The 54,828-nt window shown below is 62.2% G+C and carries 54 protein-coding genes, 1 tRNA gene and 4 pseudogenes (2 of these 59 only partly in view); 26 read left to right on the plus strand and 33 right to left on the minus strand.

What is annotated here, in order from left to right; all coding sequences use genetic code 11:
- From AC0L3X_RS23160 to AC0L3X_RS23190, 7 genes are all read right to left on the minus strand, one after another.
- Positions 1-966: the 5' portion of an ATP-binding protein gene (locus tag AC0L3X_RS23160; protein ID WP_354100332.1), read on the minus strand. It extends 435 nt beyond the left edge of the window; 966 of the gene's 1,401 nt are visible here — the first part of the coding sequence; the start codon lies at positions 964-966; its stop codon lies off the left edge, out of view.
- A 1-nt stretch (position 967) separates the two neighbouring features.
- Positions 968-1,411, minus strand: coding sequence for a hypothetical protein (locus AC0L3X_RS23165; RefSeq protein WP_354100331.1), 444 nt, complete (start codon positions 1,409-1,411; stop codon positions 968-970).
- Between the two features lie 667 nt (positions 1,412-2,078).
- A tRNA-Ser gene (locus tag AC0L3X_RS23170) sits at positions 2,079-2,145 on the minus strand.
- Positions 2,136-3,206, minus strand: a complete 1,071-nt coding sequence (locus AC0L3X_RS23175; protein WP_354100330.1) for a relaxase/mobilization nuclease domain-containing protein — start codon at positions 3,204-3,206, stop codon at positions 2,136-2,138. Before AC0L3X_RS23175 ends, AC0L3X_RS23170 begins: the two co-directional genes overlap by 10 nt.
- Positions 3,203-3,721, minus strand: a complete 519-nt coding sequence (locus AC0L3X_RS23180) for a plasmid mobilization protein (RefSeq protein ID WP_028152791.1) — start codon at positions 3,719-3,721, stop codon at positions 3,203-3,205. Before AC0L3X_RS23180 ends, AC0L3X_RS23175 begins: the two co-directional genes overlap by 4 nt.
- 421 nt (positions 3,722-4,142) lie before the next feature.
- The gene (locus tag AC0L3X_RS23185) at positions 4,143-5,123 is read right to left on the minus strand and encodes a ParB/RepB/Spo0J family partition protein (protein WP_354100329.1); all 981 of its coding nucleotides are present in this window, start codon (positions 5,121-5,123) and stop codon (positions 4,143-4,145) included.
- Entirely contained in the window at positions 5,113-5,874 is a 762-nt protein-coding gene (locus tag AC0L3X_RS23190; protein WP_028152789.1) for a ParA family protein, read from the minus strand. Before AC0L3X_RS23190 ends, AC0L3X_RS23185 begins: the two co-directional genes overlap by 11 nt.
- 567 nt (positions 5,875-6,441) lie before the next feature.
- On the opposite strand from AC0L3X_RS23190, the pseudogene AC0L3X_RS23195 reads away from it, so the two are divergent.
- Positions 6,442-6,727, plus strand: a pseudogene (locus AC0L3X_RS23195) (WGR domain-containing protein).
- 98 nt (positions 6,728-6,825) lie between these two features.
- Positions 6,826-7,096, plus strand: a pseudogene (locus AC0L3X_RS23200) (HU family DNA-binding protein); the annotation flags it as partial.
- 51 nt (positions 7,097-7,147) lie between these two features.
- Here AC0L3X_RS23200 and AC0L3X_RS23205 read toward each other — a convergent pair.
- From AC0L3X_RS23205 to AC0L3X_RS23215, 3 genes are all read right to left on the minus strand, one after another.
- A complete protein-coding gene (locus tag AC0L3X_RS23205) occupies positions 7,148-7,291 on the minus strand; it encodes a hypothetical protein (protein ID WP_171901352.1) in 144 nt (47 codons plus the stop codon).
- Positions 7,292-7,353: 62 nt separating this feature from the next.
- On the minus strand, positions 7,354-7,665 hold the full coding sequence (locus tag AC0L3X_RS23210) for a DUF736 domain-containing protein (protein ID WP_028152788.1): 312 nt from the start codon (positions 7,663-7,665) through the stop codon (positions 7,354-7,356).
- Positions 7,666-8,408: 743 nt separating this feature from the next.
- Positions 8,409-8,558 (minus strand): hypothetical protein, encoded by a 150-nt coding sequence (locus AC0L3X_RS23215; protein WP_171901351.1) that lies wholly within the window; start codon positions 8,556-8,558, stop codon positions 8,409-8,411.
- Between the two features lie 148 nt (positions 8,559-8,706).
- Between AC0L3X_RS23215 and AC0L3X_RS23220 the strand changes: the two genes are divergently transcribed.
- Entirely contained in the window at positions 8,707-8,907 is a 201-nt protein-coding gene (locus AC0L3X_RS23220) for a hypothetical protein (protein ID WP_038953878.1), read from the plus strand.
- Between the two features lie 140 nt (positions 8,908-9,047).
- Here the strand turns inward: AC0L3X_RS23220 and AC0L3X_RS23225 are convergent, their stop codons facing one another.
- The 4 genes from AC0L3X_RS23225 to repA form a co-directional block, all read right to left on the minus strand.
- Positions 9,048-9,467 carry a hypothetical protein gene (locus AC0L3X_RS23225; protein ID WP_162479016.1) on the minus strand — a complete coding sequence of 140 codons (420 nt, stop codon included), beginning with the start codon at positions 9,465-9,467 and terminating at the stop codon, positions 9,048-9,050.
- Between the two features lie 107 nt (positions 9,468-9,574).
- On the minus strand, positions 9,575-10,807 hold the full coding sequence (gene repC, locus AC0L3X_RS23230) for a plasmid replication protein RepC (protein WP_354100327.1): 1,233 nt from the start codon (positions 10,805-10,807) through the stop codon (positions 9,575-9,577).
- A gap of 197 nt (positions 10,808-11,004) precedes the next feature.
- Positions 11,005-12,024 carry a plasmid partitioning protein RepB gene (gene repB, locus AC0L3X_RS23235; protein ID WP_354098422.1) on the minus strand — a complete coding sequence of 340 codons (1,020 nt, stop codon included), beginning with the start codon at positions 12,022-12,024 and terminating at the stop codon, positions 11,005-11,007.
- Positions 12,021-13,235 carry a plasmid partitioning protein RepA gene (repA, locus tag AC0L3X_RS23240; protein ID WP_028152782.1) on the minus strand — a complete coding sequence of 405 codons (1,215 nt, stop codon included), beginning with the start codon at positions 13,233-13,235 and terminating at the stop codon, positions 12,021-12,023. Before repA ends, repB begins: the two co-directional genes overlap by 4 nt.
- A 1,785-nt stretch (positions 13,236-15,020) precedes the next feature.
- On the opposite strand from repA, the gene AC0L3X_RS23245 reads away from it, so the two are divergent.
- From AC0L3X_RS23245 to AC0L3X_RS23255, 3 genes are all read left to right on the plus strand, one after another.
- Positions 15,021-15,266, plus strand: coding sequence for a type II toxin-antitoxin system VapB family antitoxin (locus AC0L3X_RS23245; RefSeq protein WP_028152781.1), 246 nt, complete (start codon positions 15,021-15,023; stop codon positions 15,264-15,266).
- Positions 15,266-15,661, plus strand: coding sequence for a type II toxin-antitoxin system VapC family toxin (locus AC0L3X_RS23250; RefSeq protein ID WP_085398419.1), 396 nt, complete (start codon positions 15,266-15,268; stop codon positions 15,659-15,661). Before AC0L3X_RS23245 ends, AC0L3X_RS23250 begins: the two co-directional genes overlap by 1 nt.
- A gap of 233 nt (positions 15,662-15,894) precedes the next feature.
- Positions 15,895-17,034, plus strand: coding sequence for an RHE_PE00001 family protein (locus AC0L3X_RS23255; protein WP_162479014.1), 1,140 nt, complete (start codon positions 15,895-15,897; stop codon positions 17,032-17,034).
- A 6-nt stretch (positions 17,035-17,040) separates the two neighbouring features.
- Here AC0L3X_RS23255 and AC0L3X_RS23260 read toward each other — a convergent pair whose 3' ends face one another.
- Entirely contained in the window at positions 17,041-17,319 is a 279-nt protein-coding gene (locus tag AC0L3X_RS23260; RefSeq protein WP_354100325.1) for a DNA -binding domain-containing protein, read from the minus strand.
- Between the two features lie 243 nt (positions 17,320-17,562).
- Between AC0L3X_RS23260 and AC0L3X_RS23265 the strand changes: the two genes are divergently transcribed.
- Together AC0L3X_RS23265 and AC0L3X_RS23270 are read left to right on the plus strand one after the other, a co-directional pair.
- Positions 17,563-18,300, plus strand: a complete 738-nt coding sequence (locus AC0L3X_RS23265) for a type IV toxin-antitoxin system AbiEi family antitoxin domain-containing protein (RefSeq protein ID WP_085398417.1) — start codon at positions 17,563-17,565, stop codon at positions 18,298-18,300.
- Positions 18,297-19,211 carry a nucleotidyl transferase AbiEii/AbiGii toxin family protein gene (locus AC0L3X_RS23270; protein WP_354100324.1) on the plus strand — a complete coding sequence of 305 codons (915 nt, stop codon included), beginning with the start codon at positions 18,297-18,299 and terminating at the stop codon, positions 19,209-19,211. Before AC0L3X_RS23265 ends, AC0L3X_RS23270 begins: the two co-directional genes overlap by 4 nt.
- A 203-nt stretch (positions 19,212-19,414) precedes the next feature.
- Here AC0L3X_RS23270 and AC0L3X_RS23275 read toward each other — a convergent pair whose 3' ends face one another.
- Together AC0L3X_RS23275 and AC0L3X_RS23280 are read right to left on the minus strand one after the other, a co-directional pair.
- Positions 19,415-19,732, minus strand: coding sequence for a DUF736 domain-containing protein (locus AC0L3X_RS23275; protein WP_473316821.1), 318 nt, complete (start codon positions 19,730-19,732; stop codon positions 19,415-19,417).
- A 653-nt stretch (positions 19,733-20,385) separates the two neighbouring features.
- The gene (locus AC0L3X_RS23280) at positions 20,386-21,312 is read right to left on the minus strand and encodes an ArdC family protein (protein ID WP_085398416.1); all 927 of its coding nucleotides are present in this window, start codon (positions 21,310-21,312) and stop codon (positions 20,386-20,388) included.
- 82 nt (positions 21,313-21,394) lie between these two features.
- On the opposite strand from AC0L3X_RS23280, the gene AC0L3X_RS23285 reads away from it, so the two are divergent.
- Positions 21,395-21,616 (plus strand): hypothetical protein, encoded by a 222-nt coding sequence (locus AC0L3X_RS23285; RefSeq protein WP_144030572.1) that lies wholly within the window; start codon positions 21,395-21,397, stop codon positions 21,614-21,616.
- Between the two features lie 35 nt (positions 21,617-21,651).
- Here AC0L3X_RS23285 and AC0L3X_RS23290 read toward each other — a convergent pair whose 3' ends face one another.
- From AC0L3X_RS23290 to AC0L3X_RS23330, 9 genes and pseudogenes are all read right to left on the minus strand, one after another.
- Positions 21,652-22,239 carry a hypothetical protein gene (locus AC0L3X_RS23290; RefSeq protein WP_028152775.1) on the minus strand — a complete coding sequence of 196 codons (588 nt, stop codon included), beginning with the start codon at positions 22,237-22,239 and terminating at the stop codon, positions 21,652-21,654.
- A gap of 393 nt (positions 22,240-22,632) precedes the next feature.
- Positions 22,633-23,046 (minus strand): hypothetical protein, encoded by a 414-nt coding sequence (locus AC0L3X_RS23295; RefSeq protein ID WP_166354128.1) that lies wholly within the window; start codon positions 23,044-23,046, stop codon positions 22,633-22,635.
- The gene (locus AC0L3X_RS23300; protein ID WP_473316827.1) at positions 23,043-23,936 is read right to left on the minus strand and encodes a DUF7007 domain-containing protein; all 894 of its coding nucleotides are present in this window, start codon (positions 23,934-23,936) and stop codon (positions 23,043-23,045) included. The genes AC0L3X_RS23295 and AC0L3X_RS23300 overlap by 4 nt, the downstream gene beginning before the upstream one ends.
- Entirely contained in the window at positions 23,933-24,409 is a 477-nt protein-coding gene (locus AC0L3X_RS23305) for a hypothetical protein (RefSeq protein ID WP_162479007.1), read from the minus strand. Before AC0L3X_RS23305 ends, AC0L3X_RS23300 begins: the two co-directional genes overlap by 4 nt.
- Before the next feature lie 88 nt (positions 24,410-24,497).
- A complete protein-coding gene (locus AC0L3X_RS23310) occupies positions 24,498-26,183 on the minus strand; it encodes a ParB/RepB/Spo0J family partition protein (RefSeq protein ID WP_473316830.1) in 1,686 nt (561 codons plus the stop codon).
- A gap of 242 nt (positions 26,184-26,425) precedes the next feature.
- A pseudogene (locus AC0L3X_RS23315) lies at positions 26,426-31,298 on the minus strand (N-6 DNA methylase).
- A 164-nt stretch (positions 31,299-31,462) separates the two neighbouring features.
- Positions 31,463-32,068: a DUF1419 domain-containing protein gene (locus AC0L3X_RS23320; RefSeq protein ID WP_162479006.1), complete on the minus strand. Its 606-nt coding sequence runs from the start codon at positions 32,066-32,068 to the stop codon at positions 31,463-31,465.
- A 328-nt stretch (positions 32,069-32,396) separates the two neighbouring features.
- Positions 32,397-33,281 carry a DUF3991 and toprim domain-containing protein gene (locus AC0L3X_RS23325; RefSeq protein ID WP_354132428.1) on the minus strand — a complete coding sequence of 295 codons (885 nt, stop codon included), beginning with the start codon at positions 33,279-33,281 and terminating at the stop codon, positions 32,397-32,399.
- A 207-nt stretch (positions 33,282-33,488) separates the two neighbouring features.
- Entirely contained in the window at positions 33,489-33,665 is a 177-nt protein-coding gene (locus AC0L3X_RS23330; protein WP_354100320.1) for a hypothetical protein, read from the minus strand.
- Between the two features lie 695 nt (positions 33,666-34,360).
- Here AC0L3X_RS23330 and AC0L3X_RS23335 point away from each other — a divergent pair.
- Positions 34,361-34,618, plus strand: a complete 258-nt coding sequence (locus tag AC0L3X_RS23335) for a WGR domain-containing protein (protein WP_085398296.1) — start codon at positions 34,361-34,363, stop codon at positions 34,616-34,618.
- Positions 34,619-34,698: 80 nt separating this feature from the next.
- Here AC0L3X_RS23335 and AC0L3X_RS23340 read toward each other — a convergent pair whose 3' ends face one another.
- A complete protein-coding gene (locus AC0L3X_RS23340) occupies positions 34,699-35,430 on the minus strand; it encodes an autoinducer binding domain-containing protein (protein ID WP_354132431.1) in 732 nt (243 codons plus the stop codon).
- Between the two features lie 426 nt (positions 35,431-35,856).
- Here AC0L3X_RS23340 and AC0L3X_RS23345 point away from each other — a divergent pair, with 426 nt between their 5' ends.
- The 14 genes from AC0L3X_RS23345 to AC0L3X_RS23410 all read left to right on the plus strand — a co-directional run bounded on the left by AC0L3X_RS23345 (position 35,857) and on the right by AC0L3X_RS23410 (position 49,255).
- Positions 35,857-36,492: an acyl-homoserine-lactone synthase gene (locus tag AC0L3X_RS23345; protein ID WP_354100678.1), complete on the plus strand. Its 636-nt coding sequence runs from the start codon at positions 35,857-35,859 to the stop codon at positions 36,490-36,492.
- 40 nt (positions 36,493-36,532) lie between these two features.
- Positions 36,533-37,102 (plus strand): lysozyme family protein, encoded by a 570-nt coding sequence (locus AC0L3X_RS23350; protein WP_231145651.1) that lies wholly within the window; start codon positions 36,533-36,535, stop codon positions 37,100-37,102.
- A gap of 75 nt (positions 37,103-37,177) precedes the next feature.
- Positions 37,178-37,474, plus strand: coding sequence for a TrbC/VirB2 family protein (locus tag AC0L3X_RS23355; protein ID WP_085398292.1), 297 nt, complete (start codon positions 37,178-37,180; stop codon positions 37,472-37,474).
- Complete coding sequence (locus AC0L3X_RS23360; RefSeq protein ID WP_085398291.1) at positions 37,474-37,812, plus strand: VirB3 family type IV secretion system protein; 339 nt, start codon at positions 37,474-37,476, stop codon at positions 37,810-37,812. The genes AC0L3X_RS23355 and AC0L3X_RS23360 overlap by 1 nt, the downstream gene beginning before the upstream one ends.
- Positions 37,805-40,171 (plus strand): VirB4 family type IV secretion/conjugal transfer ATPase, encoded by a 2,367-nt coding sequence (locus AC0L3X_RS23365; RefSeq protein WP_253575080.1) that lies wholly within the window; start codon positions 37,805-37,807, stop codon positions 40,169-40,171. Before AC0L3X_RS23360 ends, AC0L3X_RS23365 begins: the two co-directional genes overlap by 8 nt.
- On the plus strand, positions 40,129-40,890 hold the full coding sequence (locus AC0L3X_RS23370; protein ID WP_224518162.1) for a TrbJ/VirB5 family protein: 762 nt from the start codon (positions 40,129-40,131) through the stop codon (positions 40,888-40,890). Before AC0L3X_RS23365 ends, AC0L3X_RS23370 begins: the two co-directional genes overlap by 43 nt.
- Complete coding sequence (locus tag AC0L3X_RS23375; RefSeq protein WP_166354144.1) at positions 40,887-41,129, plus strand: EexN family lipoprotein; 243 nt, start codon at positions 40,887-40,889, stop codon at positions 41,127-41,129. The genes AC0L3X_RS23370 and AC0L3X_RS23375 overlap by 4 nt, the downstream gene beginning before the upstream one ends.
- A gap of 11 nt (positions 41,130-41,140) precedes the next feature.
- Positions 41,141-42,127, plus strand: a complete 987-nt coding sequence (locus tag AC0L3X_RS23380; protein ID WP_354098414.1) for a TrbL/VirB6 family protein — start codon at positions 41,141-41,143, stop codon at positions 42,125-42,127.
- Between the two features lie 350 nt (positions 42,128-42,477).
- Positions 42,478-43,149 carry a VirB8 family type IV secretion system protein gene (locus AC0L3X_RS23385; RefSeq protein WP_354100679.1) on the plus strand — a complete coding sequence of 224 codons (672 nt, stop codon included), beginning with the start codon at positions 42,478-42,480 and terminating at the stop codon, positions 43,147-43,149.
- On the plus strand, positions 43,146-44,027 hold the full coding sequence (virB9, locus tag AC0L3X_RS23390; protein WP_354100680.1) for a P-type conjugative transfer protein VirB9: 882 nt from the start codon (positions 43,146-43,148) through the stop codon (positions 44,025-44,027). Before AC0L3X_RS23385 ends, virB9 begins: the two co-directional genes overlap by 4 nt.
- Complete coding sequence (virB10, locus tag AC0L3X_RS23395) at positions 44,008-45,153, plus strand: type IV secretion system protein VirB10 (protein ID WP_354100681.1); 1,146 nt, start codon at positions 44,008-44,010, stop codon at positions 45,151-45,153. The genes virB9 and virB10 overlap by 20 nt, the downstream gene beginning before the upstream one ends.
- Positions 45,150-46,181 (plus strand): P-type DNA transfer ATPase VirB11, encoded by a 1,032-nt coding sequence (virB11, locus tag AC0L3X_RS23400; RefSeq protein WP_231145648.1) that lies wholly within the window; start codon positions 45,150-45,152, stop codon positions 46,179-46,181. Before virB10 ends, virB11 begins: the two co-directional genes overlap by 4 nt.
- Positions 46,147-48,093, plus strand: a complete 1,947-nt coding sequence (locus AC0L3X_RS23405; protein ID WP_231145647.1) for a type IV secretory system conjugative DNA transfer family protein — start codon at positions 46,147-46,149, stop codon at positions 48,091-48,093. Before virB11 ends, AC0L3X_RS23405 begins: the two co-directional genes overlap by 35 nt.
- Complete coding sequence (locus tag AC0L3X_RS23410; RefSeq protein ID WP_231145646.1) at positions 48,077-49,255, plus strand: LPD7 domain-containing protein; 1,179 nt, start codon at positions 48,077-48,079, stop codon at positions 49,253-49,255. Before AC0L3X_RS23405 ends, AC0L3X_RS23410 begins: the two co-directional genes overlap by 17 nt.
- 1,036 nt (positions 49,256-50,291) lie before the next feature.
- Here the strand turns inward: AC0L3X_RS23410 and AC0L3X_RS23415 are convergent.
- Together AC0L3X_RS23415 and AC0L3X_RS23420 are read right to left on the minus strand one after the other, a co-directional pair.
- Positions 50,292-50,657, minus strand: coding sequence for an outer membrane protein (locus AC0L3X_RS23415; RefSeq protein ID WP_354100683.1), 366 nt, complete (start codon positions 50,655-50,657; stop codon positions 50,292-50,294).
- Positions 50,658-50,766: 109 nt separating this feature from the next.
- Complete coding sequence (locus AC0L3X_RS23420; protein WP_354100684.1) at positions 50,767-50,931, minus strand: hypothetical protein; 165 nt, start codon at positions 50,929-50,931, stop codon at positions 50,767-50,769.
- A gap of 340 nt (positions 50,932-51,271) precedes the next feature.
- Between AC0L3X_RS23420 and AC0L3X_RS23425 the strand changes: the two genes are divergently transcribed.
- Positions 51,272-51,961, plus strand: coding sequence for a Bax inhibitor-1/YccA family protein (locus tag AC0L3X_RS23425; RefSeq protein WP_456679765.1), 690 nt, complete (start codon positions 51,272-51,274; stop codon positions 51,959-51,961).
- A gap of 273 nt (positions 51,962-52,234) precedes the next feature.
- Here AC0L3X_RS23425 and AC0L3X_RS23430 read toward each other — a convergent pair whose 3' ends face one another.
- The gene (locus tag AC0L3X_RS23430; protein WP_456683406.1) at positions 52,235-52,411 is read right to left on the minus strand and encodes a hypothetical protein; all 177 of its coding nucleotides are present in this window, start codon (positions 52,409-52,411) and stop codon (positions 52,235-52,237) included.
- Between the two features lie 368 nt (positions 52,412-52,779).
- Complete coding sequence (locus tag AC0L3X_RS23435) at positions 52,780-53,229, minus strand: hypothetical protein (RefSeq protein WP_473316832.1); 450 nt, start codon at positions 53,227-53,229, stop codon at positions 52,780-52,782.
- Between the two features lie 372 nt (positions 53,230-53,601).
- Here AC0L3X_RS23435 and AC0L3X_RS23440 point away from each other — a divergent pair, with 372 nt between their 5' ends.
- A complete protein-coding gene (locus tag AC0L3X_RS23440; protein WP_354100689.1) occupies positions 53,602-53,751 on the plus strand; it encodes a hypothetical protein in 150 nt (49 codons plus the stop codon).
- Here AC0L3X_RS23440 and AC0L3X_RS23445 read toward each other — a convergent pair.
- Together AC0L3X_RS23445 and AC0L3X_RS23450 are read right to left on the minus strand one after the other, a co-directional pair.
- Positions 53,685-54,425, minus strand: a pseudogene (locus AC0L3X_RS23445) (transposase); the annotation flags it as partial. The gene AC0L3X_RS23440 and the pseudogene AC0L3X_RS23445 overlap by 67 nt on opposite strands.
- A gap of 391 nt (positions 54,426-54,816) precedes the next feature.
- Positions 54,817-54,828: the 3' portion of a hypothetical protein gene (locus tag AC0L3X_RS23450; RefSeq protein ID WP_354100688.1), read on the minus strand. It continues 366 nt past the right edge of the window; only the last 12 of its 378 coding nucleotides appear in the window; the start codon falls outside the window, past its right edge — the gene reads right to left on this strand; it ends in the stop codon at positions 54,817-54,819.

The raw sequence follows: 54,828 nt of genomic DNA on the forward strand, positions 1-54,828 counted from the left end.
CGCCTTGAGCTCCTGCGTCTCCTCAGCGCTCAGTTCGGGCTGCAGATCGAGCCGCTTCTGCGCGAAGGAGGCGTCGCGGCGCTGCCTCAGAATACGCCTCAGGAGCACGGATACCACGACGTTCTTGAGGTCGTCCTGCGCCCGTCCCAGCATGAGCACGCTAACGCGAAACGGCTGAAGCAGCGCGGACAGATCAGTAGGCGTTCCCTGGAAGAGTGGGAGATCGCGAAAGGTCTCCAGGCGCTGGCGGACGGCACGGACGGTATTGTCGCTGTAATTCACCGAGAAGGAGGGATCGCCGCCTAGGCAATTCAAGAGAGCGTCGAAGTCAAACGTCAGCGAAGCCGACACCGAGCCGCCGGAGCGGTCGTTGTATCCATAGATCGACACGCGCCCAATGAGGTCGGTCAGCAACATTCCCCTCGGTTCGGTCAGCATATCTATGTCGAAGAGCGCGCCCCAATCGCTAGTCTCGAGGTCAGAGGCGCCGATCACGAGCGAACGCACCGATGCCGGGTCGATCTCCGGTCTCTCGAAGCCCGAGGGAATCCAGACGTCGACATTGAGAGGCTGCGACTTCATTCCGCCCTTGCGCATGTTGGCGAACTGCCGGCGAAGCTCCGCGGACCCTTCGTCGACGAGCGGAATCTGGGTGCTCCAGAAAATGTCCATGATGTCGAGGACCAGCGCGGCCCGAGGCGTATGCATGGTCGCGATCGCCGTATCGCCCATTCCCGCAGCCAGCCCTTCCGCGATGACGCCCAGCGAATAGGACTTGCCGGTTCCTCGCTTTCCGAAGATCGCGACGACCTGCTCGCCTGTGATGTCCAGCCAGAGCTTTCTGCGCGGTCCGGTCTCCGCCAACGTCCCCAGCAGCACCTTGTCCTTGCCACGACACGACGGATCCCCGGCGACGATATCGCCGGGGGTTTTGGAAATCGGGGGTTCGAGGCCGAACGATGTCATCTTACATTCTCGCCTTACGGAGGGAATCCGGGCCGATCAGCTTAAGATCATCCTTCATCGCTCTAAAACCCACGTCGTCGAGCTTGTCGCAGATCTCGCGCGGTTTGGCCTGCTCCTGGTTGATGTTCCAATATTCGAGAAATTCCCGCCATCCGTCGTCGGTGAAGGGATATCTGTCCCAGACGTAATCCGCCGAAGCGATCTCGCCGGCGGCGACGGCCGCTTCGACTGCGGACTTATCAACGAACGCCTCGCGCAGCTTTGCCAGGAAGGTTGTGACGTCGGTGGGATCTAGGTTCTTCAATTCGATGAGATTGTTCGAACCGAGCCGGCTCGTTATCTGCGCGTCGTTGATCACCGTCGGTATGTTCCTCTGTTCGCCTGGATGAGGTCGGCGAAGGCGCTCAGCACGCCCTCGGTAATTATCGTGATCGACATCTGCCAAGCGTTTCCCCCACTTGCAGCTTTTCAGCTTTGTCGCGCAAGTTGCATGTTTTCCTCCGCCCTTCGCAATTCCGTAAACTCGGGATGCAGCAAGGATTCGTCCGTTCACCGCGGCGCGCGGGCACGACGAAAAGCGACGTGGGCGAAGCGTGACGTTTCTCTAGACAATTTACGGACCCTTATGGCTCGTACGGCCGGCGACCGCGTGCGGTCTGCCAACCCATCGAGCGCGAATAGACATCAGGACATGACTGAAGCTCGCGGCCGGGCGTCGGCCGGACGCGTCCCGACTCCCCCTTGCTGGAACTTGGGGAGCGAACAGCACGGTCCGCCAATTTCAAGTCGAACAATTCGCTCGGATGTGGCAAAAAGGGGCGGAGAGTGCTCCACCACAGTGCTCCACCACAGAAAGCCGACGGTTCGATAAGCGCCTGATTTTGAAGGACTTCTGCGCTGCTAAAAATCAGTGGCGGAGAGGGAGGGATTCGAACCCCCGTTAACCCGCCACACTTTCGCAAATCGCAGCCCGCACGCCGGCTCTCCGCGCCCGATGTTGATCGTTCACGGCGAGAATTGATCCGCGACCGTTGAGGATGTATCAATGAGACATCCCTCGCCTCGAAACATCGGTCGGCCAAGTCTGGAAAATCAAAGGGTTACGCTGGAATTGGTAGCGGGAGAGGGACTCGAGCCCCCGACCCCAGGATTATGATTCCTGCGCTCGCCTATCTCGTCCTTTCATCGCCTCGCGTATCGTCGCGCCGGTCTGCAACGACGCCCTGCTCTGCGCCCACGCTCCGGATTTTCGCAAGCTCCGACAGCTCGCTTTTCAACGTATGCCGGCGGGTTTCGACTGCGGGCATATCCTTGACGAATTGCCGAACCTGGCGAGCCAACTCGCGATCTGCTGCCGCTCCAGAACGCTGCAGCTCCGCGGCATAGTCTAGATATCGCCGCCGAATGGCGTCCTGACGTGATTCAATCTTTTCCTCCCAGGGATGTTTGGCGGTTCTGCCGCCCCTCACCTCCGAAAGCACCTCCTTACGGGCGAGCCGATCGACATCGGGCGTGATCTTTCGCTTGCGTAAACCAAGCACCGCTCCGCGATCGGCCTTTCGAACCCGTCCGCGGGTTCGCCTCGGCGTTGCCTCCGCCGCGATCCCGCGCAGCCGGAGCTCGCCGGCAAACCGTTCTCGCCAGGCCTGAAGATCCGCTTTGCGGGGGCTGAGGCGTTTGCCGTCATGGCCCAAAGACCGAACGGTCAAGTGCACGTGGGGATGCTTGTCATCGAGGTGCTGGACGAAGACGTAGTCGTGGTTGTCCCCGAACGTCTCGATGGCAAATGCCCGAGCTGAATCCTTAACCGCAATGGCATCGGTACCAGCCGGCATCGATAGAATGATGTTGATCGAAAGCAATCCATCACGGCGGCGCTCGTCGAGGCCGGCATCATCCTCCCAGCGTTGCTGCAGATCTTTCAATCCGGAACGACCCGCCAGCGTCGCGCCCTGCTCAGTTTCCGCATCGAGCTCGCCGTTTCGCGTGATGTAGGCCAGGTGCGATTTGAGATGCGCCACGTCCTTGGTACGACCGGTGATCTTGACCATCACCTCGGGCGCTCGGCGCACGATGCGTTCGAGCTTTGCACGCATCGCCGGCGTAAGACGGCCTGGAGCGGCCGGATCGGGGATATCCCACTCGGCCCGCCGTGGGCGCCGATTGGGCGTTTCCCAAACATACGAGATCGGCGGAAGTTCGGAGTCCAGGTCGGCTGGCCGCAGCGAGCGACGGCTCATCGCGGTCCATCCCAATAATCCGCGTTGCCGTGCAGCGCACTACGCAATTGCGCGAGCTCTCTTTCGATGACCAATTTGGCTTCTTGAATTACCGACAAATCGGGCTCAACCGCCCTGCCCTGTAGCACACTGGTGTTTGCGGCCCGCGCGATCTGGTTGATGTTTCCGCCGATCCGATTGAGCTCGCGAACGATCGCGCGAAGCGCGTCATGCTCGTGCGGGGAATGCTGCACCGGCGACCCCAATCGCGAGCGCACCAGCGCGACGATCCAGCCGGTTCGGGTCATGCCGCGCTGATGTGAGACCTCCGCCAGCTGCCGCATCTCGCTCTCGCGAAATCGCACCGTCACCTTTTCCGGCCGTCCGACCGGCAACGCCAAGATGCGCGGCGCTGGTGCAGCTAGTGCATCAGCAATGAGACGCCGCAGCAGCGCAGACTTACCGCCCTGGGTAGCTGCAAAAGCTGAGAATTCTGCAGCGACTTCGTCGGAGACACGAAGCGAGATCAGAGCCATGCACTCCAATCCCAATCGCGATGTAATACATCGCTGGCGCGAAGCCTATCCTGCACTAGAAAGTGCGAATCCTTCCCCCTCCATGTTGGTTCAAACCAACGGGATCGGCAGTCAAATCTCGGGGGGTGCTGGACGTGAGATCCAACACGGTCGCCGATCGATGCGGAGAATTCCTCCGGGAATGACGAAGCCGTCGCCCCTAATCCTTGTTCTCCACGAAACCCGCGCGTCCAGATCGGCAACATTGGCATCGAGCATGTGGACCGCGGCTTTCCAGCAGCCTCCGGCCTCTCTACGGCGCTGTGGAAGGCGCGTTCGGCCTCCGGCTGCTGCGCTAACGCGCCATCCTTCGGATGGGAAATCCGCTCCGCCGGCGCACCAACTGTAGCAGCGTTTCTGCGGAGGCTGTTCAAGACAAGCTTCATGCGAACAGTATCTCTTCGATTGTAACCGTCGATGCCGGAACCTCTTCCGCCTCTTCTGTACCATCGATCAGCAGCACGGCATGGCGTGAGCCTCGAGACGCGAGTCGATCGATCAGAAGACAGCCCATGCGATCTTGGTGACGCACTCTGATCGTCAGCGATGGGCTCATTCGCGCATTCCGATCGGCCAAGGAGTTGAGAGGTTTCTCCGCGATCGCGGTTACACCGTCTCTCTCGCTGGGTCGCAATGCCACTGGCGATGCGATCGGGCTTCGTCCGGCTTGAGCTCCAGGCGGCCCTTCGCCATCAGCAGGGGAGCCGCGGACTTCGCTGCGAATTTTGCGAGCCAGCTGACGGGCGTGGGCGTCGGTGAAACTCTCCTGTGCTGCGCATAAAGTCTTGACGGCGTGGGGCTGCTCACGCCAAGCCTGATAGAGTTCGTACACAGCACGGATTGATGAGCCGGCAAGCTTCGACTGGAGGAACTCCGGCATGCTCTGGACCGACGCGTAGCGAGATACCCAGTCCCTCGGCTTGCCGAGCTTGCGCGAGATGTCGGATTGGTTGTCACCCTGCTCCAAGCGGTCCGCGACGAACGCTGCAATTTCGGGAGCATCGAGATCGTCGCGCTGAATATTCTCGATCATCTGAACATAACGATCCGCAGAACCAACGGCATGAATGAAAGCCGGGATGTCCCGGAGCCCGGCGCGCTTAGCAGCACGATACCGCCTCGCACCCACGACGATCACATACCGGCCTTCCTCGGTCGCTTGGCGCAGCACGATCGGTTGCAGCACGCCATGCTGACGGACTGATTCCGCGAGCTCCTCGAGTTTCTGTTCGTCGAAACTGCGACGAGGCTGGTCCGGATCTTCGTCAATACGATCGATGGCGATGCAAGTCGGTTGTCCGATTGTGGCGGCACCATCTTCCGCGGCATCGATGAGCTGCTTAAAGCTGAGATCAAGCGCCATGTGCCGGCTCGTCCATTTGCGCGACGATCTTGGCGAGAACCTCGCGGATTTCCCGACCAGCCTCCTGGGCAGAGCGGCGCTTCAGCTTCCAGACCGGCAGGCGTTCGGCAACGGCCTCGGCGTAGCCGTCCCTTGCAACGATCTGACCCGGGAACACATATTTGCCCGCCTCGCGCAACAGTTGCTCAAGATGGCTCCTTTGACGGGGCGATTTCGTATTGAAGTTCGAAGGCAGCAACCCGAGGAACTTGGTATCCTGGCGGCCGTAGCGCCTCTGCACGCCGATCACGGTCTGCATCAGACCTTTGACGCCCTTGATCGAATAGTCCTCCAGATAGATGGGAGCCAGCACATGCGACGCCGCCACCAAACAGCCGACACTGCGCAGTCCAAGTGATGGCGGCGTATCGATGACGCAGGCATCGAACTGATCCGACGCGATAGCGAGGTTCTCTTGCAGAGTCGTTATGGCGGCCGCACTGCTGCGATCGAGATCGGTCAGCGAGCTATCGGCCGGCGCGAGCGTTAGGGACTTGTCTTCCCGAGGTACGACACGTATCCCCGGCTTGAACAGATCCGCGGCTAACGTTGAACCGGCGTAGTGCCTCAACGTATCCGACGCATTGCTTTGCGCATCAACGTCGATCACGAGGACGCGGAGATCCGCTTCCGCCATGAACCAAGCCAGATGCACGGCAAGCGTCGTCTTGCCGACCCCGCCCTTTTGATTGTTGATGACAATGGTCTTCATCTTAAGGTCCGAAATGGATCTAACAGTGCGGGAGCCATGTCCTTGTCCATCATGTCCTGGGGGATGTTGGTTTGAACCAACAGACGATTGCGAATCCGGTCACCGGAACGATCCCGGAATTCGTACAGCGAATCCCCTGCCACAAGAGTCAGGTCAGCCCATAGCCATGGAGGGAAATTCTGGCGAAGTGAGCCGGCAATCGTGCTCGTTGCTGAGCGGTCCGCGACCGGTCGCGAGAGGATCGTCACGCGAAGGCGCGGAGACCGCTTGTGGGCTCCGGGAGCGTCGCCGCGGCGGCGCGAGTAGAGCCGTCCCCGAAGGGGCTCGCCCAAGCAGGCAAGGCTGTAAGAGCCGCAGGAACTTTGAATTAGAGCCGATCTCTTTCGGGCGGCTGTTCTGATCAAGACTGGCGCAATTGCAAGCCAGGAATTGCGACGCGCGTCCGATGGCGAAGTCTCCATCGAGGAGAGATTCAATCCGACAAATAAGACGGGGGTGCGGCATTCTCCGGCCCGATTGACCTATTGATAAAGTGAATCGATCTGCCCGGTCGATTCATAAAACTCATTGGACGGCGCTTCCCTCCGAAGCGAGAATCTGTCCGTGCCGAAACCCGAACCAGAACCGCTTCATCTGCGCCGCATCGAAGCCGCGCACAATATGCGGCGGTTCTATGCGCTATCCACCCAGCCCACCTTATTCGGAGATCCGCAATTGGGGCCGCATCGGCACGAGTGGCAAAACCATGGTGCAGACCTTCGATAGTAGTGCGGAGGCGATCGAAGCATTCGTACGGCTGGAGCGTGCGAAGCGGAGGCGCGGTTACGCTGTCATGGACGAAAAACCGCCTTAGGCTGACATTCTTTCGAGGATTACGGCTCTGCCTGTGATGGCGGCGCTATCTGGTCCACGGCCTTGACGAGCAAGATTGAAAGAAGACGGAGCTCGTCCATGACGACTGCCAATGAGATCGCCGAAAAAAATTGCACCGAGAACGACCTGACAAAGGCTCAGGCGAAAACCATCGTCGATAGCGTTTGCAACGCGGGCACTGATGCGGCGTGAGCGGAGCCGAGCGAGCCTTCCCGGGTTCGGCAAGTTCAAGGCCAAGGACAGCCCCGCTCGTGAGGGGCGCAATCCATCGACCGTCGCAACGATTGCAATCGCAGCTTCCAGGAAGCTGCCTTTGCGAAGGCCAAAGCCCATCAAAGATGGTCTGAACGCAGGAGCGGACCGTAATGAAGGTGCATCGCAAGATGCAAGAGGACGGGGCTTATGCCCGCTCCTCGGCTGCGAGCGCTTTGTTGCGTTGGCGGATGAGTTCGGCCAATTCGACTTCGAGCGCCATGCGCTCCGCCGGCGTGAACAGGCATTCGCGCAGCTCGGCGCGCAATTCTTCAATGGTGTCGACGATCATGATCGCATCTCCGGTAGAAGGGAGCGGGCCCCGCCTTGCGGCGGAGCCGATTTCCTGGAGCTTCAGTCCCGGTTCGGCCGAGACCAGATCAGTTGCAGGCCTTCCGCACCTTCGACTTCGATCAGGGTGGCGTAGATCGGAGCCGGGAAGCTCGGATCGTCCAGCTTGACGGAGAGGTAGTCGCGCTCGGTGTCCTTGGCGGTCTTCTGCCAGGCGGCGCCCAACTCGACGTTGCCGGAGTAGATGCGGAAGTGCGGTCCCTTGTCGGAAGGGGTGTCGACGCGGATCAGCTTGGCCTTGACGTTGAGGTTGAGCGTCTTGATCGCGCCGGAGAAGCCATTGCCCGTGGACGTGAAGGTGCCGATGGTAGCCATTGTCTCATTCCCTTGGTTTTCTCGGGCCGCGCCGATCGCGACCTCGATGGCGGTCGTGAGACCGGAGGCGATCGACCTGCACCCAAAGGGCCGAAATGAAATGGAGGGCGGCCGGCAGCGACTTTCTTGGACCGCGAGGAATGGTGCGCAGCGCCAGGTGAAGAAAGTCGAGGACGGACGTTGCAGGGACAAGATCGAGAGCCCGCGAAGCGGGATCGGCCTTCGGTCAGACCAGCCTCTATCGAGGATGCTGATGGGTGCGCCCGTCGCTAAACCACATGGAATGAAGACAGGCGGCCCCGATCCGTTCGGCCATTCGGATCTCAGGCAATGGGCGCGGCAAGCAAAATGCAGCTCACCTTAATAGGTCACCTGGACGGCGCGCATCACCCGCAATGGAGATCGTCACCGTCAGCATTTCGGCGTAGCCGTCGAAGTTGCCAGCGCAAGATCGATAACGAGGCTGGCAACGTACTCGCCATGTGGATGCAACCCGCCCACCGCATCCATGCGACCGAGCGCCCCGCGAGGCGTAAAACAGATGCTACCGTCGCTTGGCATGCCGGCCTCCGAGTCCGGGACGATTCCGCCGGCACGCGCGATGGAACGAAGCTGGGCGTTCGGGTTGCCACTCCACATCGTCGGAGAGGGTTGTGAGCGCAATCGGCCTCTGCAGCAATCCGGCTGCCGGGCTCGATTCAACCCGAACGTTATTTGGCCGGCGGTCGCAGCGGGCTTTCCGACTACTTCCGGGCGAGGGGATCGCGCAGCGGATCGTCCTCGCAGACCACGCAGACGTAGCGCGGCCCGCCGGGCGCGAGGTCGTCGGGCACGGCCGTCATCGGCTTACCGCACTTCGGGCCCAGCTTCCGGCTGAGGTAGAGCGGAGTCATGATTTTTGCCTGCCGGGACCAGCTTAGTTCCCCGTGCGCCGCGAGCACAAGTAAATCGCCGAAAATTGTCCGCATGCACCAGGCCGCTTGACGCGGAGTGCGTCTCACGTTGAAATCCGATTTTCAGTGATGTTGCGGGGGTTGCGTCGTGGAAGAATTTTATAGAGGCTTCGCACAGCGGGCGCGCGATCTGGCGGAGTACGCGGACCCGTTCACCAAGCGGCGGCTACTCGACCTGGCCCAGCGATACGATCTCAAGAGCAAACCGGGAGCCCCGGGCGCTCGGACTCTCCCGCCGCCGCGCGCGACGCCACCGACGGTGCTGTTTTCCGGCTCCGGCGAAGCTTAAGACTAATCGGAGCCAGGCCCGGTCGTCGGTTTTCTTGTTTTCATCGACCGGTCCGGGTATCGGCCGCGCGCGGTCGCGGTGCTCGCGTTAGTACAAGCTGACCCTACAGCACTGAACCGCGCTGACTGCGGCGCGAGGAGTCAGCGCCTGCGCCGCGCGATCTCGTCAGCGACCATGCCCTGCGCCCGCACCAGCCGCTCATGCAGGGTCTCGAACATATCGAGGATGTCATCATTGGGTTCATTCTTGCCCTGCTCGATGGCTTCGGCGACGAGCTCATCGAGGGGCGTCTCCTTCAATTGATCTTTCTCCAGAAGATCCTCAAAAACGCTATCGCTGGTCGGCTGCGATTGGATGCGTCCGTCGGAATTGCACCAGACGGTGAAAGTCTGTTGCCCCAGAACGGCGTGCTCGACCATCTCCGCATCCAACGGAATCAGCGTCCCCCAGGCCTCGCCCGCCTCGTCCGCGAACCCTGCCACGTACATCCGTTGCTCCGCGGCGCCTTCATCGCCAGGCTGGAAAAATGGCGCGAGCGTGATTGGAGGGTGTTTTGCCATGACGAATCTCTCCGAACGGCCTTGCATCGACACAGCGCAGAAGCCGGGTCAGTGGGGGTGTTTCGATCACACGAAGAGGCAAAGTCTGGGAACGGCGCCTCATCGCCTCACGCCCTCTGCTTGTCTCGCCGGCGAGAATTGATCTGCGCCATCAGGATTGGACCAAGCGAAAATTCGCCGACCTCGGCTTTTCGCGTTAGACCGCGCAGATAACCGCCAGCGGAATTGATCGCCGTCCCGCGCTGCAGGATACACGCGACGACGATGGCTGCAGGCACCTCGCCCATAACCTTTTGCGCCTCCTCCCAGGCGCTCGGACTGATCCCCAGCATCGATCGTACAACGGCCGCTGTGGCCAGGAAATCGCGCCAGTTCGAAAGCCCGCCCTTCGCATAGTCGACGATGTCCGGGCATGCACTCAGGACCATTCCCAACGGATACGTCCCCTCCCCGACTCGCGATGGTTGAGGCCTTGGCTCAGCTCCCGCCGCCCTGCCTTCTCGAAGGCTAGGTTCAAGGTCAATGAGGGTATCTGGATTTGAATTCTGTATGTGGTGCTCAGAATGGGACTCATTGGCGCTCGGATTCTTGGATTTGACATGTGTTTCCAGAAGATTGAGTACGTCGTCGGCGAGCTGAGACAACTCGTCGGCGATCGGCTCGAGCTCCTGGCGCGTCGCGGTGCGCGGAATCTGATCGACGATCGCGCGGAAGGCAGCGTGCACGACCTGCCAATCGGCAGGCCCCTGCCCTCCCCTTCGCGTCGGGACGGCTTCCTCCATGCCAGTTGCAATCATCTTCGCGATGTCGCGCCGGCACAGTGTAATCCGCTCACGCACGAGCTTGAGTGCGCGGGCCTCGGCTTCGATATCGGCCGCCAGGCTCTCGAACTCTTCCGAGCGCACGACGAGCGGTGACAGATCGAAGCCGAACGCGAGCTCGATTTCGCCAGCATCGTCCTTCCGCGCATATCGCTTGCCATTTGGACTGTCGCGCCGAACGATTAGCCCCGCGTCGACCAGCACAGCGAGGTGGCGTCGCAGCGTCGATGCCGGCATGCCGTGCGCTCGCCGCGCGAGCTGATGGTTCGAGGGGAAGACGATCAGGTCATCCTCTCCTGTCAGCGCGGTCTCGGGATGGAAGGTTAGGAGTGCGTTTAGCACCGAGAGCGCGCGCTCCGACACCCCAAGGCGCGGCCGTGCCGTGCAGATGGCGTGGAAGATCTTCCATTTGTGCACGATCTTTTCGGGAGGACGTTCCGTTGCGACCATCTGGCTTGCCACATGGGCAAGCGTCAGCGATCGCCGCCCAAAGGGCGTCGTTGGAGAGTGTGACTGCATGTCTTTGCCTCAGTTGGGCAAAGAAAATCCGCTCGCCGAAACGACGATAAAATCGCGTAGAAACTCTTGACTGCGATTCGCGAAAGTGATTCTCTGTCAGTCGCCAAACTTGAAGAGAAGGGCTTCCGGAACTCCGTTTCGGGGGCCTTTTTCTTTTGCCTTGTCTGCTCCTGGTTCGTGTTTACGGGACGAGACCGTCAGGCCTCGGTACTTTCCTGACCACTGCTCTTCTTGGAAAAGGCGTCGAACAGGGCCGGGAGTTGGTCCACAAGAAATGCCGCGAATGTCGTCGAGACATTCTTGTCGATGGTAAGCTTCAATTCGCGCTCGGCCTGACGCACGTGCGCAATCTTTTCCCCGGACACGGAAAAGACCGGCTTCTCGTCCGGCTCTTTCGAGGGCTCCCCGCGAGATGGACGGGTTGCCGCGGAGAATGCTGCAAGAAATCGTGCGTCGGTTTCGCGCTCTGCAAATTTAGGTTCGGCGATCGCCGCTCTGACCCGTTTGAGCGCCGCGGAATCCTTGATCAATTCAGCGAATGACTGCCAACGGCCGCGGCCAACTTTCGGAGCTTTCCCGATCGCTTGAATGACCTCGGCAGGAACCGATCGAGCCACGGCAAGAAGTTTCGAGACCTCCGCCCGATCGACCGACAACGCATCCTGCACGACTGAGCGGCTATGCCCGGCATCCTCGATATGCATCGCGAAGCTGGCGCGCTCAATGAAACTCAAATCTTCGCGCGGTGCGTTCTCGAGTCCTTGCGCCACGACAAGCGCTTCATCTGACAACGATCGCAGAATCGCTTTGACGGAAATACCTAGTTCGCGCGTGGCGCGGACGCGGCGATGACCATAGGCGCTCTGATAGCGCCCTTTCGCTTCAGGATGCTCCCGAACGAGAATGGGCACCTCTTGGCCACGCTGTGCGATCGACTGTTTGAGCGCTTCGAACGAGCTATCATCCTGATCGCGAAAACGGTCGGCCAGCGGTGACGGATCGACGAGCGAGGGGTCGATTTCAAGTATCACCGCCCCGGATGCAATTCGTTCGCGAAGTTCCTCGTTCTCTTTCTCCACTTCGGAGAAAGAGTCTTTCAACGAGCGAACCGAGCCCGACGAGACCCGCGGCAAGGCAGCGGGCATGTTGTCAGCTGACAACGCACTTGATTGCGGGGCCGTGAAAAGGCTCTTGATCGTGTCAGTACGTTTGCTCATCGACCCCACACCTTCTTAAGAAGTTGCGCGATTTCGGCATTGACCGCGTCGACCGATTCTAATGCCCGGTCGTAGGCGCCCCGCCCTACGGCGCCGCGCTCCAGCTCATAAAGTGATTGCTTGGTGAGACCAGCATTGGCGATCGCGGTCGATTTCCACACAGTCGCCTGGAGCACATCTGAACCAAAGAGGGTGCGGAGGAGAGCCACGATTTGAGCTTCAGGCACGTCATTGGGATCGTGACGCGTGATGACGTACCGGATGAAATCGTGATCGAGGCGCCCGCCAGCTTCTTCGATGACGGACATGAGATCCGACGTCATGAGAAGAAATTGGCTCATGGATGCGACATCGACCATCTGCGGATGGATGGTCACGAGCATAGCGGTCGCCGCGTTTAGCGCGCCCATGGTCAGGTAACCAAGTTGGGGTGGGCAGTCGATAACAACGACGTCGTATTCGTCTGCAACCTGGTCGATGGCACTGGCGACGCGGCGAAAGAACAGGTCGTGCCCGCGTTCTCGCCGCTCGACCATTGCTCGAGGCGTAGTGTGCTCAAACTCCATAAGCTCGAGATTGCCTGGAACGAGCCCTATCCCGTCAAAATAGGTCGGCCGGACAATCTCGCGCAGTGGCCGGCGATGTTCGTCATATCGGATGGCCCCGTACAGGGTTTCGTTCGCCCCAATGTCAAACTCGGGTTGGTACCCGAACATTGCTGAAAGCGAAGCTTGCGGATCGAGGTCAATCGCGAGGACCCGAAAGCCGGCAAGGGCGAGGTATTGCGACAGATACAATGCCGTCGTCGTCTTGGCGGAGCCGCCTTTGAAGTTTGCGACGGTGATGATTTGGAGCTTGTCGCCTGGGCGCCGGCGCGGAAGGAATTCCATTGCTTCGCGCGGCCGCGCAGTGGCTAGATACTCGCGCAACTCATGAATCTGACCCAGAGTGTAAGACCGTCGCCCCCCGGTTCCTGTCGCTGGCGTCGGTCCAAGTCCGTCAAGAGAGAGCTGCCGAAGGTACCCATCGGACACGCCCGCAATTCGCGCAACCTCTCCAGAGGTGAACGACCGGAGCGACTTGCTCGCCGAAGGCGGGAAAAGAGTTGTCGCGAGCGAGCGAAGCTGGCCGGAAAGAATGCCCGCGTGCCGAGTGATCCGCGCAGACGCAGTCTCGCTGATGGTAGCCGAATCTTCCGCTAAGATCGCCATTTGCCTTCTCAAGACGGTTTCTGCTCGTCAGACGCCTAGTCTCCGTCTTGAGAGATGGCCACGATTCTGTGATTTGAGCAAGAATTAAAGGGTTAACGAGTTATTAACGCTCGATGACGTGCCAAACGGCGCGCAGGCCCTTTTTTTGGTGCACCGCCCTGTTGTTGTCAGCTGACAACAACGGCTCGGCGCGAATGGGATGAGCCTCGACTATGGCGTGAGTCGGCTCGCCTTACGAGTCGCCAGAGCGTCATTTTGTAGCTCGCCAACCGCTGCGCTGAACGGTGCTGCCACGGCTGGAGTCCGGGCGACGGGACACGCCCCGGCTTGTAGCCTCCGTTCAGTGCTCTGATCTCAGGTCATGTAGGGCAAATTCTAGAGAATCGCGCCGCCATGTAGCGACGGCTCCTGCCCGCCATTGCCCAACGTCTGGCGCCGCGGTCCCGCGAGAAGCACCCTCCCCGCCTCGTTCACGACAACTGCCTCAGACGCCCGCGCTGAATGGCAAGACACCGTAAAGCGACGATGTCGTCTCGCTTGGATCGGCGGCGCGCCGGACCTTCCCGGGTGTTGATCGGGGGCTGGCGCGTCACTTCGCTGCGCCGCCGCTCGCCCCAAAAAGGGCAAGCAGAAGAACCGCACTGTCGCAGGGGGTCCACCGGGGCCGGACGAACAGGTCGCAAGCAACCGAGCAGACACATCCCAGGTCATCCGCGCTGGCCCTTCTCTTGCACTTCCGTGTGGCCACACCGACGGATCGCGAGGCGCGACATCGACCTCAGGGCTCGGCGCTGCAACGGAGACCCTCATGCCCTTTTCAACGATGCAGGAGTGCCGCAGCGCGTCGATCATCGCTTCATCCCGGGCGATGCGATCCGACGAAGGAACGGCAACGGGCCGCCACCTCGTCCGGGATGCCGTGGTGCGGATCCAATCTTGAGCGGGGAGCTCGACGCCGGGCCTTCAGATCCATTCGCGGGAACGCTCGCCGAGATCGCCCGGGTTCCAGATAGGGACGGTTTTCCTCGAAAGTCCGCATCGTATCGCCAGGCAGGAACCTCCTGTTGACTCGTTTCGACCGGGGCAACAATGGACCGCGTGAGGGGCTAAGCAGGCGAACGCATCAGGACCTTTGGGCGAGGTCCAGGCCGAGCTCGCGGTTGAAGGCGCCGTTTAACGGGAGGTTGACCGAAGGCGTCCGGCGTGGGGGTGCTCCTTTGGCGAGGCGGCAAGGCCGCCGAATGAATACGATCTCTCGATGGTGCGTGCTGGCGCGGATATCGAGCTGCGTGGCTCTCGAACGAAGCCGATCTGCCCCATGGACGCCGTTGGATCATGGCAGACAGCAGCGACCGGCCTGGGCGATTGTTGTCAGCTGACAACAGGGCCCTACCAAGGATGGATGTTGTCAGCTGACAACAATTTGGGACCTGCGGTCGTCAGTCGCTTCAATTCGCCAAGGCGTGTCGCACCAGTCGAGTCACGATCGGTATCCCATCGGTAGTCGACGTCGATCCGCGCCCGCAGAATTCAAAGCGAGGAAGGAGCGGGCGGGGATGGGATGGTCGTTATTGTCCCGACGGCCAGATGATCTGCGAGGACAGCCCTGAGGGAAGCAGCATCCGGAGAGGGAGAGGGCAGGTGTTCATAGACAACTAACCATAAAAGTTGCCCTCACACGTCACGAAGGCCGCACGTCTTCGGGGCGCAAAGAGGCCGGCCCTTCCCATTGGTGTATCCGTGATGATATACAGGTATACACGATGCGGTCTAGAGGAGCGCGCCATGGCCTTCCACATCAAGAACCCTGAGACCGACGCGCTCGCTCGCAAGGTGGCCTCGCTAAAAAAACTCGGCCTCACCGAAGCAGTGCACGTGGCGCTCGCCCATGAGCTCGAGCGCGAGCAGGGCAAGCCGTCTTTGGTCGACCTTGGCGTCCAGTTCTGCCGGGATCTACGCGCGAGGGGCGACGCCGCCAAGGGACAGCCCGCCGATAAGGCGTTCCGCGACAGTTTGTATGAGGACACCTGATGTTCATCGACGCTTCGGCTTTGACCGCGCTCCTCACCGACGAGGAGGAGGCACGAGAGCTTTTGGCTCGCCTGCAGCAGACCGGAACGCGTCTGACGTCACCGTTGGCGGTATGGGAGGCGGCGGTCGCGGTCGCGCGCGTGCTGGATCTTTCGGTCAGCGCCGCCGCCGAAGCGGTCGATGAGTATTTGGCGCTGATGGAGATCGCCGTAGTCGCGGTGCCGGCTGAAACGGCAAGGCTCGCTCTCGACGCCTTCGACCGATTCGGCAAGGGCCGGCATCCGGCGAGCCTCAATTTCGGGGACTGTTTTGCCTACGCTTGCGCCCGGCATCTGGGGCAGCCCTTGATGTTCAAGGGCGGTGACTTTCCGCAAACCGATATCGAAGCCGCCTAAGCGACCCGGCTGGGGCGGCCGCGGCGCGCGGAAAGAAGGGGGCTTGTCCGGACCAGGGCAGGGAGTTTACCGGGCAGCGGCCCTCGGATCGCTGATGCGCTTTAACGGCCTGCTCAATCGATAAGCAGTGATTATTGACAGCGAGCGCCACGGGGAACCAGCCTGTCGCTATGACCGAAGTTATTCCCGTGATAGCTTCCGTTTGAACGATTCTTGTTAGGGTTATCAAGACCTTGCAAAACGGTTACTCAATTCCCGATCCACTGCCTTGGGCTCAGCTAGCCGGCCCACTCGCCATCGCCGAGGACGCGCTTGCCCGGCTCGACGAACGCCTGGCTAAGAGCCCGATCCGCGACGGCTGGATTGCGCGCACACATTATACTGACGCCTGCGCCAGTCTGTGGCTGGAAGGCGAATTGGTCCATCTCGAAGATCTGGTTCTCCACGACGCCGGCATGGACATCCGCGCCCCGACCCACGAACTCACCCGCGCCCACGCCGTGCTACGGACCCGGCGCCGCATCGCCGACGCGAAGCCGGATTGGGCGCCATCGCCGGCGGGGCTCGACAGCCTGCGCGGCCGCACCGGGCAGGGCGAGTGGGAGGAGGGCAGGGGCATCCGAAAGGAAGGGGAGCGAAGCTTCGTCGGCGGCTACGATAGCGGAGACGCTGATCTCGACACGTCGCTTGGCGGCATCGAGTCCGACCCGCACCTAGCCGCCGCCTTCGCCGCGGTCGACGCCGCGAATGCCAAGGCGGAGCGGACACTCGCCGGCGGGAGTCGCACCCAGTCCGAGCGGGACCCGGTGGTCTACGACCCCGACTGGGACGAGGACGCGCGTCTCGACGACTGGCGCGCCGTGGTCGAGCAGACCCGCATATTGCCGCCGACGCTCGCGGCCGCGCTTGCGACTGAGGCTTGGGACGCCATCGCCCCGCTGCAGCACACGCCCTGGCTCGGCCGGCTGCTGGCAGCCAGCGTGTTGCGCGCGCGGGCCAAGACCCGCTGGCATCTGCCCTGCCTGCATGACGGGTTGAAGGCCATCCCCCGCGAACGCCGGCGGCCGCGCGACGCGGCGGCGCGACTCGCCGTGCAACTCGAGGCCATCACCGCTGCCGCGGCGGCCGGTCTCAAGGACCACGACCGCTGGCTTAACCAGCGAACCCTGCTCGCCCGAAAACTCGCCGGCCGTCGCGCCACGTCAAAACTGCCGGCGCTGCTCGACTATATGCTGACCCGGCCGATCGCCTCGGCCGGTATGATCGCGAAGGAGCTTAAGATCACGCCGCGCGCCGCTCAGGACCTGGTCGGCGAGCTTGACCTGCGGGAGGTGACCGGCAGGGGACGATATCGGGCTTGGGGGATTCTGTAGGCGCCCTCAGTGCGGTGCCCCGCCCCGCAGCAGATCCCGGTAGCCATGCTCGGTGATCCAGCGGGCACGGGCGAGATGGGTTTCCCACGCCCGGCGCGCCCGATCCGGCTCGCGCGCGACGTCAATATGCAGCACGGTCCGCGCGACCTCTTTCCAGTCGGAGCCATCGGCTGCGGCATCGAGCAGACGGAGATAGGTGACCAGGTGCTGCTCGTCATAGTCGGTCAGAATCGGCGCGGTCGGCGCGGCATCGGCGACATTAGGATCGGAAGGTGACTTCTGCATGGGGTGTATTCGCCGGCAAGGGTTGTCAGCAGAGAGTAGGCGCGTTCGTGCACCGGTGAGTAGACCCGAATTGCACACCACGTGGTGCCTGGCGGGTATCGCCGAGCACAGCGCAACCGCAGCTGACGAGTTCCTGGCCGATCTTGGGGTCTTCTTAGCTTAATCCGGGTTATCGTAGCCTGACTACGACTTCGACTTCTAATTCAAGCTTGCAGAAGTTGATATTATTCTTATTATCGTAGCATGGCTACGACCCAAAGAAACAAGCTAAGCAGACTCTACACCCGCTTGGCGCCGGGAGCGCCGCTGACCTCCGGTGACCTCGCCGCCCTCGGGATATCGGCTGACCTTGCCGTCCACTATGTCCGTGCCGGCTGGTTGCAACGGTTGGCACGCGGCGTCTATTGCCGGCCAAACGATCCGCCCACTTTGCACCCGAGCCTCGTCCTGCTGCAGCGGAGCTTCGAAGGATTGCATGTCGGCGGCAAGTCGGCCTTCGACTGGCACGGCATCCGCCAGTACGTCTCCCAGCGGCCCGTCCTCCATCTATACGGCTGGAAAGCCGGACGCCTTCCGGAGTGGTTCACCCAGCGCTTCCCGGCCGAGTACCACCGCAAGCGACTCTTCAAGGAAGAACCCGGCGCGCTGCTTCATGTCCGGCCCTTCGAGAGCCGCAAGGGCGGCCCGCTCGTCTCGGCGCCGGAACGCGCATTGCTGGAGGTGCTGAGCGAAGTCGGCGTCCGGCAGCCGCTGCAAGAAGCGCGCGAGCTGGTCGAAAGCACTTACAGCCTGCGTGCCGATCTGCTGCGAGACCTGCTCAAGCGCTGCACCAGCGTCAAGACCGTGCGCCTGTGCCTGCAGCTTGGCCGCGAACTCTCTCAGCCCTGGGCCGGCAAGCTCGATCCGTCTCAACTGCCCAAGGGCAGCGACCGGGCCTGGGTGTCCCGCTCCGCTGATGGGCTCCTGGTGCTGAAGCCATGAACCAGGTCTACCTCGACAGCGCGCGGTTGCTGACGCGCGTGGCGCCGCTGGTGCTCGTCGACGATACGTTCGCACTCAAGGGCGGCACGGCGATCAACCTGTTCGTGCGCGACATGCCGCGGCTCTCGGTCGATCTCGATCTGGTGTTTCCCGACCACACACTGCCGCGCGAGCAGGCTCTGCGGCGCATCAACGAGGCCATCCGTCAGTCGGCCGCGCGCCTGCAGAAGCAGGACTTTCTGACCCATGCGCCGGCCGCGACGGAATCCGGCGAGACCAAGCTGATGGTGCGGCGAGGGGGCATTGAGGTCAAGATCGAGGTCAACTTCGTCATGCGCGGCACCGTCCATCCGGTGCACATGGCGTCGCTGACAGAGGCCGCGCGCGACACGCTGCAGGCGGATCTCGAAATCCCGGTGGTGTCGTTCGAAGACGTATATGGCGGCAAACTGGTTGCGGCGATGGACCGGCAGCATCCCCGCGATCTGTTCGATGTCACGCAGCTTTTTGTGCACGAGGGAATCACGGCGGGCATTCGCCGCGCTTTCGTCGTCTATCTCGCGAGCCATAACCGGCCGGTGCACGAGGTTCTGTTTCCATCGCTGCGGGATCTCCGCCAGGAGTTCGAACACAATTTCGCGGGCATGACCACCGAGCCCGTTGAACTCGACGCGCTCTTGGCAGCGCGCGAGCGAATGATGCGCGAACTGCAGCAAGGTCTGAACGCCGATGAGCGCCGCTTCCTGCTGTCGCTGGTCGCCGCAGAGCCTGAATGGTCGCTACTGGGCGTGCCGCACTTGGAGCAGCTTCCCGGCGTGCGATGGAAGCTGCAAAACCTGGAAAGGCTTCGGAAGACCAACGCCCGAAAATTCGCCGAGCAATCGAATGCGCTGGCCCGGCTATTTGGATGAGCGTAGGTGGGCCGTCGCCACGCGCCGCAGGTGATGCGGTGTGACTGCCGACGAGGCCCTTCCGGCCTCCCCATCAGCTATCCATGAAGGGATAGGCGGCACGATGAGGCAGCGCTTGTCGACTTTACGCGCGCGTTCAAAATCGTTTCTCACTGCCTACGGGTGAAGGCCCCGCCTCGCGGCGGGGCCACCTGCGCGGCGTCTCAGTCGCGACTCGGGCGAGACCAGATGAGCGAGTGGCCTTCCTCGCCGTCGACCTCGACCAGCGTCGCGTAGATCGGAGCCGGGAAGCTCGGGTCGTCCAGCTTGACCGAGTGGTACTCGCGGCCCGTGTCCTGGGACTTCTTCTTCCACATGGCGCCGAACTCGATGTTCGCGCCCGCGAAGATGCGGTAGTCCGGGGCCTTGCCTGAAGTGCGTTCGGCCGGAACGATCTTGGTCTTGACGGTGCCTAGAGCGAGGGTCTTGACGGTGCCGACGAAGCCGTTGCCGTTGACGGTGAAGTTGCCGATGGTAGCCATGTTCGTGTCCTCTTTCGTTCTCGGGCCGCGACCATCGCGACCTCGATGGCTGTCGTTGACCGGAGGCGATCGGACCGCACCCGAAGGGCCGCCACGCAGTAGAGGGCGGCCAGGGGGAGGCTTTCTTGTCTCGCGAGGAATGGACGCGCAGCGACCAGGGGAAGAAAGCCGAGACGGCCGTTGCGGTCTTTTGATCGAGGCGGAGCGCAGCGACGACGGCCTTCGGTTAGACATGCCAAATCGAGGACGCATTGGGCGCGACAGGCCGAACGACGAGGATACGGCTGAGCGACAGGCAAGCCACACCGCACGACGACGGGCGCATCGGTGAAAGGCACTCGCGCGCGTCGCGTAAGCTTTCCGCCAGTCCAGCGGACGCAATAACAATCCCGGACTGTCGTATCGTGATGACACCAGCCTTCTGCGGCTTCGGAAAGACGCTCGCCCAGAAACAGACGGGCATCTCGGAAGCCAGAAGAACCCGCCCGGCGCATCTCGCCTATGCCGTCGGGATGGGAAGCGCCGCCTCTCCAGTCGCCGGCACAGGCATGACGCCGCACAAAAGAGCGGCCCCCGCCGTGAGATGAGGCCTTCGTCATTGTCTAGAAAGGTGAACGATGAGCGCAAGCGGCCGAGACACGGATCGTTGCGCCTCATGCCGCTTGGTCGATCTCGGCCGGCTCGGGCTGAAGACCGTGCAGGTAAGTCACCGCGCGTTGCGCGTGGGCGGCCGCGCTGAAGATAAAACGCCTGTCGTTGGCCAGCACCTCCAACCATGATGCAAGGTAACTCGCATGATCGGCACGCGGCTCGAGTTCGGGCACGATACCAAGGTCCGCGCTGAGGAAGCACGCGCCAAGTTCCGCAACCAGCTCTTCACGGGCGCGCTCGCTGCGATCCTTTGCGTAGCGGCTGAGATCGCGATTGACGCGATGCGCTGGCGCAGTCCAATGCACGCATTCATGCGCGAGCGTGGCGGCATAGCTCTCGGCGTCACGAAAACTTTCGAACAGCGGCATCTGGATGATGTCGAGCGATGGTGCGAAGAAAGCCTTGTCACCGCCATGCCGGATGGTCGCGCCGGTGTTGGCGAAGAAGGCGTCCACATGCGCGATGCGCTGCGCCGGCGCGATGGTCGGCGCCGGGCGCCCGTAATAGTGATCCGGCAGGTCGTCGATCTGATCGACGCAAAACACGGTATAGGCGCGCAGGAACGGAACGGTCCGTTCGACGTCGTCGCCATGCTCGTCGGTCTCGGTCTTGGTGATCTTGTTGGCGTAGACCACCATCGTTCCGCTCTCGCCCTTGCGGATATGGCCGCCGAGCTCGAGTGATTGCTTGAACGTCATCCAGATCGATGACGTGAAGCCGCGCGCGACCGCTTCCGACCACAGCAGCACGACGTTAATGCCCTGGTAGGGCATGCCGTTGTGACGCAGCGGGCGCGTGATGCGCCCAGCCGCGTTGGCCGCATTCCACGGCTTGACCCACGGACGCACACCGCGCTCAAGGTCTGCGACGATGCGATCGGTGATGCGCGCATAGATGTCGGCGCGGGGTTTGGTTTCCTTACCAGTCATAATCCTAACCTCCGTCGGAGGCCGCGCCCGTCGCGGCCCGTCACGGCGGTCCGCTGCGAAGGCCTGCGGGGTCGCGCATCCGGTGACGCTGATGGTCGGGGTGAGGGGAGAGACGCCGGACCGGAACGCAGTGGAGGACGGCAAAGCCGTTGCGCTGCCGCGCCGGCCGGAGCATCGACTGAAAGCCGGTACGGGCCGCGACGTGCGCTCGATCCCGGGTCATTTCTCTTTGCTCGTTTGCGCCGTCGCGATGTGCGACATGAAAAAGGCCGGCCCGCAGGGACCGGCCGATATCCGATCGTGAAAGAGAATGGCGGGGCCGAAGCCCCGCCGGCGGCGTCACCCGAACGCCGCCATCTGAACCTCGGCCGCCTTGCGGCTGACGGTTTCGGCCGGCTGGTCGGGCTGGCGCTCGAACGGCTTCCAGCTCTCGCCGACGACGTGCTCGTAGGCTGCGGCGGCGCCTTCGGCCGCCATGCGCAGTGCGTGTGCCTGAACGGCGACCTCGGCGGCGAATTCGCGCTTGCGCTGGGCCGCGGATTCGAACCCGACAGGTCCGTCGAGGTCCTCGTCGCGCGTGTCGTTGGCGAGCTTTGCCGTCGCCTCGCGCGCTTCGGTGACGGCGCGGCTGTAGAACTGCCCGGCGCCGTGGGCTGAGCCGACATAGGAGCCGACGATTCGCTGCAGGTGGATCTGCATGGCGCGTTCGTTGAGGCCTTCGCCGAGCGCGTCGGCGGTCTCGCTGATGAGCCGCTGATGCAGGTCGCAGATGGCGTCACCGTCGAGGACGGGGAGGCCGAAGCTCTCGGCGATGCGGGTGGCCTGGGCTGCGTCCGGGCAAACGAGCCGGACCATTTCGATGGTGGTGCCGCGGCGAAGCGGGATGACGCGGGCGTTGGTGCGGGGCGCGCGAGCGGTCTTGGTCATGGTGAAGTCCTTTTCTGGGTTTCGCCGTCGGGTTCGGTCCGGCCCCTGCCGGCTCTCCCTTCGCGTGCGGTCGCCCAGCGCCGCCGGGATGAGGCCGCTTCAAGGCCCGGGGACCGCCAGGCGAGCGAGGTTCGGTTGCGGACAAGCGGGGCCACGCTACTGGGCCCTGCGCCGAACGCGGCCGGGCCTTGTCGAGATCGGCGGTCTCCGGTCGCTTGCGACTTGGCCTTGAAGCGGACCGCCGGGGGCGCAGACCGCAGCAAACCCGAGGGGAGAGGCGACAGGGCGGGGCCGGGTTGGCGATGCCGGAAAGATTCACCCTGGCAGACCGCCGCCGCCGCGCCATGCTCGAGACGTTCGCCGAAACGAGCCGCGAATTCAGGCACGGTCCCGCTATGCCGCCGCGCCATGGCGCTTCACCGGGCGACACTCGGCCGGGCTGCGACAGTCGTCCGTACGATGGGTGCGCTCCGAGTCGTCACGAGCGGGTCGAGACATCGGCGCGTGTCGAGCCCGCAGCGCCTCGATCGCGGCATCCTGCCGGGCGAGCTTGCGCGAGAGGGCATCGATCTCCGGCTGGCGCTCTGCGGTGATCGCCGCAAGGTTCGAATGGTAGCGTTCGAGGAAAGCCCTCGGGTCAGGCGGCTTCTCGTGACGGAATCCGAACCGCTTGCGGCCAAGCTGCGGGATCAGCGTCGTCATGCGGCGGATGATCTGCCGGTCGATCATGTCGAGCTGGCGTTGCGTCTGGCGCTGAGCCTCCTCCATGCGCGAAAGCTGGTCGAGGCGTTCGGAGGAGGCCTTCATGGCGATCTTCTCCCTTGCCAGGCGACGAAGCTCGACGGTCCGGAATAGACCTGGTGGTGGGTGTCATCGACCACGAAGCCGAAGCGGCCCATTCGATACTCGTCGGACGGGACCAGAAAGCGCCGCTCCTCGGTGCCTGCACCGCGTCTGCCACCGGGCGTGGCGACAACTTCGACAAAGCCGGGCTGCTGGTCCGAGGCGGTCGCCGCCACGACGATCCAGTCGCCAGCATGCTCCTGCTCGAAGGCGCGCCGATCCTTCTCCCGGGATTCGCCAGGCTGGAGCATAGTCCCAAAGATCGCCTCCCACGCATCGGGCCAACTATCCCTAATCGTGCGCTCCGCACAGCGCCGCTCGTAACTCGTGAACAGATTCGGGAAGGTGATCGCCACGATCGACCAGCCCTCGTCCTCCTCGTACCAGCCACCCCGCGCGCGCAGCATCGAATGGACGCTGCGGTTGCGTTCGGCGGAAAGATGAAAGCCGCCGTGTCCTGCCGTCGAATGGCAGACGACGCCTTCCGCATAGACCGTCGCGCCCTGCGATGGGCCCCAAGGCGTGTTCGCTGTGGAGGCGATGTCGCGGCGGCCGAGCGCACGCTTCTCGCGCTGGTGCTCGGCGTTCTCCGCCACCTTCGCGCGGAAGGCGGCCTCGTCGGCGAGGTCGCCCGAACGGCCGTGGAAGTCGGAGAGCTTCCATTCGGAGATCGGCCGGCCGACGCACCAGCCGGTCGCGAGATAATGGCGACCGTCGCGCGCCGGCAGCATGGCGAAGGTGGTGTCGGCAACACGCGCGGCGAGGAAGCCGACGCTGCTGCGACCAAACTCGACCTCGGGAAAACCGGCGGCCGAGTCATCGGTCATAGTGGTAGGGAGTGTGGGCGCGGTCATGCGGCTGTCCTCCCCTCCGCGACGTCGGCCGCGACCGCATCGGCCGTCACCTCGTCGAGAACGGCATTTGGATAGCCGTGGCTCTGCAGCCAGGTTTCGGCATCGGCGCGGCTGCCGGCGAGATAGACCAGCTCGGCATCCTCGCCGGGCCGGTCGAGCACGCGGACCGTACCGAGCTTCGGGCGTTCGGTCACGACGAACGCCAGGTCGCTATCGACCGGGAAGGTCCGGTGAACGCGAAGCACCACGACACCGCCACCGCCATAGTCGCCGGAATGCAGCGTGAAGCTTGCGCCGATGACCGTGTTGCCGATGCGGCGTTCGGGCTGTTTGCGGATCAAGCGACCGCCGCTATTGCGGTGTTCCCAGGCCGCGAGCTTCTTGCGGTGCCGCTCCGGCGGCCGCGGCGTGCCGTCGGAAAACCGGACGAGCGAGCCGAGCGGGGCGAGGTCGTAAATCAACTGTGCGGACATGACGTCCTCCTGTTCATGGGGGCGAAACGGAGCCGCCGCCGGATCAACCGGCAGCGGCGTGTTGTTCGGATTGGCGATGCCGGGCGGACTATTCCGCCGCCTCGCGGAACGCCTCGTCGTCCAAGGCTTCGCCATCGTCGGTATCGCCGGCCTCCGGGTCCTCCACCTGGTCGTCGGCCGCGTCGTCTTCGGCGACGGCGTTCTTCGCCAGCCACGACAACAAGGCGACCTTGTCGGGAGCGAACAACGCGGCTGGATGCACGAAGCGACCCTCCCTGAAGTGCTCAACCAGGGCGATGCGGGTGTCCTTCACCTTCTGGCGCGGAAGAACCGGCGTGTCCTTGCACGAGCCTTCGAGCGCGGCGCGCGACAGGCACGACAGGTAATCGTCCGTGCCCATGTTCGGCAGGAAGTTGTCCGCGCCGACCACATCGCCGGCGATGCGCGCTACGATGCCGCTAGCGTTGCGGTTCTCCCGGCACGACAGGACTTCCGTGAGGGTTGAGCGCGCCGCGACGCGGAGCGTGTCGATATCGATGACGAGCTTGCCATCCTGATCGAATAGCGACGCAGCATGGCGTGCTAAACGCCGGTTGCCGTAGTAGGTCCCGCCGCTGCCCGAATCGACCGAGACGTTCAGGCCGGCGAAGGCGAGGATCAACAAGGCCATCAGCGTGTCATCCTCGATCGGCGCGCGGGCCAGCGCCTCGTGCAGCGCGTCCGTTCGGAAGTCGCCGATCATCTCGAGGCCCTTGCGCGTCACGTCAGGACGCGGCATCGAAACTATTGCGGACTCATCCGCAGCGTCGCTGTCGGCCGCCGCAGCCTTGCCCGTCGCCTTCTTCGCCGCGGGCATGCGGTAATGCACGCTCTGCACCCGGCCGTCACGATCCAGATACATCGCGGTGCAATCGCTCTTCGAGGGCTTGCCGTAGACGCGCTCTGCCTTCGGCGGCAGCTTGACATCGCCCCAGTTCGTCGTCTCAGCGATGATGCCGCGCTTCGGCAGGTTGTTCGTCATCCATTCCTGCTGCGCGCCAAGGAAGGCCTCGACATCCGTGGTATAGCGGCTGTCCTCATCTGCTGGCGCGAACAGATCCTCTGCCCACTGGATTCCATAAGCCTGGGCGAGGTCGTCGCCGAAGCTGGCATCACGTGCGTACATCCGGGCCTTGGTCAGAGCCTGCGCCACGCTAAACCACGACACCTGCGGATCGGCCTTGGAGGGCTTGTGCTTCTTCCAGACCTCCTTCTGCTCATCCAGCGAGGCGGAGGCGATGGTGCGGAGCTGCCGCTCGTCGGGCATGTCGCCCTTGGCCATGTGATCGAGCATGGCGGGCAGCACGTTCGCCAAGAGGCGGAGCTTTCTGATATGCCGCACCGGCAGCGCCAAGGCGACGCCGATCGCTTCTTCGGTCCAGCCGAGACCGACGAGGCGTTCGATCGCGCGCCACTGGTCGACGGGATTGAGCGCTTCGCGGGCGATGTTCTCGATCATCGAGCGCATGGCGCCGTTGTCGTTCGCCGCCTCGTCGACGAGGACGTCGATCTCCTTGAGGCCGGCGGCGATCGCCTGCTTCACGCGGCGATGACCGGCGTTGATGACATAGCCGTTACCGCCGCCAGTCTCAGGCGTGATGACGGGCGGCTGGACGATGCCGACGGCCTTGATCGTCGCCAGCAGCAGGGCGTCGGCCTGCGGTGTCGACTTCGACTGGCGCATGCGGTCCGGACTCTCCTTCAGCGCACGCGGATCGACCTTGATGAGTTGCATCGGATTTCTCCTGTTCGGGGTTCGCGGACCGCGGCTCGCGCGTCCTTTTCCGTCTTCTTTCCGAAGACATCCCCCGGCCCGCGGAGCGGTCGGGCCGGCACAACAGCGGCCGAGCATCCTTGTCCGGCCGGACAAGCAGGGCTCTTAAGCCCTGCGAAGGACGACGGGCCGGGATCGCGCAGGCCGCGGTTGAGCGTCAGCGTTGCCGGCTTGGCCGATCTGCGAGCGGCTTTCCTTCTTCATCACGCTGCGATGGCGTTCTCGCCGCTCCCCTCCACATCGCTCGCAAGGGCCTTCTCCACCTCCGCCAACTGCCGGCGCTTCTCGGTAAGCTCGGCGGCGAAGGCGAAGTCGCCGTCCTCGCGCGCCTGATACGAGGCGAGCCTACGGCGTGTATCCGCGAGACGCTGGCGATAGCGCTCGATCTCGCCCTCGAAATTTTCCAACCCATGCTCCAGTCGCGAGATCGCGCCGAGCGGCGTGACCGTGACGGGCAGCTCGATCTCGGCTCCCGCGCCGGTGCGTAGCAGCACGGTGGTGTAGCGGTAACCGTCGCGGCCGAAGCGTTCGCCGGAATATTCGAGGTCAAAGCCGCCTATCGTCGCGACCACAATCTCGCCCTCCTGCTGAAGCTGCACGAGGGTCAGGATCTCCTTCATCAGCGCGCGACCGGCCTCCTTGCGCTCCACATAGCGCTTGCCGGCCACGCTCGCGGCGAAGGCGTCAGCGGCCGTCGCAACGCGGCGTTCAATATCCTTGCCGACATCTGCGATCCGCCGCGTGCAGAACTCGATGTCGCGCTCCGCGTCGCGGATCTGCCGGCGGACGGCGTGTCGATCGTCGATATGCGCCGCGCGGAGACGTTCCAGCCGCGCGATGTCGGCTTCCAGTCCCGCCTTCTCCATCAGCCGCTGGTCGCGGCTGGCGATCGCCTTGGCCATCGCGAACTGATTGGCCTGGCCTTCGCCGAGGTCCTCAAGCCGGCGGATCGACGTGTCCCCGGAGAGCGCCGCGGCGATGAAACGGGCCTTGCGTTCGTTATTCTGCCACATGCTCGCGTCGAGCGATCTCTCCGTGGCATAGGCAAAGATGTCGATGACATCGTGCTGGTTGCCCTGACGCTCGATCCGGCCCTCGCGCTGCGCGATCTGCGACGGCAGCCACGGCACGTCGAGGTGATGGAGCGCCGTCAGCCTGAGCTGCGCGTTCACGCCGGTGCCCATCGTGTCGGAGGAGCCGATCAGGAAGCGGACCTTGCCGGCGCGCACGTCGCCGAACAAGCGCTGCTTGGCCTCGGACTTCCTAAAGTCCTGCATGAAGGCGATCTCGGATCTGGGCACGCCCATGCGGACGAGCTCGTCTCTGATCCAGCTATAGGCCGAGAAGCCGCGCGTCTTCTCGACGCTGATCGTTACGAGGTCGGAGAAAATCATCTGCGCGGCGCCCGGCAGCTCGTACGGCTTGCCGTCAGCGCGCACGTAACTGTTGTCTGACGTCTCCTTCCAGATGCGGAAGGCGTTGCCGACGAGGAGATTCAGCTTGTTGTCCGGCTCGTTATCGCAGTCCGGGTCGACCAGACGCAGGTCAATCGCCGCATGCCGTCCGTCCGTGATGACAGAGAGCAAAATGTCGTCACCCGGCTCCGGCGGCCGGTCGCGCGTCTCGATCGCCTTGATCCGCGCGTCGAGCAGGGCCTGGTAGCGCTTGAGCGCCGGTGTCGGTTTTGCCGTCAGAATCTGCCGCTTGTCGGTCGAGATCGCCGGAACCTTCACATATTGCCGCAGGTCATCCGGTAGCACCACGTCGGCGAAGGACCGGAACATGGCGATCAGCTCGGGGACGTTGACGAAGGTCGCGAAGCGCGTGACCGGCTTGTACTTGCCGGACGGCTGAAGCTCGAGCTGGGTCGAGACATCGCCGAAGGTCGAGGCCCAGGCGTCGAACTCGTGCAGCCCGCGATCCAGAAGCGCCGCGTAGCCGAGATAGCGCTGCAGCGAGAACATCTCGCCGAGCGTGTTGGTGATCGGGGTGCCGGAGGCGAGCACCAGCGCGCGGCCCGGGTTCTTTGTCTCGATGAAGCGGGACTTTACATAGAGATCCCAGGCGCGCTGCGAGCCGTTGGGGTCGACGCCCTTCAGCGTCGACATGTTGGTGGCGAAGGACAGCTTGCGGAACTCCTGCGCCTCATCGACGATGATCTGGTCGACGCCGATCTCCGAGAGGGTGAGGAGGTCGTCCGTGCGCGTAGCGAGTGCTTCGAGCCGTTCCTTCAGGCCCTCCTTCAGCCGCTCAAGCCGCTTACGCGAGACGCGGTCGTCGCTGTCGACCTTGGTCAGCAGTTGCTCGTAGAGCTCGAGCTCGTCCTGGATCATCTGCTGCTCGAATGCGGACGGCACGCCAATGAAGCGGAAGGTGGAATGGGTGATGATGATCGCATCCCACGTCGCGGTCGCGGCGCGCGACAGGAAGCGATGCCGCTTGTCCTTGGTAAAGTTGGTCTCGTCGGCGACGAGGATGCGCGCGACCGGATAGAGCGCCAGGAACTCGCGCGCCGCCTGCGCCAGGCAATGGCCGGGAACGACGAGCATCGCCTTGGCGATCAAGCCGAGCCGGCGCTGCTCCATGATGGAAGCCGCCATGGTCATCGTCTTGCCGGCGCCGACGGCATGGGCGAGATAGGTCGCGCCCGAGGCGATGATGCGCCAGATGCCGCGCTTCTGATGTCCGTAGAGAACGAATGCGCCCGAGGCGCCCGGCAGCTTCAGATGCGAGCCGTCGAAAGCGCGCGGCACGATGTTGTTGAAGCGGTCATTATAGACCCGCGCCAGGCGATCGGTCCGATCCGGATCGGACCAGATCCAGTTCTGGAAGGCAGTCTTGATCTTGTGCAACTTCTCCTTTGCCGCCTCGGTGTCGACCACGTTGAGGACACGACGCTCGCTATCGCCGTCCTTGATGGTGTCGAAGATCTGCGGCACCGAGGAATTGAGCGCATCGGACAGAAGCTGGCCGGCGTGCCGCCGCTCGGTGCCCCATTCGGATGTGCCGGCGGCCATCCAGCCGAGCTGGCGGGCTTCCACGGTCCACGACGCCAGTTCCGGCATGTGGTGGATCTTGATCTCCACGCCCATCGTCTCGTGGACGAAAGCGATGATATCGGCAGCGGGAATCCACGGCGCGCCGAGCCGCGCGGTGATGTCTGAGGGCCGGAGGTCGGCGGGTTGCACCTCGCGCAGGGCCGCCACATTGCGCTCATATTCGGGGTCGAGCGCGGCCGCGGCTTCCGCCGCCGCGAGCTTCGATCGAACGGCGCCTGAAAGATAGGCGTCGGCGGTCTGCCACGACCCATCGGCCGGATCGCGGAAGATGGTGCCGCCGAGTTCGGCGATCACGTCGTCCGCATCGCGATGCACGAGCTCGGCGATGTGATCGGGATCGACATGGCCGCGCTCGTTGAGCACGACGGCCAGAGCGTCGGCGGCGCTGGTGATGACCGGCGGCGCCGGCGGGGCGATCACCCGCTCGGTGAAGATCGGGCCTGGCCTTGCCGTATCGGATTCGAGGTCGTAGTCTTCGATCGAAGCCACCAGCCAGCAGTCCGGATCGTCCAGGAATGGCTGGAGGTTCGGCCTGCGGTGCGTTTCACGGACCTCACCGGTCTCGTCGTCCTCGGCCGTCGACACCATGGTCGTGTTGATCGGCCCGAAGGCGCACGAAGTTCGACCAGGCGATGCGTAAGCGGACCTGCGCATCCTTCCACGGGCGATCAAGCTCCTGGCATTTCAGCACGTCGCGCACCGCATCGCGGATCGGGATCAGCTTCTGGATGATCCGGGCATGCTTTTCCGGAATGCCGTCGGCGCTGCGGCCCTTGCGCACCGCCACAGAGATCGGCTTCCCGTCGAGGATCTGCATCAGGCAATGCCGGTGATCGAGGAAATAGCTGCCCTCGCGCGCCGTGAGGCTCGCCGCGCTCTCCGACTTCGCTGGCACGGCCTCGTGCTCGCTGTCATAGTCGATCGCCTCCGGTTCGCCATCATAGATTGCGACCGGAAGGAGGGTGATCGCGTCGGCGAGCGCAGCCGCGAGCTCCTCGTCGGCCTTGGGTAGACAGGTGTAGGTCTCGCCGAACGGGCAGGAGGTCAGCGCGTGCGCGCCGAGCACACGACGGGGATGGCGTGCAAAAAAGCGGTTGACGCGGATGGCGCCCTCGTCGTCGGTCGCCGGGTGCACCTCCTCCAGGTCGAGCCATGATATGTCGCCTTCGGGCTCGCCGTACTTGCGCCGCCGGAAGAATAGGATGTCGACCACGACGTTGGTGCCGGCATCGGCGCGGAAGCTGCCTTCCGGCAGACGGATGGCACTGAGGAGATCGGCATGCTTTGCGATCAGCGCGCGCGCCGAGCCATCCGCCTTGTCCATGGTGCCGTGCGAGGTGACGAAGGCGGCGAGGCCACCCGGCTTCAACAGCTTGATCGCCTTAACGATGAAGTAATCGTGGAGACGCAGACCGAGCGAGCGCAGCGCGCGGTCCGAGCGCACCGTGCGATCGGAGAAGGGCGGATTGCCGATCGCGAGGTCAAACCGCGCCGGCAGATCGATGCGCGCGAAATCGCCGGTAACGATCCGCGCCTGCGGCTGCAACAGCCGCGCGATGCGCGCCGTGACGGGATCGAGCTCGACGCCGGTGACGTGCGAGACATGGCGTAGCGCTTCGGGCATCAGCGCCGGAAACAGGCCCGTGCCGATGCCGGGCTCGAGCACGCGTCCGCCGCGCCAGCCGAACCGCAGCAATGCCGCCCAGATCGCCCGCACGATGAACTCCGGCGTGAAATGGGCGTATTGCGTGCAGCGCGCGAGCGAGGCGTAGTCAGCATCGTCGATCGCATCCTGCAGATCGGCGCCGATCGCGTCCCCGCCCTTCGCGAACTCGGTTTCGCCCGGTCGGCGGGAGACCGCCGGCCCTGCGGGGACCGACGGCGACGGCGGCGGATCGTCATCATGATCGTCGTCGCCGCCGGGATCGGGGCCGAACGCGGTAACGCCAAGGCCGAGACTGGATGAAAGGGCGGTATTGCCGAAGAGGTCGAGGGTGAAAGGATCGTCATGCGCCATGGGAAATGTCCTCCAGTTGGGCGCGCGCCGCCGTCCGCCGGCGCGGGCTGCGACGGACGGCACGGCGTTGCGGGATTGACGGAGAGCCGGCGCCAGGGCCGGGTGCGGAAATGCGACGCCCCGAGCGAGGCCGGGCTGCCGCGGGGCGGGGAGGGGAGGTCGGGCTAGGCCGCGGCCGTCTCCGGCAGATGGCGGAACTGCACCGGCAGCTTGGCCGCGATCTCTGCCTCGGTGAGGTCGTCGAGGAGCTTCAGGACCGTGCCGCTCTGGCCGGCATAGACGAGTACAGTGCGGCGGCCGCGCATGGCCTGCGGCCAGCGCTCGCCAGCATAGCCGCGATAATCGTCATGCGTGCTCGACCAGATGTGGTCAAGCCGCTCGTCGCGCGTCATCGCGTGCACGGGCCGTGACTCGTGCTCGATGATCGCCGCCTTCATCCGCTCCGGCGATAGCCGATCTGAAAGATCGCAATAGCCATGGAACCAGCGCCGCTTTCCGTCGATGGCAAGCGTGAAGAAGATGCTGGTGACGCTGCCCGTCATGAATTCGCGCATCGCGAACATGTCGGTGCGCATGAACAGCGGGGGCAGGATCTCGAACATGTAGTCGTGCTCCCGCTCGTTGATCTCAAACCACTCGCCGGCGAAGAGATGCTGGCCTTCAGCTTCGGCCATCGCGGGGTCACCACGATGGCGGTTGAACAAGCGGTGCATCTCATGGCGCGTCGCAACGCCTTCGAAGACTTTGCGGATGCTGGGGGAGGTGTGCATGGGCGGCTCCTCTTGGCCTGGCCGGACTGACAGCGCGAGCGATCCGCCTGATCCCTTCGTCACTTCAGTCCTTCATCACACCTCCCCCGCCGGCCGCATCGAAGGTCCGGCGGGTCAAGGGCCGCGGAACGCGGGCGAAGCTTCACCCTTGACGCGCCGGCCGGGCATGCGGCAGCGCTGCATTCCCATTTCATCTTCCCTCCTTCATTGTTCGATCCCCTCTTCCTTCGCTCAACGCCAGGGCGTCAGAGACCCCACTCATTTGAAGGCCTTGGCCCGGCCCCCACGCAGCCGGCGCGTCACCCTGGCGAGCCGCATCAGTTAGACGTCAGGCGCTCAAATCCTCATTCCAGTCGCCGGCGCGCGGCCGCAAACGGGCATACCGGGCACTTGCATCTGCGGCGATGGCACGAATTCGGTCGGCGTAGACCTCGCCTTGCCGATTGTTGTCGGTTGCTGCCACGAGCCAAGCGTAGGGCCGCTTGGCGAGGCCGCGGATGGCGTCATCGGTCGCGGGCGACCAACCGCCGCCGGTGCTGACATAAAGGGTGTCAGGCCGCAGGACCTCGATTGCGGCGAGGCTCATCGCATCTATGGCGGCCTCGGTGATACAGATCCGCTCGGCCCCCTCCGACCCGAAGCGAAAGAGCTCCTTGCTGCCGTCCGTGGCGAAGCCCCGCCACGACGGTCCACGCTCCTCCCAACCTGTGAGCGCTCCAGCAGAATTGCTGTGCGCCGCCCACATGCTGCCTAGGGGCCCCTCTCTCAACAGGTCGCTAGCGACCGTCTGCTTCACGATGTCCGCCGGCAGTCCGCGCTCGCCGGTAAGATAGCGCCAAGCTGGCGAGCCGGGCCGCAGCGTGACGCGATATCCCCACCGCTCTACAATCGACGCAAGGGCCTTGGCCCTTGCCGGGCGCTGCCACGCTGGTGCCGCAGGAACGAAGCCAACCACATCCGCAACACGGCCGCACGCCTCGACAAAACCACCAGCACCGAGGTGTTCGGCTAGCGAAAACACGTCCCCTTTCGCCGGCGACAATGGATCGAACCAGCCGCGGCCCTGGTGGATGACGATGATGATGTTGGTGTCGCGGCGATACTTGATCGCCCGCCGGGTGCTTTCCTTGACGTCGACCTTCCAGCCGTCTTTCTCGAGCAGGGCTGCGCAACCAACCTTTTTACGCAGCTCTTCAATTTCTTGCTTGTCCATTTATCTGCACCGGGTCGCGCAGGCGACGTCCGGCCCCTCTTCTGTTGGTCTCACTTGTTCCTAGCCTTGCGGCACGTCCCCCCGACCGGCCGCGAAGCCTGCCGGAGGCAAGGGCGCGCGGACAAGCTGTCGAATTTGTCAGCTAGGTGGGCGCGGCGAAGCTTCCCTTGCAGCCGGCAAGGCGCCAGCGGCAGCCGGTCACCCGGCTCAATGAGCCGGGCACCAGGGATCGTATTCATGGACGATCGCATCCTGATTCCCGTCGTATTCGCTGGAGACCATCACACCGAATTCGCTCTCAGCCTGGAAAAGGATGACCGGCACCATCAGCGTGCGGGCAAGATCGAAGGCGTGGTTCTGAGCGAGGGTGAGAGTGTGCGACATTGAAAGGCTCCCGTCTTGCGGCGGGGACCATCCCCGCTCGACAGGCGCCGACGTGTTCGGGGGCGGTCGCGGTCACCTCGAGAGGCGAAGCCGAAGAGGTCGCACGCTTGCGTAGCGAACCCCTTGCGGGTTGATCGTAGAAGGCCGCACCAGAACCAAGGAAGCCCATTCGAGAGCGGAGTTGGTCCTTCACCGGAAGCATGTGAGCCGAAACGCACATCGTTCGCCCGCGGATGCAGTATCGGTCTGATTGACTGCGAGAACAGCCGCCGTCTTTTGTCCGGAGCGACAGTCGATTTGCCCACCAGGCGATTACTCCGCGCAATTGGGCTTCGATGTCCTCGAGACCATAGGCATCGCTTGCATTTAGGGGGTTCAGGCCCGACGCGAATACGCGGGAGCTTCCGATGAATCAGCAGCTGCCTTGTTCGGGGACTCGGGCCGTTTCGCGTCAGGGATGGCAGCCCGCAAGGGGAAGACCCGCTCGCGGGGCTTCAGCGCAGCCTCCAGCCCGGCCCGCAGGGCGACGCCCACTTTGTTCGCAGTCAGAGGCGCACAACACCCTATAGTTTCGGAGACCGCTCGTTGAGCACCCTCAATGGCTTTCATCACCGGTATTAACATTCTGAATCGATAGGCCTGATCGATTCGATAACTTAATTGGACGACGTTTTCGACAGGTGCGATTCTTGCGCATGTCTGAACTCACGGTGCCATACCTCGTGCTCCAACGTTGCGATCCGGCCCGCAATATGGCCAGGTTCTATGTCCTCACGATTGAACCGACTCTGTTCGGTGATACGGCGTTGGTGCGCGAATGGGGACGTCTGGGCCACCGCGGCCGCCGGCGGATCGATCTGTTTGCCGGGAGGGTCCAGGCCGTCGAAGCGCTCGAGGCTTGGCTCGTCCGCAAATCACGCCGTGGTTATGTACCAAAGAATCCCGCGCCCTGAGTGCGACCGCCCGGTACTCCTACCCTAATTGAACCGTCGATCTTCGCAACTCCTTGCAAACCGGACAGCCGTTTTGCGCATTACGGGAGCAATCCCTGCCGAAGCGCGAGAGCCACAGCGTGCGGGAGGGTTAATGCAGCAAGATTCCGCCGGGCATTATCCAAATGAAATTTTACACCCCGCGGGCGAACACCGAGGAGCTGGGCAATATCCTGCATCGTCTTGCCCTCGGAGATCCACCCCAGGCATTGCCTTTCACGCTGGGTCAAGGTGCAGACCTGCTGAGCATACCGAGGCGTCCGTCCAATTCCGGCAGCGCTCACATGGGCATGGTAGGTGAGCCCCACCATTTGCAACATATCTTGCGAGCTCTCGACGAAGCGATCGAGTCCAAGGTTGCGCTCATCCACCGCCAGCGTGAACGCCGCAAACCGGTTTTGGCTTGAGGGAATGCGAATGGTCAGGCCGGTCCTGATCTTGAAGCTGAGCGCATCATCGAACAGGCGGCGCTCTTTCGCCGACTTTGCGCTTCGCGCCTCACGTCCATCCCACAGGAACACACGGCTCGTGTTTCGCGGCTCCTGAAGAACGGGATCGATGTTGTGATAGCCTTCGCGAAAATAGTGGCTGGTCCAGCTCTTCGGATAGGATGAGATCAGAATGGGGCCATTGGCGCGCTGACCAAAATAGGCAAACCACCGGAATCCCAGGGCATGCGCAGCTCGTTCCGCGACACGCCGAAAATCATCTTCCGTATGGGCAGCGTGCAGACAATCGACGAATTCATCGCATGCTCTTTTGACATCTTTCATTGCGCCACTTCAGTCTTTTCTTAGTTCCCACAACGCGAATATTCGGATGATTCGCGCTCTACGTGCAGACATTTATTGCGACGTTGCGGCAGCTTTGCGGCACGAACAATTGGATATCACCCTGTCAAACCTACAGCAGTAACGCGGACATACGACGGACGAGAACAACCTCTGACTGCAGCCACCCAAAACAAAATATTTCTCCACGTGTAGAGGCTAAGGAATTTCATTCCCTGCGCTGTCAGACCAGCGCATCACGGAACAACTTATACAGTTTCCAAAGTGCGCGCGCGGATAGCCGTGCCTTGCGACCACGGTTCGTGACCCAGCAGATCCATAGCGCCCTGTCAGAACTGACAGCGCAACGCCGTGGCCGTGGCTGCTTTCCTGATCTCGAAGCTGTGATTCGTAAGTTTGAGGTTAAGAATGAAGGTCATTGTGCGTAGCCGTGCGGCACTCCTGCGCGACTCCGAACTAACGCTAGGAATGCACCGCCTGCGAGGGCGTGTGTTCAAGGAACGGCTCGACTGGGACGTCTCTGTCTGCAACGGATTGGAGATCGATCAGTACGACACCTTTAAGCCAACTTATCTCCTGGTGCTCGAGCAGAACGACGTTGTTGGTTGTGTTCGGCTGCTGCCCACCACCGGGCGCAACATGCTCGCCGATACGTTCCCGATGTTGCTAGATGGCAACCCGGCGCCGGTGGCGACCACGATCTGGGAGAGCTCGCGGTTTTGCGTTGACACCAAGAGTGCGGCGGCAACAGCAGAGAATGGTCTGCGCAAAGCGACGTTCCTGCTGTTTGCAGCCATGATCGAATGGGGACAGCAGCACAATCTTCATGCCATCGCAACAGTCACTGACCTGCGCATGGAACGCATCCTGCGCCGGGCCGGATGGCATCTCGAGCGCCTCGGGACGCCTCGTCAAATCGGGGTGACCAAAGCCGTCGCTGGATTGTTGCCGATCAGCGAGGAGGCTCTCGGCGCGATCCGAGCGACCGGGCAGATTTCAAGGGGTGCGATTGACGCGCCATCAATCCTGGCGATCGCCGCCTAGCATCCAACGTCTTCAGCTCCTGACAAGAAGGCTCTCAACCATGGATCCTGCTGCATTCGCGGCCCTGATCGAACGATGCGCCCCGACCGCGATGGCCCGGCCACTGACGACAATCGTGCGGCAGGCGAGCACGTTCGAGCCGCTGCTCATCACGATTCAGGGGCGCAAACCGATTCCGATTCAGGCAACCGACCGTGACGAAGCCATCCAGCTCGCAACCGAGGCCATCGCGACTGGCCAGCAAGTCCGAACGGGTCTCGGTCAACTTGATGCGGCGGAAACACGAAACGCCGGGCTGACGGCTAGTACCACCTTCGATCCGTGCCAGCACATTGCCGGGCTTGGCAGATTGTTCGATGCGCGACTGCAAACGGCGAGTATAAAACGCGCAGACCGCGACCAGGCGATTGCCGAGGTTGTCGCGAGCTTCGCGCCGAACGCATCCGGTCACGTCTCGGAACCTCGCATCGAGCCGATGGCTTCTACCGGTCGCGATCGCCCCACCGGCGATACGACAATCAATCCACCCGCAGCCTCTGCCCGCGAGCGCCGGCCCTGGGACGTTTATCGCTCGGGAATGGGCACGTCAGCCTTTGTTTACGAACGATGAGAATCGCCGTTTTTCATCTCAACTCAACCGCGGTCCGGGCTGGGGTCCGGCTGCAGTGCCACTCGGAGCCGTGCCATGACTTCTCCTGTTAAACACTCCGCTGCCCTCCTTTGCATGGGCACCGTTCTCAGCATCGCGCTGGTCGAGCCCGCGTTTGCGCAGACCGCGAACATCGAAGGCGTGCTGCAGAACATCGTCAACATGCTGACCGGCAACGTCGCCCGCCTGCTGGCGACGCTGGCCGTCATCATCGTCGGCATCGCCTGGATGTTCGGTTACCTCGATCTGCGCAAGGCCGCCTATGTCGTGCTCGGTGTGGCCATCACGTTCGGCGCCTCCGAGGTGGTTTCGACCTTGACTGGGGGTCATTGATGACCGAGTCCGCGCGTCTCACGGAGGACACCCTGTTCCTGGCCTGCACGCGTCCGGCCATGGTCGCCGGCGTCACGATGGAGGCTATGGCGCTCAATGTGATGTTCTCCTGCATCCTGTTTCTGGTAGCTGGCAGCATTCTCTACGGCTTGGTCGCAATTCCGATCCATGGCCTTTGCCGCATCATCTGCCGGCACGACCCCAACATGTTCCGGATTCTGCTTGCTTGGATCGAGACGCGAGGGCGCACGCGCAACGCGTCATTTTGGGGCGGATCGTCCTGCACGCCGCTCAAGCTCGTTCGGCGTTATCGAACAAGAGACCTTGGCTATGCGTAACACAGCGCTCAAGACCCGAGAGATCGGGCCTGACGTCCACCTGCCGTTCGGCCGGCATGTCACGGATACGGTGATTAGTCTCACGACACGAGCGCTGCTCACGGTGATCAGGCTCGACGGCACTTCGTTCGAAACCGCCGAGACGGCGGATCTGAACGACCTTCACGCTAAGCTGAACCTCACGCTGCGCAACGTGGCGGATCCACGGCTGGCGCTATGGACCCATCTGGTGCGCCGTCGAACGTCGGACTACCCGGCCGGTACGTTCCGCTCGACATTTGCAGCGGCGCTCGACGCGCAATATCGCAACCGGCTCCGCAACGAGGCGCTCTTTCGCAACGATCTCTATCTGACGCTGGTCTGGCATCCCGGTCGTGCCACCACGGACGTGGCCGCGGCGTTCTTCAAGCAGCTTGGCCGAAACGTTGGGCATTCCCTCGAGGTCGACAGCGATGCCTTGAAGCGGCTCGAGGATGCGAGGCGCGACTTGGTCGCGGCACTGGAGCGTTACGGTGCCCACACCCTTGGATTGGTTGAGCGCAACGACATCATGTTTTCAGAAACCATGGAACTGCTCCACGCCATCACAAGCGGGGAATGGATGCCGGTCCCGTTGCCGCAAGGGCCGATCGGCCCCGCGCTCTATTCAAACCGAGTCATCTTCGGCCGCGAAGCCATCGAAATCCGCGGTGCCGGCGGATCGCGCTTCGCTGGCATGTTCGGGATCAAGGAATATCCGGCGTCCACCCGGCCTGGGCTGCTGAATGCACTGCTTTCCGCGCCGTTCGAGATTATCCTCACGCAATCTTTTGCGTTTCTATCAAAAGCCGACGCCAAGACCATTCTGACCCGCAAGCAGAACCAGCTGGTCTCGGCGCAGGATCCGGCGGCCTCGCAAATCGACGATCTCGCTGACGCGCTCGACGATCTCGAATCCAATAGGTTCGCGCTCGGCGATCATCACCTCTCGCTCCTGATCTATGCGGAGACGCCTTCCCAGCTACAGGGGAATATGAGCGTGGCACGACGGGCACTGGCCGATGCCGGTAGCGTGGTCGCGCGCGAAGATCTTGGACTTGAAGCGGCTTATTGGGCGCAGCTCCCCGGGCTGTTCAAGTATCGGGCACGAACGGGGGCGATCAGCTCCCGCAATTTCGCGGCGTTTTCCCCGTTTCACACCTATCCTACCGGGAGGGCTGCCGGCAACCATTGGGGTCCGGCGGTTGCGATGCTCAAAACAGCCTCCGGCTCGCCGTTCTACTTCTCGTTCCATCACGGCGACCTCGGCAACACCTTCATCTGCGGCCCGTCCGGCTCCGGCAAAACCGTCGTGCAGAATTTCCTGCTGTCCCAGGCCGAGCGGCTTGGCGCCACTTACGTATTCTTCGACAAGGACCGTGGCGCAGAACTCTTCGTACGCGCCGCCAGCGGGACCTATCTGGCGCTCCACAACGGCCTTGTGACGGGCTGCGCGCCGCTCAAGGCGCTGGAGCTGACGCCGGCGAACCTGTCCTTCCTCGGCACACTGATCCGGAAACTCGTCACGCCGGAAAACCGGCCGCTGACGGTGACCGAGGAGGAGCGGATTGATTCCGGGTTACGCGCTCTTGGTCAACTGCGGCAGGCGGAGCGCTCGTTCGGGGCGCTGCGGGCCTTTCTCGGCCAACAGGATCGCGAAGGGATCGGCGCCCGGTTGGAGCGATGGTGCCGGGGCGCGCCTTTCGGCTGGGTGCTGGATGGCGAGCAGGATGCCATCGGGTTAAAGACCCGGTTCATCGGCTTCGACATGACCGATCTGCTGGATCATCCCACCGTTCGCACGCCGCTCATGATGTATCTGTTCCATCGTGTGGAGCGCCTGATCGACGGGCGGCGCCTGATCATCGACATCGACGAATTCTGGAAGGCACTGGGTGACGAGGCATTTCGGGATCTCGCCAACAACAAACTGAAAACCATCCGCAAGCAGAACGGCGTCATGGTGTTCGGCACGCAGTCGCCCCGGGATGCGCTGGCCTCGCCGATCGCGCACACGATTGTCGAACAATGTCCGACGCAGATCTTCCTCCCGAACGCGCGTGGGACGCGCTCGGACTACGTCGACGGCTTCCATCTGACGGACACTGAATTCCGCCTGATCAAGGAGGAGCTTGCGCCCGAAAGCCGGCGGTTCCTGGTCAAGCAGGGCCACAACTCGGTGGTGGCGGAACTTGATCTCAACGGTTTCGACGACGCACTCGCCGTGTTGTCGGGACGGACGGAAACGGTCGAACTGCTCGATCGCATTCGCAGCGAGCACGGCGACGATCCGGTCCAATGGCTGCCGGTATTTCACGCGGAGCGGAGGAACGTCCGATGATGGTTCGGCGAAGGTCGGCGGTGTTTGCCTCCGCGTCCGTAGCGGCCCTCCTGATGGCCTCTCCGACAGAAGCGGAGATTGTGTTCGACCCTAACGTCTTTGCAAGGCAATTTGAGCAACTGACGGAACTGAAGAGGCAGGTCGAGACCCTGACGTCGCATCTCAAGGTGGCGCAGGATCAACTGAACCAGGCCAAGCAGCTCTATGACAGCTTCAACAAGCGGACCAACGCAAACGACGTTGGAGCGCTGTTGAACACGCCGCAGTTCCGGAAAGTTCTGCCCCAACAATTCTCTGATATCGAACGGCTCGTCGCGGGGCAGGGTGGCGGCAACTTCGCCGACGCGATCGACCGCTATCTGTCGCAGAACCGCGCATATGCCGGCAACAGCGGCAATTCATACTATCAGAGCGAGCTCGACCGGATCGCGCGGCAGACCGGCGCCAAGCACTCCATGGGCCAGGCTGTGTACGACACCGCTTCGCAGCGTATCGACGCACTTGAGGAACTGAGAACCCGCATCAGCACGGCGACCGATGTCAAGGAGACACTCGACTTGTCCGCGCGGCTGCAGGCTGAGCAGGCGCTGCTGCAGAACGATGTGCTCCGGATGCAAGGCCTCGCGATGATCCAGCAGGCCCGCATGGACATGGATGGGCAGCGGGAGCGCGAAAAACAACGACAACTGATTGATGAAATGAAGGCGGCCCTGCAATGACAATCAAAGCATCCATTCTGGTGATCGCTGTCGCCGCCGCTCTTACTGGCTGTAACGAGGATCGGAGTCAGCAGACGAAGACCGTCGGCTGGTTTCTTGACCATCGGGACGAACTCGCCATGGCGCTCAAAGCATGCCGCGACAATCCCGGAGAACTGGGAAAGACAGCGAACTGCATCAACGCGAATGAAGCGCGTAACAAGGTCACCATTCAAGAGATGAAAGACGCCCTGAAGTAAGGACCGCTGCGATGGCCATTGACGTCTTTGACAGTTTTCTGAAGGAATTCGAGCAACCCATTACGGCGTTCGTGTCGACGTCGGTTTCGAATCTGGCATCGTACATCGATGGCCCGCTTCGCGTGGCCGTGATGCTCTATGTCGTCCTCTACGGTTTTGCTGTGATGCGCGGCGCGATTTCCGAACCGATCATGGAATTCGCCTGGCGGGCGATGCGGATCGTGGTCGTGGTTCTGCTCGCGACCAATTCAAGCGCGTTCCAGCAATACGTCACAGGCCTGTTCTTCGACTCCTTGCCCAAGGAAATCGGCAATGCATTAGCGGGCTCAGGACTAAATACCAGTTCCGGAGCGCCTTTCGATCAGCTTCTCTCGAAAGGGATCGACGTTGCGAACAAGATCTACGAACAAGCCGGTCTGACCAACATCGCGCCGGCGCTGATTGCCGCGATTCTCCTGGTCTTCGTGGCGGTTGGCTCCTTCCTGCAATTTGCCATCCTGCTCTACGCCAAGGTTGGTCTCGGCGTCGTGATCGCGCTCGGCCCTATCTTCATTGCGCTCGGGCTATTTGAGGCCACGCGGCCGTTCACAGAAGCCTGGCTTCGGCAGGTCGCCAATTTCGTCATTCTGTTGGTGCTCGTCGTCGCGTTGGTCGGGCTGATGCTAACAACCGTCAGTGGCTTCATCGACAGGTTCGCGGCCAATGCGGGTACAGCCGGCGAGATGGTGGTCGCCGCAGTTGCGATCAGCGCCGTGCTCGGTCTGTCCGGATACATCTCGCTGCAACTGCCGATCATCGCAGGCGGTCTTGCCGGGGGCGGCGCGTCGCTCGCAAGCCGGCTGGTCACAAGTCCCCTGATTGCCAATGCCACGGCCGCAGCCGGCGGCGCGTATGCCGGCGCACGCTGGTCGGCAAGCCGGGGTCTTGCTGCAGTCAGAGCCAGCCGGCAGGGCGGCAGTATGCGGCGGATCCGATCCCAGGGCACTACGACAGCGTAAGCAAGGATCGCCGGCATCAAGCGACAAGAAAGACAGGGGCATCAGAACGATGTGGCGTCGACTATTCATCATTTGCGTTATCGCATGGCAGCTTGGGGCCTGCGCGAACTGGTCAAAGGGGCCGCCGTCCTGTGACGGTCTGACGCGCCGCCCACTCAATCGTTCACTTTGGGATTGGGAGAACGGCACGCCGCTGGTGGCGCCCGAAGCGCCAATTCCGCCGTCCGGGCCAGCACCCATCATCCGCAAGGGCGAGATTGGGCCGTCGGCGCCATCCAGCCATACCGCCAATTCGAGCTCTCGGTTGGACATTGCAGCCTCTTACCGCGCCTGCGGCAAGGAGGCGTGAGATGGTCCGGCAGGATGATCTGAAGACCTATTTCGACAACGCGCGCCGGTGGGAACAGGATCTGTTGCTGTCGGCCCATCGTTCGCGCCGAACGGCATGGGTGGTTGCCGCGGGTGCCTGTGTATTGGCGGCCGCCTCGGTCGGTGCGGTTGCGGCTCTTGCGCCGCTGAAGACGGTCGAGCCGTTCGTCATCCGTGTCGATAATGCGACCGGCATTGTCGACACCGTCTCCGCCCTCAAATCGACGCCGGCGCGCTACGATGAGGCCGTGACCAAGTATTTTCTCGGCCGCTACGTGCGTGCACGCGAGGGCTACAGCTATCCGGAGGCGGAAACCAATTTTCGAACCATTTCCTTGCTGTCCGGGGCAGGCGAGCAAGCCCGTTTCGCGGCGTGGTACCGCGGCTCCAATCCCGAAAGCCCGCAGGTCGTTCAAGGCCGTTTCGGGGTCGCCACCGTACGCATCAAGGCGATCTCGCTGCTGGCCGACAATGTCGCATCCGTGCGGTTCATGAAGGAGAGCCGCAAGGGCGAGGAAACCCGCATCACCCATTGGGTCTCGACCCTGACGTTCTCCTATGCCAGCGCGCCCATGTCCTCTGCCGACCGTCTTATCAATCCCCTCGGCTTCCTGGTTTCGGAATATCGCGCCGATCCGGAGGTCGTGCCATGAAACGTTTCGTCCTTTTGATGATCTTTGCGCTGGGATACGCGGGGCCGGTGCTGGCGCTGCAGCAGCCGGCACCTGGTCAACATGACGCTCGGGTGCGCACGGTCACTTACGATCCGGCCAACGTGGTGCGGGTCAATGGCGTCATCCGGGCTTCAACCCAGATTTTGTTTGCTGATGACGAGGAGGTCGCGCATGTCGCGATCGGCGACTCCGTGGCATGGGAGGTTGCCCCGGCAGGCTCGATCTTGTTCCTCAAGCCGCGGGAAAAGCATCCGCCCACCAATTTGCAGGTTGTGACCACACGCCCCGATGGGCGCAAGCGCTCCTATCAGTTCGAATTGTCGATCGCCGAGGCGACGCTTGCGGACAGTTATTTCGTGGTCCGGTTCGCCTATCCCGGTGATGAGATTGAGCGCCGACGCATGGAAGCGGCCGCGCGTGGCGCCGAGCGGGAAGGCGCGCTGATCGAGCAAACCTTCGACCTGCATCATGCCTATGGCGCCCGCAACTGGCGTTTCTCCGCTCAGGGCTCGATCGATCTTGAGCCGGAAGCCGTGTTCGACGACGGCAAGGAAACCACCTTCCGCTTCGCGGGCAATCGCGAGGTCCCGGCGATCTACCTGATCAACTCTGACGGCTCAGAAAGTCTCGTGCCTAAGGATGTCCGCGGCGAACTGGTGGTCGTTCATGCCACAGCACGAGAGTTTCGTCTGCGCAAAGGAGGCAACGTGCTCTGCATTTTCAACGAGGCGTTCGATGCGGTGGGAATCAACCCCGGTACCAATACCACCAGCCCCTCGATCGAGCGGCGGGCGAAGAAATCACCTCCATCCCTGAAGTCAGATAGGCGGGCGCGACATGACCGAGCATCACGATGAGACGATTGCCGGCGACCGCGGCATTACCCCTGTGGGAGGCGGGGACAATGGTCGAACGGCGATGCTCAAGCGCGGCTTCGGCGCGCTGGCGCTTACCGCTTTTGCCTTTCTGATCATCTGGAGCACCTGGAAGAGAGATAAGCCGGTGAGCGATTCCGCACGCAAGCTGATGATTAGGCCGGCGGCGGCGTTCGAGCCCGCACCGGAACCGCCGTCTGCACCGATCACCACGGCTTCAATTGCAGCCACGCCGGTCGGGGCCGCGCCAGCGGCGCCGGCACCCGCCTCCGACCAGCTCCTGGAGAGCGCGCGGCGGGCGCCGGTGCTCGCTTATAATCGGCCGATTTCTTCCGGGCGCCCCGCCCGCGATAGCGCCACTGGAAGCGTCCTGACCGAGCCCTATGAGTTTGGACGGGGCGGGCCGCGCAACGATCTTGCCGACAAACTGAAGCCCACCCCGATCGAGGGCGTGCGCGCCGCGCGGCTTCCCAACCGCAATCTGCTGGTCACCCAGGGTACTTCAATTCCGTGCGTACTCGAAACCGCGATGTCCTCAGACGTGGCCGGCTTCGTCTCCTGCGTCGTCATACGCGACGTGATGTCGGATTCCGGCAACGTGGTGCTCATGGAAAAAGGCACGAAGGTGGTTGGCGAGTATCGCGGGAATGTCCGGCGAGGCTCAAAACGCCTGTTCGTGCTGTGGACCCGCGCCAAGACGCCAACAGGGGTGATTGCAGCATTGTCCTCGCCGGCCACAGATGCGCTGGGCCGTGCCGGCTTCGACGGCGACATTGACACCCACTTCTTTGAGCGGTTTGGCTCGGCGCTCCTGCTCTCAATGGTCAGCGATGCCTCATCGATCGGTCGTCAGCAGATGCAGGACGGCTCCATCCAGATTAACAACACCGCGGGGGCCACGAACACCGCCGCCGCCATTGCTGTTGAGCAGTCGATCAACATCCCGCCGACGCTGAACAAGAATCAGGGCGAGCTCGTCAATATCTTTGTCGCGCGCGACGTCGATTTCTCCTCGGTCTATCAACTTCGGCGAATTGAGACCCGGACCCAGATTCTCGACCGCACCATCCCTGCTGGCATCGTGGCCCCGGCTCCGGTGACGAAATGACCCAGGTGACGTCGATTGAACGCGATGGTGGCCGCCTGGTGCTCGAGCGCTATCTGGAGCCGCTGGCGCCTTACCTGGCGGACAAGACCCTGACCGAAATCGTCGTCAACCGCCCGGGCGAGATCTTCGTGGAAGGGCCGGGCGGTTGGACCCGGCATGAGGCGCCGGCTTTGACGCATGTCTACCTCTCGCATCTGGCAACTGCCGCCGCCGGTCACACCCGTCAGGACGTCGGTCCAGAGCATCCGGTGGTGTCAACCAGCTTGATCGGCGACGAGCGCTGTCAGATCGTGATCCCCCCGGCTGTCCCAGCCGGGACAATCAGCCTGACAATCCGCAAGCCATCGACCCTGACCATGACGCTTGACGCCTTCCAGCAGGCAAGACTGTTTGACGAGGTCCGTGTCACGGGGAATGAGCTCCGCCCGGACGAGCATCGCTTGCTTGCCTTGAAAGAAGCCGGCGCCTGGCGCGAGTTTCTCGAGCTTGCGGTACGGGCCCGCCGCAACATTCTCATTTCTGGTGCAACCGGTTCCGGCAAGACCACCCTGTCCAAGGCGCTGATCGCGGCGATTCCGTCGCATGAGCGGCTCATCACGATTGAGGATACTGCCGAGCTTGTCATTCCCCATCAGAATTGCGTGCGGCTGCTCTATGCCAAGGACGGGCAGGGCGTCGCCAAGATTGGAGCGCGCGAACTGCTCGAGTCGTGCTTGCGGATGCGGCCAGATCGGATTCTGCTGCAGGAGCTGCGGGATGGAACGGCATTCTTCTATCTAAGGAATGTGAACTCGGGACATCCAGGATCGATCACGACGGTCCATGCCGACAGTGCCCGGCTTGCCTTCGAGCAACTGACCTTGCTGGTGAAGGAAAGCCCGGAAGGCCGTGACCTTCATCGCGACGATATCCGCTCGCTCCTGCTGCTTCTCGTCGACGTCGTCGTCCAGATGCAGAAGCGAGACGGCCGGTACCGCATCTCGGAAATCTATTATGACCCCGTTCGCAAACGCGACCACGCCCACTAGGTTCGCGCTCGGTACTGCGCTTGCGGTCGGCGCCATCGGGCTGTTTCTGCTGGTCGCCTCAAATATTCTGCTGCTCGGGCTCAGGCATCACGACGGAGGCATCCATTGGTCCGAGATCGCCACGGGCTGGCCCCGGTACGGCACGGACCCACGCTTTGACCGCTGGCTGACGCTCTCAACTCTAGCCGGGGTGATAGTCGTCTTTGGCCTGCTCGGCGCTATCCTCCGGCAGCGTCCTCTGCCGCTTCATGGCAGCGCCCGTTTCGCCTCGGCGCGCGAGATCAAGGCCGCTGGCCTGCGATCCAAGGAGGGCGTGCTGCTCGGCTGCAAAGACGGCGCGCTGCTCTGTTTCGGGGGATCCGAGCATGTCCTGGTTTACGCCCCCACCCGCGCAGGGAAGGGCGTTGGCTATGTCATTCCTAACCTACTCAATTGGCCGGATTCAGTTGTCGTGCTGGACGTGAAGAAAGAGAACTGGGATCGTTCGGCGGGATTTCGTGCAGCGCATGGGCAGGAGGTCTATCTGTTCGACCCTCTCGAGGAGAGCGGCCGCACGGCACGCTATAATCCACTAGGTTATGTGCGCAGCGATCCCGCCGATCTCTATGACGATCTGCAGCGCATCGCGGTGATGCTGTTTCCGGCGGAAAGCCGGGGCGACCCATTCTGGTTCGAGGCGGCACGTTCGGCCTTTGTCGCGATCGGAGGCTACGTCGCGGAAACGCCTGGCTTGCCCCTGACGATCGGCGAGATTCTGCACCAGCTGTCTGCGGCCAGCGACCTCAAGTCCCATTTCGAGAAAATCATCTCCGCTCGCAAGTCAGGCCCTTCGCCACTGTCGCGGCATTGCATAACGGCATTAAACGACTTCCTCGCCGCTTCCGAAAACACCCTGAGCTCGGTGCGCAAGACAGTCACGGCGAGGCTCGGTCTCTGGCTCAACCCGCGCATCGATGCGGCGACATCGACGAACGATTTTGATTTGCGGCAGCTGCGGCAACGACCGATGTCGATCTATCTCGGGGTCACGCCAGACAATCTCGACCGCATGGCCCCGCTCCTCAATCTGTTTTTCCAGCAGGTGGTCGATCTTAACACCCGCGAACTGCCGGAGCAGAACCCCAAACTCAATCGCAAGGTGCTGCTCTTGCTCGATGAGTTTCCAGCGCTGGGTAATGTCAACGTGCTCGCGAAAGCAGTGGCTTTCATCGCCGGATACGGCATTCGCCTCCTCACTGTAGTTCAGAGCCCCGCGCAGCTGCGCGCGATCTACGGGGTCGATGCCGCGCGCAACTTCATGACCAATCACGCCGTCGAGGTCGTGTTTGCACCGAAAGAACAGGACGTGGCGAATGAGCTCTCGGAGCGTATCGGCTACGAGACCGTGAACGCGCGCAGCCGCAGCGGACCAAAAGGGCTGGCGATGCGCTCGACTAGTGAGACGATCTCCGAACATCGTCGCGCCCTGATGCTGCCGCAGGAACTAAAACTTCTCCCGAGATCCAAGGCCTTCATTCTTGGCACCGGTATTCCGCCCATCATCGCCGACAAGATCATCTACTACGAAGACAGGCGTTTTCTAAAGCGATTGCTGCCGGCGCCCGTTCCGCGGATGCCCAAAGGGCGTTCAAATGCGCTGCTCGACGCCGAAATCAAGGAACTGCGCTCCGAGATCGCCGAATTGCGCGCGGTATTCCGGACGCGCCCCATGACCGACGAGGAGGTGGCCGACCCCTCCGCCATTCCTGCCGGCGCCAGTTTCGACTTTGGCGACGTGGACGTGGACCTCGAAGGGCTCTCCGAGGAAGAGTTAAAGGCCTGGACCCTGAACTACATCGACGCCCAGGCCATTCCGCCGGCGCGACGGTCCGGCCGCAAACAGACCGGGCAGCAGCATGAACGACAAGCGTGACAACGGCGAGGATTTCAGCCTTGAACGGCAAGATCGCACAGGGCGCGATTCGGGAAGAAACGAACCGGGCGACCAGGCGGAAGCGAAGTCAAAGTCGGCTGCCAGGTCGTCCGCCGCGATAGTTGATGACAATGCGCTCCCCGAGCGTATCAGTCGCAAATATTACGTCATTTCAAATGAGACCGGAAGAGACCGGCATAGCGGGGAAACGCGCTTCTATGCCGACGAACGTGGCGAGTATCTGGCCTTCAAAATCACGGAAGATCGACTGGTCACCCGGCTGGCCGCAGCGGAAGTAATCCGGGACATGGTCAGCGTGGCACAACATCGCCAATGGGAGGCACTTCACGTCCGCGGCTCCGCGGAATTCCGACGCGAGGTCTGGCTTGAGGCTGGTACCCGCGGAATCGAAGTGCAGGGGTATCAGCCGACTGATCTCGATCGGCAGGCGCTGGCTGATCGGCAAGCCGTCTGGAACCGAACACGTCCTCGCGCGCATCAGGAGGAGGTTCGTTCAGCTTTTGACAGGGACGAGCCCTCGGCAAGAGTCGACTACGACAAAGGCGTTTCGGGACGTTTGATCGAGCTCGTCCGGGCACCTTACGGCAATCGGAACAACGCCGAGATGTCGACCTACTTGGCTCTCGAGCTCGACAATGGCCAGCAGCATAAAGTGTGGGGCGTGGGTCTGGAAAAGGCGGTCGCAGACAGCAAGACAGGGCCGGGCGACCGAGTCCAAGTGCGCCGCGAGGGCGTCGAACGCGTCCTTAAAGATATCAAGATCATCGACGCAGCAACCGGAAATGCACGGTCCGCGCGCCGGCAGGTGCCCCGCAACCGCTGGCGTGTGACGGCGGAGAAATTCCGCTCGGCCGATCGGCAGACGGCGGCGCGTGATGCCGATTTGATCGCGGCACAATCGAAGATGGTCATCATTGAGAAGCTGGTAGAACGCGCGTTTCCGGAGGACGAGCGGGCGCGGCGAAACATCATGGAAGCGGTCAAGGACCGCATTGCCGGACATCTCGAGCGGGGACATTCGTTCGCGCGCGCGACGGTGGCAGAACCGATTCAAGATCGACATCGATCCGAGAGCGATAAAGTCGATGTCAAGCGAAACCAGACTGGCGGGCGCGAGAGATTTCAGGAAAGGGAACGCTGAGGGCATGCCAGAGAAAGTCGTCGAGTCAAAAATCGCGAGTTTGACTCCCACTCTCTCCGCCATACAGGCCGAGAAGTTCTGATCGATCAGTACGCAATCCGCTTCGCTGTTTGGCAGCCCATACTCAAGCCCATACTTCTGATTGCACCAGCAACGAACATGTTGCCGGTAAAAGAAGGGTATACTTTCAGGAAACACCCATAACATTTGAAGGCTTCAACGCGCGGACTTTCTCCCAAGCCGCCCAAACCCGGGTTCCAATCCGGATTTTTCCGATCGAGCGGGGTGCGACGCTCGAAGACAGGCTGGTGAAAGACTCACTCCTGAACATCGCTGATGTTTCGCCGCATCGCTGCACAAGGAAGGGGCGCGAATGAAAGAAGGTGGACCGTAGGTGCTGTCTTTCGGGACCACCGGTGGACGCGCTTCCGCAGCGACGTAACGATAATCCTGAGCTGCTTTTCGGTTCGTCACTTAACCGGGAATAGGAGCGGACGGACGCTTGTAGTTGCCAGGCCGGAGCGCCGGTCGGGTGTATCGCATTGTAATGCCAGCAATCGATGCGTTCACCGGCTGATCACACACTCTGAAAACACGACCAAAGCCGCCCCCGATCCGCACAGTCCACGGCTCGCCCGAGGCTGCGAGCCAGTTCGAGGTGATGATCGGTGCTGTGGTCAAGTACCAGCCGTGCGCCATGTTGTAGTTGAGGAATGGCTGGGCAAGGAAGGCATTGACGGGCGGCCGCAGGGGATTGCCACCGATTGACCATTGGTTTTGAGCAAAACACCGATCACCCAATGTCCCGGCGTAACTAAGAAGACAGCCGTCGGACCGAACAGGAACTTGCCGGTCCCCTGGATCGGATCGTTGGCGGACGGAATGGTGAAGACCGAACCAGCGCCCCGGATGAGTTTGCCCGGGTTGGTAGGCGAGAAGAACAATGACTGCGTGATGTCCCCAACGCCATTGGCAATTACTGTTGAACAGCCGACTTGGCTGGCTTACCAGCGCAATGACGGAGATCAGGTTCCAGTCATCGCTTAGATGCATCGGCACGACGGGCTGAATGTTGAATACTCCTGCGTGCGATTGAATCGGCCGGCTCGAAATTGGTGTTGCTCTGAAACACCACGCTGACAAGGTCCGCGATCGGGTTTTGTGATGCCTCCTGCAGATCTTCCGAAGGCTCGTGAGAGACGGCAGCGGTCGATGGCTCCGCTGCAGTAGAAACGCCACTCCGGAATTTATAATTGATCCCGGCTTTGACCATTTGAAGATCGCGGTTCAAAGCCACCGAAGGGTCCGTAGGAGATTTCCAGTTCGACAGTCCGAGATAGTCGTATTCGAGCTTGACCGCCCGATGCGGCTTGAAGCCGCATTCGACGCCACCGCCAACCAACCGCTGCTGGTACTAAACCCGTTCCAAAAAGTCGCGTTGCTATGCACCCAGCCGCCGCCCAGCTTGGCGAACACGGGCCATCGATCATTCACGAGGCCGAGGCGGCCCATCACCGTGCCGACCCAGTGCTGGCGAGGGCCGGATGACCAAAGCCGGCTCCGCCGAACTCTTCAACACCAAATAGAAGGTGACCGGCCGGGAAGTTATAGCCCGCCTGCACGCCACCGATGAAATCGGTGAGGCCGCTATACGAGTTGTTGCCAGGAATGTTCAAGCACCCGTTCGACAGCGAAATGGTGTCACAGATGGCGCATGCGACCCATCCTCCCATCACCTTGCGCGTGGATTTCGATCTTCTGTGCTCGTTGAAAACATTTGCTGGGCGCAGAAATTCATATTGGCTTTGCCGGCCGTCGCCATCGAACGTCGGACACGTGTCTCGACGCGTGCCGAAATCGCATAGTAACGCGCAGGGTTCCGCTCTACTTAGATCGTTCAGCCGGGGTCTTTGGCGCGGCTGCTGAAATGTCCGCAAGGATCGATCCGGTCTGCCAAGTCGCGGTTGTCGAGCGTCATCGTCGTGAGCAGCGGCACCGATAAAGCCCATCAAAAGGATGCGACCCATGTCGAACTACGATGGAAATGCACCTGCTGCCCCTCTTTCCGCGAACGCCATCGCAATAGATGTCGGCCTTCGCGCTTTCATGCTGCGCGTCTACAACTACATGGCCGTCGGGGTCGGCTTGACTGGCGTTGCAGCGTTTTTGACCTATCAGGTCACCGGCCCGGAATTGCTTCAAAGTCCGCTGATGTGGGTGTTGATGCTGGCCCCGTTGGCGCTGGTGTTCTTCATCAGCGCGCGAATTAACACAATGTCGGTCGAAGCCGTGCGAGGATTGTTCTTTCTTTACGCGGCGCTTGTCGGGATCTCCCTGTCGACCATCTTTCACATCTACACGGAGTCTTCGATTACGCGGGTGTTCTTTGTCTCGGCGGCCGCCTTCGGCGCGCTCAGCATCTGGGGTTATTCGACCCAGCGAAACTTGTCGGGTTTCGGCACCTTCCTTTTTATGGGCCTGATTGGCGTCATCATTGCGAGCCTGGTCAATCTGTTCCTGAGATCCAGCGGGCTCGATTGGATGATTTCCGTTGTCGGCGTCGGCGTCTTTGCGGGCCTCACGGCTTATGACACCAAACGGATCAAGGAAATGTATGATGGAAGCGATGATGCTACTTCGAACGGTCGCAAGGCCGTGATCGGCGCGCTGTCGCTCTATCTCAATTTCATCAATCTCTTCATATGATGCTGCGTCTCATGGGTGCTCCACGCTAGCGTCGGCGATGATGACACGCGCGACGCATCGCTTCGCGCGGGCCCAATAGTCCTGGAAGTCTCGGACAGCGGTTGCCACGTGCCCGACCCCGAACGGTGGCTGCGGACGGCACGAGGGCGTTGGCCCGAGGAGAGCAAGAGAGTTGCGCGCAATGGAGCGACGCCCCTTGTCGACGCTGGCGGATCCATAGCGAATGCATCAAAGCGCCGACATTCGCCAAATGATCAGTCGGCATACATTGGGTCAGGCGCGGGAGCAACTGAGCCGCGCAAGAGGTCCGGAGTTGTAGATGAGAAACAGGTCGCCCCTATAGTGGAAGTATTCTCCAACGAATTCCTTCGTCACAAACTTAAGCTGGATTTTGTTGTTGCTGGTAATGTGGGGAGCAACCGATTTGCCATTTCCGATGGTCAGGGACATCTTGTTCTTGTCGCCCAAAGTGACATTCAGGTCGATTAGCTTCGGTTGGATGGCGGGTCACGCATTTGTTGAACGACCTCGCCTTTGCACGAGAATTGTTGTTCTGCGGCATTGCCCGGCCCAGCCATCATTGCCGGCAAGGCAGGGCCTGCCACTAATCGACCTGCCTGCAACATGACTTCGGCTCCTATCCTTTGTCGTGACTGGAAGTAAGTACGCCCTTGCGCCGATTGCTGCGGTCTCGCCGACGGTCAGATCAACAGACTGCAGACAACGGAACGATCTACCGTATCCAGTGAAGACCGAGGCTTAGCCAAGCGCTATGCAAATTCGGCCAGCTCCCGCCCTTTTGGGTGCCTCTCGTGTGGTCAAGCGGGAGCTGCTGAAAGTGCATAGTGCAGCTGCAGCACATCGGCGAAATTGGCAAAACATGAAGCGATGCGCTCTAACGGTAACTCGAGGAGTTTATGATGACCATCAAGAGTCGATCCAACTTGATGATTTTTGTCGCCCTTCTGCTCTGCGGTTCTGCGCCGGCCGTGGCCCAGCACGTGCCGCTGGAGAAGGCGATCGGCGGAGACAAGCCAGAAATTGTTCCGTCTCTGATTGTGATGAATGCTCGTGGAGCCACCTTGCAGGGCGGCCAGCTCGCGCTCGTGGGCGATCGCACCAAATTCCATCGTGTTTGCTGACCGGCCGGTACGAGCGGCGGGCCATTCGCTCACGACAGACTTGCTGGAGGAATGGTCACCCAGCAACGAGAGCGATGACAGCTTCGCCAAGGAGCCGCCGAATGCCACCGTGTCGGTTTTCAACAAGGACGGCTCGAAAATCAAAGACGCGGTGGTGCTAGATGGACCTTGAAGTTCTGGCCCGCCGCATCGTAGCCCTGAGCGTCAGCCGCATTTTGCACACCCGTTGCGGCCTCCCCCAGTTCCGGTTCTCGGGCTGATATTCGGTTCGACGGACACCAGTCCCGTGACGATGTTCTTCACGCGTCATTGGGGAGCACTGCTGTTCTGGAGCGAAAAAGTCCCGTCAGGACTATGCAAATTCGGCCGGCAGAGCAAAAAACACCGTAAAACAGCGATGGCAGATCCCGCGTAGTTGCGCCGCCGCACTCGGCTCTGGGAGGACTGGGAACCATAAGCCGTGATACCGGCCAAATCACGCACAGGATTTCACCTGACATTGACCAAGAGCGTAATCGATTGATCGGCGACCTCGATAAGGCGCTTGTGGTGAAGACCGTTTTTCAGATCAAAGGAATTGGTCCGACCTTGAACGGCCGGAATGGCGAAGGTGATTCCTCCGCAGAGACGATCTCATCGATGAGATAATTGTCGGAGTAAGCGAAGAACGCTGGTCCCTTGTGAGCTCCGGTCCACTGGGCCGCGGGATCGGACAGCGAGATGAACTTCGGGACAACCTCACTGGCCGCACCCCACGCCGTATCGTCGAGGGTTGCCAGATACTCCTTCACCGCGCGGCTTGACCTCGCCGGATCGCGATCCCTGCGCCAATCCTGACCCGCGATCGAGCGCTGCTTGTTGGCATCTGCCTGGATCAGGCTCGCGTCTACCGCAAAACCTTCGCCACCAACCAGACCGGCCAGAATGCACGCCTCGACGATATGTTCGAATACGCGACGAACGACATCTCCCTCGCGGAAGCGCTCATTGCGGGCCCGCGAGAAGGCCGAATGATCCGGGATAGCATCCTCGATACCGAGCTTGCAGAACCACCGATAGGCGAGGTTCACCTGCACTTCACGGCAGAGCAGCCGCTCCGAGCGGATCGCGAAGACATACCCCACGATCAGCATCCGGATCATCAGCTCTGGATCGATCGACGGGCGACCCATGGACGAATAATGAGGAGCTAGTTCGCTGCGAAGCCAAGACAGATCGAGAGCAGTGTCGATCTTCCGCACCAGATGATCTTCGGGAACCGCGTCGCTGAGATGAAACGCGTAGAACAGTTGACCTTGGTCACTCTTCAGACGGCCCATCATGAATCGACCTCGTCGCGATTCGCGTCAACACAACGGAATCACGCTTGCCGGCTCGTCTCAACTGACTTTTGCAACAAAATCTGCCAACACAAGGCGACATGCCAAGGGGCAGGGAATGCGCCGATGAGCGGCAGTGGTGGCATGGCAGCCACGATCGAACCCGCAGGGCGTTACCAGCGGCACTTGATCGCCTTAGCAGGCTCACCGTCGATCAGGCGAAGGGGCGACCCGGTTGGCTTCGCTGGCAGCGGATGCCAAAAACTCATTTAGCAGGTGTCGCTTTATCCTGATCGGTTCACGCTCGCCTTGGGAAGCGAGCAAGAGAACGCGCTCGGCAACTTCGAGAGCAGATCGCTGCTGCTGACGAGTGAATGGCGGCCTCAATACGGGACTAATAGCCCGG

The sequence above is a fragment of the Bradyrhizobium sp. MI1.7 genome (genome assembly GCF_055811795.1).

What these genes read in the sequence shown, in the direction of transcription:
- AC0L3X_RS23345 (WP_354100678.1), top strand. Translation starts at nt 35,857, where the DNA reads ATGAAGGTCATTGTGCGTAGCCGTGCGGCACTCCTGCGCGACTCCGAA.
- AC0L3X_RS23385 (WP_354100679.1), top strand. Translation starts at nt 42,478, where the DNA reads ATGGTCCGGCAGGATGATCTGAAGACCTATTTCGACAACGCGCGCCGG.
- virB11 (WP_231145648.1), top strand. Translation starts at nt 45,150, where the DNA reads ATGACCCAGGTGACGTCGATTGAACGCGATGGTGGCCGCCTGGTGCTC.
- AC0L3X_RS23270 (WP_354100324.1), top strand. Translation starts at nt 18,297, where the DNA reads ATGAACCAGGTCTACCTCGACAGCGCGCGGTTGCTGACGCGCGTGGCG.
- AC0L3X_RS23410 (WP_231145646.1), top strand. Translation starts at nt 48,077, where the DNA reads ATGAACGACAAGCGTGACAACGGCGAGGATTTCAGCCTTGAACGGCAA.
- repA (WP_028152782.1), bottom strand. Translation starts at nt 13,235, where the DNA reads ATGGCGATCTTAGCGGAAGATTCGGCTACCATCAGCGAGACTGCGTCT.
- AC0L3X_RS23250 (WP_085398419.1), top strand. Translation starts at nt 15,266, where the DNA reads ATGTTCATCGACGCTTCGGCTTTGACCGCGCTCCTCACCGACGAGGAG.
- AC0L3X_RS23260 (WP_354100325.1), bottom strand. Translation starts at nt 17,319, where the DNA reads ATGCAGAAGTCACCTTCCGATCCTAATGTCGCCGATGCCGCGCCGACC.
- AC0L3X_RS23350 (WP_231145651.1), top strand. Translation starts at nt 36,533, where the DNA reads ATGGATCCTGCTGCATTCGCGGCCCTGATCGAACGATGCGCCCCGACC.
- AC0L3X_RS23210 (WP_028152788.1), bottom strand. Translation starts at nt 7,665, where the DNA reads ATGGCTACCATCGGCACCTTCACGTCCACGGGCAATGGCTTCTCCGGC.
- AC0L3X_RS23380 (WP_354098414.1), top strand. Translation starts at nt 41,141, where the DNA reads ATGGCCATTGACGTCTTTGACAGTTTTCTGAAGGAATTCGAGCAACCC.
- AC0L3X_RS23225 (WP_162479016.1), bottom strand. Translation starts at nt 9,467, where the DNA reads ATGGCAAAACACCCTCCAATCACGCTCGCGCCATTTTTCCAGCCTGGC.
- AC0L3X_RS23335 (WP_085398296.1), top strand. Translation starts at nt 34,361, where the DNA reads ATGTCTGAACTCACGGTGCCATACCTCGTGCTCCAACGTTGCGATCCG.
- AC0L3X_RS23405 (WP_231145647.1), top strand. Translation starts at nt 46,147, where the DNA reads ATGACCCCGTTCGCAAACGCGACCACGCCCACTAGGTTCGCGCTCGGT.
- AC0L3X_RS23275 (WP_473316821.1), bottom strand. Translation starts at nt 19,732, where the DNA reads ATGGCTACCATCGGCAACTTCACCGTCAACGGCAACGGCTTCGTCGGC.
- AC0L3X_RS23340 (WP_354132431.1), bottom strand. Translation starts at nt 35,430, where the DNA reads ATGAAAGATGTCAAAAGAGCATGCGATGAATTCGTCGATTGTCTGCAC.
- AC0L3X_RS23180 (WP_028152791.1), bottom strand. Translation starts at nt 3,721, where the DNA reads ATGGCTCTGATCTCGCTTCGTGTCTCCGACGAAGTCGCTGCAGAATTC.
- AC0L3X_RS23425 (WP_456679765.1), top strand. Translation starts at nt 51,272, where the DNA reads ATGCGACCCATGTCGAACTACGATGGAAATGCACCTGCTGCCCCTCTT.
- virB10 (WP_354100681.1), top strand. Translation starts at nt 44,008, where the DNA reads ATGACCGAGCATCACGATGAGACGATTGCCGGCGACCGCGGCATTACC.
- AC0L3X_RS23370 (WP_224518162.1), top strand. Translation starts at nt 40,129, where the DNA reads ATGGCTGCCGGTATTTCACGCGGAGCGGAGGAACGTCCGATGATGGTT.
- AC0L3X_RS23280 (WP_085398416.1), bottom strand. Translation starts at nt 21,312, where the DNA reads ATGACTGGTAAGGAAACCAAACCCCGCGCCGACATCTATGCGCGCATC.
- AC0L3X_RS23190 (WP_028152789.1), bottom strand. Translation starts at nt 5,874, where the DNA reads ATGAAGACCATTGTCATCAACAATCAAAAGGGCGGGGTCGGCAAGACG.
- AC0L3X_RS23300 (WP_473316827.1), bottom strand. Translation starts at nt 23,936, where the DNA reads ATGACCGCGCCCACACTCCCTACCACTATGACCGATGACTCGGCCGCC.
- AC0L3X_RS23310 (WP_473316830.1), bottom strand. Translation starts at nt 26,183, where the DNA reads ATGCAACTCATCAAGGTCGATCCGCGTGCGCTGAAGGAGAGTCCGGAC.
- AC0L3X_RS23185 (WP_354100329.1), bottom strand. Translation starts at nt 5,123, where the DNA reads ATGGCGCTTGATCTCAGCTTTAAGCAGCTCATCGATGCCGCGGAAGAT.
- AC0L3X_RS23245 (WP_028152781.1), top strand. Translation starts at nt 15,021, where the DNA reads ATGGCCTTCCACATCAAGAACCCTGAGACCGACGCGCTCGCTCGCAAG.
- repC (WP_354100327.1), bottom strand. Translation starts at nt 10,807, where the DNA reads ATGCAGTCACACTCTCCAACGACGCCCTTTGGGCGGCGATCGCTGACG.
- AC0L3X_RS23265 (WP_085398417.1), top strand. Translation starts at nt 17,563, where the DNA reads ATGGCTACGACCCAAAGAAACAAGCTAAGCAGACTCTACACCCGCTTG.
- AC0L3X_RS23290 (WP_028152775.1), bottom strand. Translation starts at nt 22,239, where the DNA reads ATGACCAAGACCGCTCGCGCGCCCCGCACCAACGCCCGCGTCATCCCG.
- AC0L3X_RS23175 (WP_354100330.1), bottom strand. Translation starts at nt 3,206, where the DNA reads ATGAGCCGTCGCTCGCTGCGGCCAGCCGACCTGGACTCCGAACTTCCG.
- AC0L3X_RS23215 (WP_171901351.1), bottom strand. Translation starts at nt 8,558, where the DNA reads ATGACTCCGCTCTACCTCAGCCGGAAGCTGGGCCCGAAGTGCGGTAAG.
- AC0L3X_RS23355 (WP_085398292.1), top strand. Translation starts at nt 37,178, where the DNA reads ATGACTTCTCCTGTTAAACACTCCGCTGCCCTCCTTTGCATGGGCACC.
- AC0L3X_RS23295 (WP_166354128.1), bottom strand. Translation starts at nt 23,046, where the DNA reads ATGAAGGCCTCCTCCGAACGCCTCGACCAGCTTTCGCGCATGGAGGAG.
- AC0L3X_RS23325 (WP_354132428.1), bottom strand. Translation starts at nt 33,281, where the DNA reads ATGGACAAGCAAGAAATTGAAGAGCTGCGTAAAAAGGTTGGTTGCGCA.
- AC0L3X_RS23305 (WP_162479007.1), bottom strand. Translation starts at nt 24,409, where the DNA reads ATGTCCGCACAGTTGATTTACGACCTCGCCCCGCTCGGCTCGCTCGTC.
- AC0L3X_RS23205 (WP_171901352.1), bottom strand. Translation starts at nt 7,291, where the DNA reads ATGATCGTCGACACCATTGAAGAATTGCGCGCCGAGCTGCGCGAATGC.
- AC0L3X_RS23375 (WP_166354144.1), top strand. Translation starts at nt 40,887, where the DNA reads ATGACAATCAAAGCATCCATTCTGGTGATCGCTGTCGCCGCCGCTCTT.
- AC0L3X_RS23365 (WP_253575080.1), top strand. Translation starts at nt 37,805, where the DNA reads ATGCGTAACACAGCGCTCAAGACCCGAGAGATCGGGCCTGACGTCCAC.
- AC0L3X_RS23330 (WP_354100320.1), bottom strand. Translation starts at nt 33,665, where the DNA reads ATGTCGCACACTCTCACCCTCGCTCAGAACCACGCCTTCGATCTTGCC.
- AC0L3X_RS23430 (WP_456683406.1), bottom strand. Translation starts at nt 52,411, where the DNA reads ATGTCCCTGACCATCGGAAATGGCAAATCGGTTGCTCCCCACATTACC.
- virB9 (WP_354100680.1), top strand. Translation starts at nt 43,146, where the DNA reads ATGAAACGTTTCGTCCTTTTGATGATCTTTGCGCTGGGATACGCGGGG.
- AC0L3X_RS23320 (WP_162479006.1), bottom strand. Translation starts at nt 32,068, where the DNA reads ATGCACACCTCCCCCAGCATCCGCAAAGTCTTCGAAGGCGTTGCGACG.
- AC0L3X_RS23360 (WP_085398291.1), top strand. Translation starts at nt 37,474, where the DNA reads ATGACCGAGTCCGCGCGTCTCACGGAGGACACCCTGTTCCTGGCCTGC.
- repB (WP_354098422.1), bottom strand. Translation starts at nt 12,024, where the DNA reads ATGAGCAAACGTACTGACACGATCAAGAGCCTTTTCACGGCCCCGCAA.